Origin of the sequence: Paenibacillus agilis, assembly GCF_007786455.1 — a bacterium.
GTDB classification, from domain to species: Bacteria; Bacillota; Bacilli; order Paenibacillales; family Paenibacillaceae; genus Paenibacillus_B; species Paenibacillus_B agilis.
Genome location: NZ_VNJK01000005.1, coordinates 1 through 57,061, shown reverse-complemented (window position 1 = coordinate 57,061; position 57,061 = coordinate 1). Strand labels below are relative to the sequence as shown.

General features: G+C 43.5%; 60 protein-coding genes and 1 rRNA gene. 44 read left to right on the top strand and 17 right to left on the bottom strand.

The genetic code is table 11. The features are described 5' to 3' along the window. Positions 1-418 precede the first annotated feature (418 nt). From FPZ44_RS22910 to FPZ44_RS22895, 4 genes are all read left to right on the top strand, one after another. Positions 419-1,879, top strand: coding sequence for an RtcB family protein (locus tag FPZ44_RS22910; protein WP_144994352.1), 1,461 nt, complete (start codon positions 419-421; stop codon positions 1,877-1,879). Between the two features lie 4 nt (positions 1,880-1,883). Beyond that, on the top strand, positions 1,884-2,609 hold the full coding sequence (locus FPZ44_RS22905; RefSeq protein WP_144994351.1) for a hypothetical protein: 726 nt from the start codon (positions 1,884-1,886) through the stop codon (positions 2,607-2,609). Positions 2,610-2,640: 31 nt separating this feature from the next. Beyond that, positions 2,641-3,885, top strand: coding sequence for an RtcB family protein (locus FPZ44_RS22900; RefSeq protein ID WP_144994350.1), 1,245 nt, complete (start codon positions 2,641-2,643; stop codon positions 3,883-3,885). Positions 3,886-4,262: 377 nt separating this feature from the next. Continuing rightward, positions 4,263-5,156, top strand: coding sequence for an NUDIX domain-containing protein (locus tag FPZ44_RS22895; protein ID WP_144994349.1), 894 nt, complete (start codon positions 4,263-4,265; stop codon positions 5,154-5,156). A 143-nt stretch (positions 5,157-5,299) separates the two neighbouring features. Here the strand turns inward: FPZ44_RS22895 and FPZ44_RS22890 are convergent, their stop codons facing one another. Beyond that, positions 5,300-5,977, bottom strand: coding sequence for an MBL fold metallo-hydrolase (locus tag FPZ44_RS22890; RefSeq protein ID WP_144994348.1), 678 nt, complete (start codon positions 5,975-5,977; stop codon positions 5,300-5,302). 42 nt (positions 5,978-6,019) lie between these two features. Then, positions 6,020-6,640, bottom strand: coding sequence for a TetR/AcrR family transcriptional regulator (locus tag FPZ44_RS22885; RefSeq protein WP_144994347.1), 621 nt, complete (start codon positions 6,638-6,640; stop codon positions 6,020-6,022). A gap of 415 nt (positions 6,641-7,055) precedes the next feature. On the opposite strand from FPZ44_RS22885, the gene FPZ44_RS22880 reads away from it, so the two are divergent. From FPZ44_RS22880 to FPZ44_RS22860, 5 genes are all read left to right on the top strand, one after another. Continuing rightward, entirely contained in the window at positions 7,056-8,183 is a 1,128-nt protein-coding gene (locus FPZ44_RS22880; RefSeq protein ID WP_144994345.1) for a lantibiotic dehydratase C-terminal domain-containing protein, read from the top strand. Between the two features lie 309 nt (positions 8,184-8,492). Further along, entirely contained in the window at positions 8,493-8,675 is a 183-nt protein-coding gene (comX, locus tag FPZ44_RS22875; protein ID WP_144994343.1) for a competence pheromone ComX, read from the top strand. Beyond that, positions 8,666-11,086, top strand: coding sequence for an ATP-binding protein (locus tag FPZ44_RS22870; RefSeq protein WP_144994341.1), 2,421 nt, complete (start codon positions 8,666-8,668; stop codon positions 11,084-11,086). The genes comX and FPZ44_RS22870 overlap by 10 nt, the downstream gene beginning before the upstream one ends. Continuing rightward, complete coding sequence (locus FPZ44_RS22865; protein ID WP_144994339.1) at positions 11,058-11,714, top strand: response regulator; 657 nt, start codon at positions 11,058-11,060, stop codon at positions 11,712-11,714. The genes FPZ44_RS22870 and FPZ44_RS22865 overlap by 29 nt, the downstream gene beginning before the upstream one ends. A 173-nt stretch (positions 11,715-11,887) precedes the next feature. After that, on the top strand, positions 11,888-12,295 hold the full coding sequence (locus tag FPZ44_RS22860; protein WP_028594891.1) for a hypothetical protein: 408 nt from the start codon (positions 11,888-11,890) through the stop codon (positions 12,293-12,295). Between the two features lie 165 nt (positions 12,296-12,460). Here the strand turns inward: FPZ44_RS22860 and FPZ44_RS22855 are convergent, their stop codons facing one another. After that, the gene (locus tag FPZ44_RS22855; protein ID WP_144994600.1) at positions 12,461-12,790 is read right to left on the bottom strand and encodes a MazG nucleotide pyrophosphohydrolase domain-containing protein; all 330 of its coding nucleotides are present in this window, start codon (positions 12,788-12,790) and stop codon (positions 12,461-12,463) included. Positions 12,791-12,890: 100 nt separating this feature from the next. On the opposite strand from FPZ44_RS22855, the gene FPZ44_RS22850 reads away from it, so the two are divergent. The 5 genes from FPZ44_RS22850 (at position 12,891) to FPZ44_RS22830 (ending at position 17,217) form a co-directional block, all read left to right on the top strand. Then, positions 12,891-13,478: an LOG family protein gene (locus FPZ44_RS22850; protein WP_144994337.1), complete on the top strand. Its 588-nt coding sequence runs from the start codon at positions 12,891-12,893 to the stop codon at positions 13,476-13,478. Between the two features lie 238 nt (positions 13,479-13,716). Beyond that, positions 13,717-14,178: a GtrA domain-containing protein gene (locus tag FPZ44_RS22845; protein WP_144994335.1), complete on the top strand. Its 462-nt coding sequence runs from the start codon at positions 13,717-13,719 to the stop codon at positions 14,176-14,178. A gap of 98 nt (positions 14,179-14,276) precedes the next feature. Then, positions 14,277-14,852 (top strand): RNA 2',3'-cyclic phosphodiesterase, encoded by a 576-nt coding sequence (gene thpR / locus FPZ44_RS22840; protein ID WP_144994333.1) that lies wholly within the window; start codon positions 14,277-14,279, stop codon positions 14,850-14,852. 217 nt (positions 14,853-15,069) lie between these two features. Then, positions 15,070-15,657 carry a hypothetical protein gene (locus FPZ44_RS22835; RefSeq protein WP_144994331.1) on the top strand — a complete coding sequence of 196 codons (588 nt, stop codon included), beginning with the start codon at positions 15,070-15,072 and terminating at the stop codon, positions 15,655-15,657. A 186-nt stretch (positions 15,658-15,843) separates the two neighbouring features. After that, positions 15,844-17,217, top strand: coding sequence for an L-cystine transporter (locus FPZ44_RS22830; RefSeq protein WP_144994329.1), 1,374 nt, complete (start codon positions 15,844-15,846; stop codon positions 17,215-17,217). Between the two features lie 101 nt (positions 17,218-17,318). On the opposite strand, the gene FPZ44_RS22825 is transcribed toward FPZ44_RS22830, so the two are convergent. After that, positions 17,319-17,477 (bottom strand): DUF1328 domain-containing protein, encoded by a 159-nt coding sequence (locus FPZ44_RS22825; RefSeq protein ID WP_144994327.1) that lies wholly within the window; start codon positions 17,475-17,477, stop codon positions 17,319-17,321. Positions 17,478-17,738: 261 nt separating this feature from the next. On the opposite strand from FPZ44_RS22825, the gene FPZ44_RS22820 reads away from it, so the two are divergent. The 8 genes from FPZ44_RS22820 (at position 17,739) to FPZ44_RS22785 (ending at position 25,097) form a co-directional block, all read left to right on the top strand. Continuing rightward, the gene (locus FPZ44_RS22820) at positions 17,739-18,260 is read left to right on the top strand and encodes a DUF948 domain-containing protein (RefSeq protein ID WP_144994325.1); all 522 of its coding nucleotides are present in this window, start codon (positions 17,739-17,741) and stop codon (positions 18,258-18,260) included. A gap of 223 nt (positions 18,261-18,483) precedes the next feature. After that, complete coding sequence (locus FPZ44_RS22815) at positions 18,484-19,650, top strand: SpoIIE family protein phosphatase (protein ID WP_144994323.1); 1,167 nt, start codon at positions 18,484-18,486, stop codon at positions 19,648-19,650. A 58-nt stretch (positions 19,651-19,708) separates the two neighbouring features. Then, complete coding sequence (locus FPZ44_RS22810) at positions 19,709-20,539, top strand: CheR family methyltransferase (RefSeq protein WP_144994592.1); 831 nt, start codon at positions 19,709-19,711, stop codon at positions 20,537-20,539. Positions 20,540-20,565: 26 nt separating this feature from the next. Next, entirely contained in the window at positions 20,566-21,780 is a 1,215-nt protein-coding gene (locus FPZ44_RS22805; RefSeq protein WP_144994321.1) for an ATP-binding protein, read from the top strand. Positions 21,781-21,889: 109 nt separating this feature from the next. Next, positions 21,890-22,207, top strand: coding sequence for an STAS domain-containing protein (locus tag FPZ44_RS22800; protein ID WP_144994319.1), 318 nt, complete (start codon positions 21,890-21,892; stop codon positions 22,205-22,207). 45 nt (positions 22,208-22,252) lie between these two features. Next, a complete protein-coding gene (gene rsbW, locus FPZ44_RS22795) occupies positions 22,253-22,711 on the top strand; it encodes an anti-sigma B factor RsbW (protein ID WP_186786204.1) in 459 nt (152 codons plus the stop codon). Next, a complete protein-coding gene (locus FPZ44_RS22790; protein ID WP_144994315.1) occupies positions 22,708-23,478 on the top strand; it encodes a sigma-70 family RNA polymerase sigma factor in 771 nt (256 codons plus the stop codon). The genes rsbW and FPZ44_RS22790 overlap by 4 nt, the downstream gene beginning before the upstream one ends. A gap of 242 nt (positions 23,479-23,720) precedes the next feature. Further along, positions 23,721-25,097 carry an amino acid permease gene (locus tag FPZ44_RS22785; RefSeq protein ID WP_144994313.1) on the top strand — a complete coding sequence of 459 codons (1,377 nt, stop codon included), beginning with the start codon at positions 23,721-23,723 and terminating at the stop codon, positions 25,095-25,097. A gap of 72 nt (positions 25,098-25,169) precedes the next feature. Here FPZ44_RS22785 and FPZ44_RS22780 read toward each other — a convergent pair whose 3' ends face one another. From FPZ44_RS22780 to FPZ44_RS22770, 3 genes are all read right to left on the bottom strand, one after another. Beyond that, positions 25,170-25,547 (bottom strand): hypothetical protein, encoded by a 378-nt coding sequence (locus FPZ44_RS22780; RefSeq protein WP_144994311.1) that lies wholly within the window; start codon positions 25,545-25,547, stop codon positions 25,170-25,172. Positions 25,548-25,562: 15 nt separating this feature from the next. Beyond that, positions 25,563-26,042, bottom strand: a complete 480-nt coding sequence (locus FPZ44_RS22775) for a YtxH domain-containing protein (RefSeq protein ID WP_144994309.1) — start codon at positions 26,040-26,042, stop codon at positions 25,563-25,565. A 142-nt stretch (positions 26,043-26,184) separates the two neighbouring features. Next, entirely contained in the window at positions 26,185-26,853 is a 669-nt protein-coding gene (locus tag FPZ44_RS22770; protein ID WP_186786203.1) for a phosphatase PAP2 family protein, read from the bottom strand. A gap of 131 nt (positions 26,854-26,984) precedes the next feature. Here FPZ44_RS22770 and FPZ44_RS22765 point away from each other — a divergent pair, with 131 nt between their 5' ends. Then, on the top strand, positions 26,985-27,980 hold the full coding sequence (locus tag FPZ44_RS22765) for an asparaginase (RefSeq protein WP_186786202.1): 996 nt from the start codon (positions 26,985-26,987) through the stop codon (positions 27,978-27,980). Positions 27,981-27,999: 19 nt separating this feature from the next. After that, positions 28,000-28,704 (top strand): copper homeostasis protein CutC, encoded by a 705-nt coding sequence (locus FPZ44_RS22760; protein ID WP_144994303.1) that lies wholly within the window; start codon positions 28,000-28,002, stop codon positions 28,702-28,704. Positions 28,705-28,796: 92 nt separating this feature from the next. On the opposite strand, the gene FPZ44_RS22755 is transcribed toward FPZ44_RS22760, so the two are convergent. Further along, positions 28,797-29,021: a DUF1128 family protein gene (locus FPZ44_RS22755; RefSeq protein ID WP_144994301.1), complete on the bottom strand. Its 225-nt coding sequence runs from the start codon at positions 29,019-29,021 to the stop codon at positions 28,797-28,799. Between the two features lie 190 nt (positions 29,022-29,211). Between FPZ44_RS22755 and yyaC the strand changes: the two genes are divergently transcribed. From yyaC to FPZ44_RS22740, 3 genes are all read left to right on the top strand, one after another. Next, positions 29,212-29,760 (top strand): spore protease YyaC, encoded by a 549-nt coding sequence (gene yyaC, locus FPZ44_RS22750; protein WP_144994299.1) that lies wholly within the window; start codon positions 29,212-29,214, stop codon positions 29,758-29,760. Between the two features lie 490 nt (positions 29,761-30,250). Continuing rightward, the gene (locus tag FPZ44_RS22745; protein ID WP_144994297.1) at positions 30,251-31,048 is read left to right on the top strand and encodes an alpha/beta fold hydrolase; all 798 of its coding nucleotides are present in this window, start codon (positions 30,251-30,253) and stop codon (positions 31,046-31,048) included. Positions 31,049-31,388: 340 nt separating this feature from the next. Then, the gene (locus tag FPZ44_RS22740) at positions 31,389-32,585 is read left to right on the top strand and encodes a class I SAM-dependent methyltransferase (protein ID WP_261378504.1); all 1,197 of its coding nucleotides are present in this window, start codon (positions 31,389-31,391) and stop codon (positions 32,583-32,585) included. A 131-nt stretch (positions 32,586-32,716) separates the two neighbouring features. Here the strand turns inward: FPZ44_RS22740 and FPZ44_RS22735 are convergent, their stop codons facing one another. Beyond that, positions 32,717-33,217 (bottom strand): GNAT family N-acetyltransferase, encoded by a 501-nt coding sequence (locus FPZ44_RS22735; protein WP_144994293.1) that lies wholly within the window; start codon positions 33,215-33,217, stop codon positions 32,717-32,719. A gap of 184 nt (positions 33,218-33,401) precedes the next feature. On the opposite strand from FPZ44_RS22735, the gene FPZ44_RS22730 reads away from it, so the two are divergent. The 3 genes from FPZ44_RS22730 to FPZ44_RS22720 all read left to right on the top strand — a co-directional run bounded on the left by FPZ44_RS22730 (position 33,402) and on the right by FPZ44_RS22720 (position 37,290). Then, a complete protein-coding gene (locus FPZ44_RS22730) occupies positions 33,402-34,079 on the top strand; it encodes a PilZ domain-containing protein (RefSeq protein ID WP_144994291.1) in 678 nt (225 codons plus the stop codon). A 263-nt stretch (positions 34,080-34,342) separates the two neighbouring features. Continuing rightward, positions 34,343-36,673, top strand: coding sequence for an O-antigen ligase family protein (locus FPZ44_RS22725; protein WP_144994289.1), 2,331 nt, complete (start codon positions 34,343-34,345; stop codon positions 36,671-36,673). A gap of 170 nt (positions 36,674-36,843) precedes the next feature. Beyond that, on the top strand, positions 36,844-37,290 hold the full coding sequence (locus tag FPZ44_RS22720; protein ID WP_144994287.1) for a hypothetical protein: 447 nt from the start codon (positions 36,844-36,846) through the stop codon (positions 37,288-37,290). A gap of 146 nt (positions 37,291-37,436) precedes the next feature. On the opposite strand, the gene FPZ44_RS22715 is transcribed toward FPZ44_RS22720, so the two are convergent. Together FPZ44_RS22715 and FPZ44_RS22710 are read right to left on the bottom strand one after the other, a co-directional pair. Continuing rightward, positions 37,437-37,745: a dehydrogenase gene (locus tag FPZ44_RS22715; protein ID WP_418789204.1), complete on the bottom strand. Its 309-nt coding sequence runs from the start codon at positions 37,743-37,745 to the stop codon at positions 37,437-37,439. Positions 37,746-37,918: 173 nt separating this feature from the next. After that, a complete protein-coding gene (locus FPZ44_RS22710) occupies positions 37,919-38,374 on the bottom strand; it encodes a transcriptional regulator (protein WP_144994285.1) in 456 nt (151 codons plus the stop codon). Positions 38,375-38,551: 177 nt separating this feature from the next. On the opposite strand from FPZ44_RS22710, the gene uptA reads away from it, so the two are divergent. The 3 genes from uptA (at position 38,552) to FPZ44_RS22695 (ending at position 40,428) form a co-directional block, all read left to right on the top strand. Continuing rightward, positions 38,552-39,172, top strand: a complete 621-nt coding sequence (gene uptA, locus FPZ44_RS22705) for an undecaprenyl phosphate transporter UptA (protein ID WP_144994283.1) — start codon at positions 38,552-38,554, stop codon at positions 39,170-39,172. Next, positions 39,169-39,735, top strand: coding sequence for a thioredoxin family protein (locus FPZ44_RS22700; protein ID WP_144994281.1), 567 nt, complete (start codon positions 39,169-39,171; stop codon positions 39,733-39,735). The genes uptA and FPZ44_RS22700 overlap by 4 nt, the downstream gene beginning before the upstream one ends. Positions 39,736-39,804: 69 nt before the next feature. Then, on the top strand, positions 39,805-40,428 hold the full coding sequence (locus FPZ44_RS22695; RefSeq protein WP_144994279.1) for an MBL fold metallo-hydrolase: 624 nt from the start codon (positions 39,805-39,807) through the stop codon (positions 40,426-40,428). Between the two features lie 217 nt (positions 40,429-40,645). On the opposite strand, the gene FPZ44_RS22690 is transcribed toward FPZ44_RS22695, so the two are convergent. The 5 genes from FPZ44_RS22690 to FPZ44_RS22670 all read right to left on the bottom strand — a co-directional run bounded on the left by FPZ44_RS22690 (position 40,646) and on the right by FPZ44_RS22670 (position 45,251). After that, positions 40,646-41,386, bottom strand: coding sequence for an ABC transporter permease (locus FPZ44_RS22690; RefSeq protein ID WP_144994277.1), 741 nt, complete (start codon positions 41,384-41,386; stop codon positions 40,646-40,648). Next, positions 41,387-42,100 carry an ABC transporter permease gene (locus FPZ44_RS22685; RefSeq protein ID WP_144994275.1) on the bottom strand — a complete coding sequence of 238 codons (714 nt, stop codon included), beginning with the start codon at positions 42,098-42,100 and terminating at the stop codon, positions 41,387-41,389. It abuts the gene before it with no gap. Beyond that, positions 42,100-43,014 (bottom strand): ABC transporter ATP-binding protein, encoded by a 915-nt coding sequence (locus FPZ44_RS22680; RefSeq protein WP_144994273.1) that lies wholly within the window; start codon positions 43,012-43,014, stop codon positions 42,100-42,102. Before FPZ44_RS22680 ends, FPZ44_RS22685 begins: the two co-directional genes overlap by 1 nt. Positions 43,015-43,083: 69 nt before the next feature. Continuing rightward, complete coding sequence (locus tag FPZ44_RS22675) at positions 43,084-44,577, bottom strand: HAMP domain-containing sensor histidine kinase (protein WP_261378503.1); 1,494 nt, start codon at positions 44,575-44,577, stop codon at positions 43,084-43,086. Next, complete coding sequence (locus FPZ44_RS22670; protein ID WP_144994271.1) at positions 44,577-45,251, bottom strand: response regulator transcription factor; 675 nt, start codon at positions 45,249-45,251, stop codon at positions 44,577-44,579. The genes FPZ44_RS22675 and FPZ44_RS22670 overlap by 1 nt, the downstream gene beginning before the upstream one ends. 231 nt (positions 45,252-45,482) lie before the next feature. Between FPZ44_RS22670 and FPZ44_RS22665 the strand changes: the two genes are divergently transcribed. The 9 genes from FPZ44_RS22665 to FPZ44_RS22625 all read left to right on the top strand — a co-directional run bounded on the left by FPZ44_RS22665 (position 45,483) and on the right by FPZ44_RS22625 (position 54,872). Beyond that, positions 45,483-45,863: an ATPase gene (locus FPZ44_RS22665; RefSeq protein ID WP_144994269.1), complete on the top strand. Its 381-nt coding sequence runs from the start codon at positions 45,483-45,485 to the stop codon at positions 45,861-45,863. 344 nt (positions 45,864-46,207) lie between these two features. Beyond that, complete coding sequence (gene gatC, locus FPZ44_RS22660; RefSeq protein ID WP_144994267.1) at positions 46,208-46,495, top strand: Asp-tRNA(Asn)/Glu-tRNA(Gln) amidotransferase subunit GatC; 288 nt, start codon at positions 46,208-46,210, stop codon at positions 46,493-46,495. 67 nt (positions 46,496-46,562) lie between these two features. Beyond that, the gene (gene gatA / locus FPZ44_RS22655; RefSeq protein ID WP_418789203.1) at positions 46,563-48,029 is read left to right on the top strand and encodes an Asp-tRNA(Asn)/Glu-tRNA(Gln) amidotransferase subunit GatA; all 1,467 of its coding nucleotides are present in this window, start codon (positions 46,563-46,565) and stop codon (positions 48,027-48,029) included. Between the two features lie 17 nt (positions 48,030-48,046). Next, positions 48,047-49,489 (top strand): Asp-tRNA(Asn)/Glu-tRNA(Gln) amidotransferase subunit GatB, encoded by a 1,443-nt coding sequence (gene gatB / locus FPZ44_RS22650; protein WP_144994264.1) that lies wholly within the window; start codon positions 48,047-48,049, stop codon positions 49,487-49,489. 332 nt (positions 49,490-49,821) lie between these two features. Beyond that, positions 49,822-50,448, top strand: a complete 627-nt coding sequence (locus tag FPZ44_RS22645) for an RNA polymerase sigma factor (protein WP_261378502.1) — start codon at positions 49,822-49,824, stop codon at positions 50,446-50,448. A 54-nt stretch (positions 50,449-50,502) separates the two neighbouring features. After that, positions 50,503-51,141, top strand: coding sequence for a TM2 domain-containing protein (locus tag FPZ44_RS22640; RefSeq protein ID WP_261378501.1), 639 nt, complete (start codon positions 50,503-50,505; stop codon positions 51,139-51,141). After that, positions 51,138-52,358, top strand: a complete 1,221-nt coding sequence (locus FPZ44_RS22635) for a DUF4097 family beta strand repeat-containing protein (RefSeq protein ID WP_186786201.1) — start codon at positions 51,138-51,140, stop codon at positions 52,356-52,358. Before FPZ44_RS22640 ends, FPZ44_RS22635 begins: the two co-directional genes overlap by 4 nt. Before the next feature lie 154 nt (positions 52,359-52,512). Beyond that, a complete protein-coding gene (gene perR, locus FPZ44_RS22630; RefSeq protein WP_028594853.1) occupies positions 52,513-52,950 on the top strand; it encodes a peroxide-responsive transcriptional repressor PerR in 438 nt (145 codons plus the stop codon). Positions 52,951-53,126: 176 nt separating this feature from the next. After that, positions 53,127-54,872 carry a glycosyl hydrolase family 18 protein gene (locus FPZ44_RS22625; protein WP_144994258.1) on the top strand — a complete coding sequence of 582 codons (1,746 nt, stop codon included), beginning with the start codon at positions 53,127-53,129 and terminating at the stop codon, positions 54,870-54,872. A gap of 105 nt (positions 54,873-54,977) precedes the next feature. On the opposite strand, the gene FPZ44_RS22620 is transcribed toward FPZ44_RS22625, so the two are convergent. After that, positions 54,978-55,436 (bottom strand): YgzB family protein, encoded by a 459-nt coding sequence (locus tag FPZ44_RS22620; RefSeq protein ID WP_335926134.1) that lies wholly within the window; start codon positions 55,434-55,436, stop codon positions 54,978-54,980. Between the two features lie 120 nt (positions 55,437-55,556). Here FPZ44_RS22620 and FPZ44_RS22615 point away from each other — a divergent pair, with 120 nt between their 5' ends. Beyond that, complete coding sequence (locus tag FPZ44_RS22615) at positions 55,557-56,468, top strand: hypothetical protein (RefSeq protein ID WP_144994256.1); 912 nt, start codon at positions 55,557-55,559, stop codon at positions 56,466-56,468. Between the two features lie 493 nt (positions 56,469-56,961). Continuing rightward, positions 56,962-57,061: ribosomal RNA gene (locus tag FPZ44_RS22610) — 16S ribosomal RNA — on the top strand; the annotation flags it as partial.

Below are 57,061 nucleotides of genomic sequence, written 5' to 3'. Positions count from 1 at the left end.
TATGTTTAATGAACTCAGAAATGATAAAGGTACTGGTAATTGGCTGCGTAATGATAGCCTAGGTAACCGACAATCGCATACATTCATACGTTTCTCGTCGGTCTCGACGGAATAATCGGTGAGCAGAAGTGCTACTTCGCACATGGTGAATTACTCGACATTAGTTGGAGTATATACCTGCAGGTGAGCTGTACTTCGCATAACATGAACGGATTATCATGAGATCATAGACGAGAAGTCTATGGTCTTTTTATATGTTCCTAAGGACGCTCATCCACAAGGGTGAATGAGTGTGTTCATTAGAGATGGATAATTATCCCTCTATTAGGATGGAAATGACCGTAGACAGAAGAGTCTGCGGTCATTTTTTTATGCACAAATTTGATATTGGCAGTAAACGAGAGGAATGAAGTTAGTAATGCATACATGGAATAAAGATATATGGAATACGGATTCAAAAACAGAGACAGCGTTTTATCGCACGGTTGCACTTCCAGCAGGAGAATTGCACGTTTATGCCAGTGAGCCTTTATTTGCGGAGCTTCCTGCAAAAGTATTTGAAATGGCAAATAACAATTTACTGATTCCAAATGCTTCTTACATGAGCTATACACCAGATGTTCATGTTGGTGTTGGAACGTGCATAGGTACGACAGCGGTATGGGAGGCTGAGAATGGTTATGTGTCTCCTTCTATTGTCGGTAACGATATCGGCTGCGGTATGCGAGTCCATTTGACGAATATGCATCGTGATGAACTAAAAGACGTAAAGGTACGGCGTAAGTTGATTAAACGAATGGGGAAATACGTGCCTTTGAACATGCATGAACGCGGCTATTTTTCGGATATTCGTTTGGAGCATGTTCTGAAAAAAGGTGTTCACGGCTTGCCTAACAAGTATGTGCCGGACATTTACACGCCAAAGAAGACGACATCCTTGACGCATCTAGAATGCGGTAGATTTTCGTTTGATGAAAAGGTACTGGATGAAATTCCAGAACCGATATGGCATAGAGCGCATAGACAGCTTGGAACCCTTGGCAGCGGCAATCACTTTGCCGAAGTGCAAGCGATCGAGATAGATAAACATAATCGGGAAATTGCAGAAGCATGGGGACTATTTGACGGGCAAGTCGTCGTTATGATCCATTCTGGATCACGAGCATGGGGCGGAGCGGTCAGTGAGCATGGGATTAAGGCGATGGCCCAATGGATGCGTGCGTCTGGTCAAGGAACGCCAGATCCGAGATTAACGTTTGCGCCGTTGGAGCATCCATTTGCACAATCGTATGTGAACTTGATGTACTCGGCGTTGAACTATGCAGTCGTGAATCGACATTTGATCGCATATGGCATTCGCGAAGCGTTTCGTGATGTATTCGGGACTAAGGTTGAGATGCGGACGCTGTATGATCTCATGCATAACTACGCATGGGAGGAAGTACATGATGGACAGCGGATGTTCGTTCATCGAAAAGGAGCTACACGTGCTCTGCCGCCGCATCATCCAGATAATCCGAAGCCATACTTGGAGACTGGGCATCCAGCGCTTATACCTGGATCGATGGGCAGCCGTTCTTATTTGATGGTGGGGCGCGATGGCGGAAGCGACAATTATTATTCGATCTGTCACGGGGCTGGTCGGGTTCGATCACGCAGTGCAACGAAGCAGCTAGTGACCGTGGATGAGTTTGCTGCCTCCATGAGAGTAGGTAAGGAAGATGAAATTGTAGTCAACCAACCGATGCTGGAAAGCATCGTTGATGAATCACCACAAGCATATAAAAATGTTGAACATATAATCGAGAGCGTTGTCGGCGCAGGGCTTGCTGAAGTAGTAGCAGTATGCAAGCCGTTGGCAGCGTTAAAAGGAGCCTAATATAATGAGTACAAACTTACATGCACAACACCCTGACGAACGGGTTTTAGTATTATTTGAAGCGGGATTAACGGTATTTGAACGCTACGCACAAGCGGTGCAAGCGATTCAAGGTTTATTGAAAGAGCGATTCGGACGTACATGGTCAATCGTATCCAGTCATGGGCAAGAGGATGTTGTGTGGAAGCAGCTAGACGCTGATGTGCGCTCGGGAAGTGAAAGTGTAGAATGCGCGGCACGAGTATTTGATATTTTCGAGGCAAAAGAATGGACAGTCGTAGCTGATGAGAAGGGGGATCGCAAAGCATCCCGAATCCAGCTTATGCCTTCTTCGCGCAACTTGCTGTTCGTGTATCCTAAGGATCGAGTAGCATTTGTTCGTATCCCAGTATGGAGAGATGATCGTATTGATCATGAAAGCATCTGTTTGGTAGAAAACGAGGAATCGCTTGTTAGATTTATGGAGCGAGTGAACGTAGGCGATTGCGATCAGCACGCTTCGACGATGACGAATATGACAGAGATGCACGGTTCACCGGAAATACAAGCAGCATCTGTAATGAAGTCGCTGGAGACTGCGCAATCTGTAACTATAAATCAGTATGAACTACCGCGATCAGAGTTCGGTATCGTTGCCGATCGTACCAACTGGGAATCACATCAACCCCAACAGACGATGGATTTAGCACTGGATACGTTACAATTTAAATTACAGCGTGACTGTTCATAATCAAATTTTTGCAATAGGAGCCTAATTAAAAATGGAAGCTAGCATCAATAAAAATTATCAAACCATTAATGGAGTCCGTGTCTGGGGAGAACCAGATGCGGGTGCTCTGTCACAAGCACAAACTTGCGCAGAGACTGGTAGAGTGATTCAGTCTTTGCTTATGGCTGATCATCATAAAGGATACAGTCAGCCGATAGGCGGTGTAGTCGTATATGATGAACAAATTTCCCCGTCAGGTGTCGGTTACGATATTGGATGTGGTAATAAGGCGGTGCGAACGAACTTAATGGCATCTGACGTTCTGCCGCGTATTTCAGAAGTGATGGACCAGATTGCTCGATCGATTTCGTTCGGTGTAGGGCGTGTAAATAATGAGCGAGTGGATCATGAGTTGTTTGATGATCCGGATTGGGCTGTTTATCGAGAAATCGGACAACAGGAGCATGACAAGCTGTTTGCGTTGGCTCGAGCACAGCTTGGCACAGTGGGCAGCGGCAATCATTTCGTTGACTTATTCGAGGAGACAGAAACAGGACGTCTGTGGATTGGTAATCACTTTGGAAGTCGAGGCTTCGGACATCGGACGGCGAGTGGATTCATTAACTTAGCGGCGGGACGTGAGTTTTTTGCAAAGGCCCCGGGAGAGAAAATGGATCAGCCGCCTGTGCTGTTAGAGTTAGGGCATGAACTTGGAGAGATGTATTATCGCGCGATGCAGTTGGCTGGACGATATGCTTATGCGGGCCGCGACTATGTGATGGACCAGGTATTGTCCATATTAGGGACAGAAGCTGACTTTGAGGTGCATAATCATCATAACTATGCATGGCGTGAAATGCATAACGGAAGGGATACAATCGTTGTCCGCAAAGGAGCGACACCTTCTGCTCCAGGTCAGTTAGGCTTTATTGGCGGCAGTATGGGTGATATTTCAGTTATTGTACGCGGCAAGGATACGGAAGAGAATCGGGATTCGTTTTATAGTACCGTACATGGAGCGGGTCGTGTTATGAGTCGTACCGAAGCGGCAGGTAAAATGAATTGGCGTACACGCAAACGTACTGGCGGCAAAATTACAACTACTCAAATGAATCAGGCTGTGCATGCATTCGGTGTTGAGCTGCGGGGAGCAGGTACAGACGAAAGTCCATTCGTTTACCGTAAATTGCAAACGGTGTTGGATGCGCATCGCAACACGATTGACGTTATGCACGTATTGAGGCCAATCGGGGTTTGTATGGCTGGTGCTAACGAGTTTGATCCTTATAAAGACTAAGGGTGGACTTCCTGAATGAGAAACCTATTCGGGAAGTCTTTTTTTGATTGTTATGAATAGAGGATCAGCTATAATTAGCATGAAGGAAGTAAATTGAAGTAAAATATGGGTAGCGATGAGAATGGGCAGCAGTATATAAATGAAGCAGATAGTAATGTTCTTAGCGTTCTTAACAAAGGACAAGCTTATTTAAACGGTGTATAATAACCATTTCACATGCAAATAGTTGACACTTTATAATAAATGTCGTATTTATATTATTAAATAGACAATTATACATAATAAATAAAGGTAACGTTATTAGTCCGTTATATGGTTTAAGATAACGGAACAAGTAGGGCGATATCATGTTTTATATGGAAGGGATAGATACAATCATGAACGGTAACGAAGCCGACTCTTGCCAATCCAGTGCGTCTGAGCGTAAGGTATCTGATGCAGACACTGCGACATCTCATGTAGAAGAGCAGAAAGCATCCAATTTGGCCTCATCGCTAGAGCAGCCATTAGATGATTATGAGAAAAATTACTCACCTAACCGTTACCGTACTCCAGATGGTGCTCCGGCGGATATTGTGATATTTACAATTACGACTGAGGAACGTCCTACTGTGAAGAAGTCGATGCCGAAGCGACAGCTCGAAGTATTGCTTATTCAACGCAAACGCTGGCCGTTTGCAGGACAATGGGCTTTACCAGGTGGTTTTTGCAGAGAGACGGAGACATTATATGAGTGTGCTCGACGCGAGCTTCAAGAAGAGACAAACGTAACAGATGTTCATATTGAATATTTGAATATATACAGTACTCCAGGTAGAGACCCGCGTGGTTGGATATTGTCGCACGCATTTTGTGCTCTCGTACAGGAGGAAGTATTAGCTGCCCGTCGCGCTTCTTATGATGCGGCAGACTTGAAGCTGATTCCGGTTGAAGAGGCTCTGAATATGGATTTGGCATTTGACCATCGTCTTATTATTCAGGATGCCCTCGATATGATACGAGAGAAGATGATGACGACAACGATTGCGAAGCAGTTTTTATCGGAAGCATTCACGATAAGTGAGCTGTATCAAGTGCTGCAGACGGTCGTACCCACGTTTGAGGAACCGAATTTTGTACGTAAGCTGACATCAACTCGTACTCGCCAAGGGCTTATTGAGGAAGTGCGCGGAGACAATGGGGGGCTGCTCACTTCGAATCGTTATTCGCAGCGACCAGCACAGCTGTATCGATTTACAGATTATACGCCTAAGTTATCTTTATATAATTAGAGTAGTAGTGAGGCAGTCCGCTGTATTGCGGAGATGGTGCCTACCTATTTATAAGATTCTTTATAATTGTAATTGTACTAAAAGACCGCATTATACAAGCATATATCTGCTTGATAATGCGGTCTTTTTTAGCATCAGTTGGTCTATTTATAATCTTTCATATTCTCTGCAAGATAGCCCTCCCATTGAGAGGCAGGATTCAAAACAGGTGCGCCATGGCAAACTTCAAGATGTTTCGGCTGCAATTGAGTAATGATCGAGCCGCTTTCGATCGCTTCTTTCATATTAGCAGTAAAGGCAGACATAGGGCGCTTCAAGCGACCGCGCTTGGAGGTGAACAAATCACCTGCCAGTAAGACACCGTCCTTTTCGTGCATGTATACGGTATGTCCAGGAGAATGACCAGGTGTCAAATAGGGCTGTAATCCAGCGAACGATTGTAGATGGCCATTTTCAGTAGTCGGAAGAGCAGCAGCTAATCCTTCTCGTATATTTTTTTCAATTTTGCGACGGCGAGGATATGTAAGTTGACCTTCCATATAAGGAACTTCTATTTCGTGAGCATATATCGGAACATTATAAGCACTGTGAAGCTTATGCACGGAACCAACATGATCGCTATGGCCATGGGTTAGTAGGATGCGCTGCAAGGAGCCTGCATTCAGTTGATCGATCGCACGATGAATGCTGCGGGCCATAAATGGCATGCCAGCATCCACAAGAGTAATGCCTTCTTCGTCCTTAACTAGCCACACTCGCATCGGAAACAAGAACCACGTTTTTAAAGACCATATATGAGTAGAAATTTGTTCTAACTTCATAAGAAATCCTCCTTTAAGTTGTTTTCTATTAAGTCTCGTTATTTATCGTTGTATATGATGTCGAATCCCTGTTAGAAAGAGATCAATTGTTAATTCAAACGTATCATCCAAACGAACATGTAGTTCAGAATCAGACTCATCTGATTCGAGGTACGTAGTAATAATGCCATGCAAACAATAGTAGAAAGCACGTGTATACGCCAATGTTTGTGTATCTTCTTCTGGAGCGTTAATCATGTCAGCCATGGATGATCGTAGTACAGAGAATAGATCGTTCCGCAGCTTCTGTATGACTAAATTAGGTTCTTTTTCATCAACTCTGGATGAGCGAGCAAAGAAAAATAAATGATACATGCTGCGATAGGTAAGTCCAAAATGGATGAGAGCTAGTGCCATTTGCTTCAATGTTGCATCAGGAGCAAGATTCGTATCTTGCTGAAGTTCATGCAGGCGGTCTTGCAATTGTTGTAATGGCTGTTTAGCTAATTGGAAGAGCAGTGTTTCTTTATCTTGAAAATAGATATAAATGGCCGTGTGTGAACATCCTGCCTGCTTTGCAATCTCTCGCATGGTAACCTTCTCAAATCCAGTACTCGTGAAAAGATCAGCAGCAGCGGATAAAATCGCTTGCTTCGTTAACTCTGAGCGTTGAGCTTTGTTCATGAGATCACTCCTATTAGCTATGTTTTTATGTATAAAAATGGAGATAAACATTTTATAACCATTGGTTACTAACCGTTGGTTATAAAATAGCATGATTTTCCTATTTCGTCAATGCGGATAATCACCGAACCAACAACGCAATTTTATTGTGGTAATTACAACACTAGTTGTCGGTGAATAATGCCGAAAAATCGTATATGATGCAAATAAGACAACCTTGCAGTTACGTCAGGTTCTCCTCATTCAACAGTTGATAAGGTCGTCCCTCTCCCCTAGCGACCTTTACTGTTGAAAAACTGACCCCTCTGCTACTAGAGTGACGATGCTGTAAACGGTGACCCCTGCCGTTTCAGCATCGTTTATTCATTTATAGGGGGTATCTTACTGTAGGTGATCAGGAAAGGAGTTCCCCCGTATGTGGAAGTCAATGCAAGTCTACTATTATGAAGATGATAAGCAAGCTTTGTTGCTTGATGGTATTAGACCTGTCCTCCAGCAAATGAAAGCGAATGGCAGCTTCGTACGAGCCTATGTGCAGCGGCATTGGAGGTTCGGTCCTCATATTGCTATTCATGTAGAATTCGAGCAGGAAGAAGCTGTTGAGGGTTGCTTTTTACAAATTAAAGATCGATTGAAAGCATATTTGTCGAAATATCCTTCACAACGTCAGCTTGATGAAAGCTCTTATTTACAATTATGTGAGCAGTGGGAGAGTGAGTGTCCTGGTGTTGGTCCACTTGTGCCCCTACAGCCTGACAATCAGGTAGCTGTAGTTGAACACAATTGTGTATCTGGGATGTGGAAGCATCCGTTATTATCTGAATTGCTTCGTAGTTTTTACGCTTATACGTATGAACTCGTACATATAGAAATTGAGCGCACACGTTCTAATCGACAAGCCCGTTATGTGCAGCTTGTGCGAATGATGGCATCTGTCAGCATGTTGTTTCCGAGCCGTGGCTTGGATGCAGGCTGTAGCATTTATAAAGAGATTGCTTCGAACTATGTGGAATATATGAAACGTTCTGAACAAAAACAGTTTATTATAAAGCAGTTTGAGGAAGTAGATGGCCAGTGGGGCGTTGTTTTTGACGAAGCTGTGCAAGAAGTTGTACAGTATTCATCTCAAACGGGATTGTATGAAGGCAAGGATGAGCTGTTGCGAAGATGGTCGGCTGCTTTAAAAGAATTGTCGAGCGCTGTCATGAAGCTTACGGAAGAAGGACTGCTTCAGACTGCAGAAGTAGAAGAGCTTTGGCTAGAACATCTTTACCCGTTGTCGGGGGGAATTACTGGGCAATTTGCATCCAAGGCGGAGCGTCTATTGTCTGCGGTAACGAAACTAAGGCAAGATCAAGAGGAAGAGCAATGCTCCGCGATGAATGCCTATTGCTGTTTAATGGGGGTTCTAGATGGGCTGCTGCCTTTATTCCATATTAGTGCGCATGTGAAACATTTGCTTGCTTACTTGATGGCGGGAAGTGCTGAACGAGTTCTATTGGCGAACAACCAGTATCGTATGCAGCGTGCTGAGCTAAATTAGAACTATGATTTTAGATATAAAATGCAATGATTTGATACGGTAGAATTTGTCCAAATGGGTAGCTATAAGTCCACGTATTGCAAATGCGCGGATTAATAGTTGCCCATTTTTTCCTTCATGCGCTACAATAAATGTCTGGCAAGGTAGGTGGGATATGGATATTGCAGAATCCTGCAAATCGCGCAAGTATAATACCGCAATAATATTGCGGTAAATACAACACCGAATTGCGGAGTGAAAACGTTACCTACCTGTTAGATTTAGAAGTGAGGCACTGAAAGAGATGAATATGGGGAGGCAATCGAGACAATGATGCTAAATGATATTATTCAATCCTTATTAAAGGACCGCGATCTGATGGAGAGCTTCTTGCAAGGTAAAGTGCAGTTCGCGGGGATAAGTGAAACTGAAAGTAAGGCGCTCTTTGATGTTATGGGTAGCAATATAGCAGCAGAGAACGTCTACTACGGGGTATCTAACAATTGGAGATAAAAATAGACCGTGCAGAAAATCAGCATACTACGCATAAGGCATACTTTATGTCAGTCGTGCTGTTAATCTGCACGTTCTTTTCTTATATTACGTTCGTTATCTTTACGGTGCCAATAATAGGTATATTTGGAGAGCCCGACAAGTTTGGGAATGTGATAATTACAGAAATCTCTCCATTGGGAAAAGCGTATGTGAATGGATTGCAAGTTGGAGATCGAGTAATCGAAGTAGATGGCAAACCCGCGGCCGAAACGGATATATTTATTAAATATGGGAGGATTGAAAATGCTAATAGTGTATTAGTTGACTCTCCTATAACCGGCCCGAAATTGTATACATTTGTCGCAGATGGTATAAGATCAATGCCAGAGAGTGAATTGATTTTTGGCTTTATAGTACCGTTATTTTTCTTTATAGCTAATTTGATTATATCCCTTATCTTGTATGTGAAGTGTAAACATGACAAGGCTGCAGTTATCCTTGTCATGTATTTTCTAATGATTGGTTTTTCCTACTATGCTTCTTCGCTTGCTATTCGTATTGATCCAATTGGAAGATTTATTATGTCAGGGCTTCTTCCAGTGATTCCATTTGTTTTTCTTTATTTTATGAATGTATATTTGCGACGTTATGATATTGAATTTATATATAAATCCAAATTTACGTTCATCGCTTTATTATTTATTGAACTCGTGGTCATTATTAATTTCATATTAGCAGTGACAGATGTTTTTGCTTCAACAACTTTCGATGCAAGTTCATTTTTAACATATATAACTTTGATTATAGGTTATGGGCTTTGTTTATATTGTTTGATCGATGTTTACCGTAAACCACGGCATGCTAAGCTAAAACCGTTGTTTAAAATTATGTTAGTATCACATGCGATAGCGTTTACACCTTTTGTGGTATTGAACTTAATCCCACTTCTTTTATTTAATACTCAATTAGTTGTGTATCACTTTACTACACTGTTCCTTATCGCTCTGCCGATAGGCTATTTGTATTTATTCACGTCGAAGCGGCTCTTTGACGTTGATTTTGTCGTTACACGATTTAAGTACTATGCAGCATTAGCGTTAATTCCTTCTCTTATTGTAACGACATTGTTAGTAATCAGTTTACAAACGGAGTCTTATTTTTGGGTAGGATTCAAATTTTTCATTATCGTATACAGCAGCATGATGCTACTGCTCTACTTGAAAGAGCAAATAGACTATCGCTATCGCCCAAAAATATTTAAGCAGATGTACTCTCTACAAGAGGGATTGGATCGATATTCTAGCGCACTATCCAAAGTCATGAAGCACGATGATCTGGAGCGTTCTCTATCACAAGAAATTCGCACTTTAATGCCGGTGGAAGATATCCACTTCTTTACGATCGATAAGGGAGCAGGTTCTATAGAGCATCCTGAAGATATGCAGCTATGCGAAGAGGATCACAAGTTGCTGCTTGGGCGTCGTTCCTTGAAGGTGGCTGATATCGTTACTTTGGAAGATGGCTTATGTCTCATAATCGGGCGGCGTAACGATCAGCTATATGCGATCTGGATCGGTAACAAAGTGAACAACACAACGTTCAATGTGGATGAACTAAGATGGTTTAAGACTGTAGCCAATTATACAAGTATCTTAAATGAGAACTTGTATTTGATTCAAAATTTGCTAGATGATCTGGAGACGGAGATGCAAAAGGGGCGAGGAGCTTCTCCATGGGTATTGCGGTTAATCTTCTGTCTATCCGAAAATGAACGAAGACGCTTGGCTTCTGACTTGCATGACTCTGCGCTGCAAGATCAACTCATATGGTTCCGCAAGCTGGAAACATTCTTGACGGACTACAAGTATGAGTTGTCATCGGAATCGATGCAGCAGCTCTATGACATTAAAGAAGGTTTGCTCGATGTTATCTTCCAAATTCGAGAGACGTGTAATGAGTTGAGGCCTCCTTTGTTAAAAGAGCTAGGGCTGCAGCAGGCACTTGATTCCTTGCTCGATCATATGCGTCTCCATGTGAATTTCGATGTGCAATTTAAAGTAGAGCCACTGCAAAGCATGCTTAGTGAAGAGCAAATTACAGCTGTCTACCGAATTGTACAGGAGCTGCTTCGAAATACATCGAAACATGCTCAAGCAGATAAAGTATGGATTGAACTGAAACAGATGAACGACCAAGTCTATTTTACATACAAAGATGATGGTGTAGGTATGGACTTGCATCAGACGGAGTCTTCATTTAGTCATATGGGAATGTCAGGAATTCGTGAGAGAGTCATTAGTTTGGAAGGTGAGATAGAGTTCCATTCTGAGAAAGGGCAAGGTTTTGAAGTCCAGATCATGCTGCCAACTATATTATCTAGCAGTAGAGGGGAAAATGAACATGAGCGAGATTCGTATCTTATTAGTTGATGATCATCCGTCTGTAGGTGAAGGAACAAAGACGATGATTGAACAAGACTCCAATATGAGTGTTCATGTCGTTCTTTCTGCCATGGAAGCAATAGAAGCGCTTAAGCAGGAATCGTTCGATATTATTTTATGTGATTTGAATATGCCAACGATTACGGGTTTGGAGCTTACGAAGCGATTGATGCAGGAAGATCCGGACAGGCGTGTAATCATCTATACGGGCCACGACATCATCTCTCATTTTAACTTGCTCATTCAATACGGTGTGTCTGGCTTTATTTCTAAAACCGTATCTCGTGAACAACTGCTAGCTTCTATTTATTGTGCTATGCGTGGGGAGGCGGTTATTCCTGTTTCTTTGCTTAAGCAGCTTCGACGTGGAGAAGTGAAGGTAACTCGCAGTGATGGGACGGTTGAAGAAGCTTCCATTAATGAACGTGAGCAGGACATTTTGCAAGAGGTAGCAGAAGGACTGAGCAATAAAGAGATTGCCGTGAAGCTCCATATGAGTCAGCGAACGGTAGAATACAATTTAACTCGTATATTTGATAAGTTAAGCGTGCGATCCCGTTCGGAAGCTATCGTGGAGTCGAAGCGACTTGGACTTATTCGATCAGAAACATTTTAGTGGCATAGGCCCTTTGTCTTAATGACAAAGGGTCTTTTTGTTTTTGTTTAATTTCGACAAAATTGAGAAGAAATGTTCGAAATATGTTGTATATTGTATAATTATGTCTTATAATGCCTGTGTAGAGCCATTGTGTAATAAAATGGGTTGAAATATTAAAGGAGGAATTAAAAATGCCGAAAGTGTATGAAATGAGTCTTACTAGACAATTAAGCCTAGTATTTGAACAGTTAGAACCTGAACTACTAGGGTTGTCAGGCGGGACTTTAGTCGTGTGTCTTCGCAATGATGTGATTGGTAAGTTTGGAGTTAAGCATGATCCGCTAGAATGTCGAGACGGTGTAGTTGTACAGTTACGTAAGGGAATGCAGAAGCGCCATGTCGCCTCTTTCCGTATGATGGCTATCGAAGCTTTGAAGCATAAAAAGAATTGGACCCATGGTGAGATGATTTTTGATTTTGCGATGAAGCAGGATAGCCTTGTTATTAGCACTTGGTTCGAATCCAACTACAATTTAACGGCACTACTGGAAAAAGAAAATGAGAGTTATGAGCGGCAGCCAAGAGCTTCGAGGCAGTAAATTAGCTTCATTATTAATCCTTCTATGATGGGCGATATGCATGTACATACTGAAGCTTAATTGCAGGTAAAGCTCTTGGCACGAACAGCAATGCAAGTAAGAGTACTGCGTTAAGAAATTATTCGAGTTAAAATATTGAGATATAACAATGCTCTACGTCTTAATTTATGTATCGAATCTAGCACTAAGCTTAGCTACATGCCCATTCATAATTTCATCTAAGGATATATCATACTTATCGGACAAGATTAACATATTTGCTAAAATATCTCCCAGTTCTTCAACTAACTGCTGTCGAGCATGATCGTAACACATTACCTCTTCATCAGGTCGGTCTCGCCCTATTTCAATTGCCCGAATGGCTCTAGCCAGTTCTCCTACTTCTTCCATCATGAATCCAGCGCGAATAAAAGGATTATATTGAGACCATTGACGTTGCTCATAAAACTGTTGTACCCATTGCTCGAATTGTTGAATATTTTCTATTCTAGGCATGGTCATGTTTGCTCCTCTTTTTGTTCCAACATCTGTATAATATACTTTATCTGATAGAAAGTGAGTAAGCAACGGACAACGAATGATGGGAGCGATAAGGATGAAACGCATCTGTGTTTTTGCTGGGTCGAATACAGGAAATCACCCTAATTATGCAGCGCAGGCTCGGAGATTAGGAAACGAAATGGCGGTTCGCGGTATTGGACTTGTGTATGGAGGTTCGAAAATTGGCTTAATGGGTGAATTGGCTGATGCTGTACTCCAACAGGGTGGAGAAGTTATCGGGGTAATGCCCCAAGGGCTATTTACTGGAGAAATGGCTCATCGTGGATTAACTGACTTCATAGTCGTAAAAGATATGCATGAACGCAAAGCCAAAATGGGAAGTCTTGCAGATGGTTATATTGCATTGCCAGGTGGTTTTGGTACATTTGAGGAATGGTTTGAGGTATTAAGTTGGGCTCAGCTAGGAATACATCAGAAGCCGGTTGCTTTGTTAAATATAGAACACTATTATACTCCCATTATGCAATTGATGGAGCAATCGATCGAAGCGGGCTTTGCTTTACCTGGCCATCATCATTTAGTTGTATGTGAAGATGATGTTGTTCAGCTATTGGAGAAGATGGCTGCTTATCAACGTCCTCAGTTAGGTAATAAATGGTCAGAGTTAGAAGCTAAGGTCTAATTTAATAAGGATAGAAGAAGCGTCCGCACAACAAGCTGGTTCCGATAACATACTCGGGCCAGCTTGTTTCTCTTTTTTTGAAGCTGATCAATACTAAAGATAGTACGTTTCCAAAATATAAGTTAAAGATATTATAAAAATTGAACGCATCCCTTTTACTTTTATATCGAAACATGATGTTATTAAGGAAGTAATGCATCCTAGTCAGGTTGTAACGGAAGGAAGCGTGTAGAGAGAGATGAGACAACGAAGTACCTATATCCTAATTGGAGTAGGCAATTTGCTCATCGGAATTGGGTTTATTATGTTACTTTTACACGGACTAAAGTGGCCCTATATATGGGCGACTTTTGTTGGTAACGCATGCGGAATTGTGTGGAGTTATATGGTTCTCCGGCCATATATGAACCATATACAATCTTTTTCAGTTGTAGCCGTAGGCAAAATAGTTGGAGTGTATCTTTTCAGTCATGCCGTTGCTTTTATTGTCATTCATCCTTGGGTTTATCACGGTATATCCATATGGGCACCTGATTGGGATCCTAAATTACAACTAGATGTGGTTCTTTTTTTGGAAGCTAGCGTTTTTTCGATGTTATCGATTGTGTTGGAGAAGTTTATCCTATTTCCGAAAGATGTAGAGACATATAAGAAACCCCCGCTAGTATCACCTGCACCAGTGCCTGAACAAGAGGTATAATCGCCGACTGTTTTTATTTCTTTATGTATGAATGAAGTAAGCTATAGCCAAACTGACGAGGTTGAATCTTAAAAATTGCGCAAACCCGAGGTGCCAAGATGGAACCCACATGGAGAGTTTTTATAGCGATTGAGCTTCCACTTGCGTGGAAGCATATGCTGCATAATCAGGTTGATGCATATGCTCGCTCCTCAGCGGTAACCTTCCGTAAATGGACAATGTGGCAGGATTATCATATCACGGTTCAATTTTTAGGTGATATTGAGGTAGAAAGAATCCCAGATATTCAAGCAAGAATGAATGAAGCTGGGGCGAACAGCTCACCATTCGAGCTGCGATTAGGAGGATGGGGGACATTTGGAAGACCCAGCTTGCCACGAGTATTATGGAGAGATGTTCATGGTGAGAAGGAATCTTTATTAGGCATTGCTGAGATTGTTGGAAGGCATCTCGCGCTGGAGGGGTACGAGAGGGAATCAAGGCCGTACTCTCCGCATATAACAGTAGCGCGACAATTTCAAGGTAATGAACCTTTTATACTTCCTTTTCAGCAAAATGATGAGGAGTATACTAATTGGTCAGTCGACCGTCTTGTACTTTATCGAACACATATGCATGAGCGTCCTATGTATGAGGCTATACATGTTGCTCAGATGAGAAATTTGAATAGCTGACGATGAACGTTAATGAAATAGGATGTATCTTAATGTGAAGCTTCTCACTGCTTTGAACGTTGGGTGGGTGATGGAGCTTTTTTCTGTATTGTTTATATTTGATTATGGTTATACAATACATATATATTACTTCCTAACTTATTGTAAGTTATTGTGTGGAAGTTGGTTATCCATGAAGCGTTGACTTAAGCTGTAGAGCAGAATGGAGGGAGATGGATTGGCGAAGAAAAAGAAATCATGGTTACTGCGCATCATAATCAGTGTATTCCTATTGGTTATTGTGGCAGGAGTCTGCCTATATTTTTATATTCAGCCAGATAGGCCAATAGGTTGGCAAGCCGTACCGGACAATAGTCTTCCTTCTATTCTGAAGCGTGTTACCCAGGAACGCAGTCGAGAAATAACGATTTCCGAGCAAGAATGGAATCAATATGCTTCTACATATGTTCAGCAATTGCTGAAGCAGAAGCCGGAGTGGACTCAATGGAATGTTCAAGGGATGGATATTCAGCTGTTAGAGGATCAGTTGGATGTCACACTTCACCTCCGTCCGTGGGACATGCTTGATGCAGAGTTTCATATTTATTTGGACGTGAATTGGAACACGCAGACACAGACCCTGCTCTTGACGCCTTCACGCATGACGCTTAAGCATATTCCAATTCCTGAACGTTGGTTGGAGTCACAACAGAAGCCAATCGCGTTTGATCTTCGTGCTTATTTGCCAGCTCTTATTCAAGTTGATGACATCCGAGCAGAAACAGGTCAATGGACCATCCGCTTTGGACTGCGCAAAGATAAGTAAAAATGAAGAAGCCAAAGTTGTTTAAGCGGGGAAAGGAATACAAGCTCGTCCTAATGCTAACATTAGAAGTGGATAATTAGGATTTGGCGTACGGATTGGATATTCCAAATAGGTGTAAGTAAGATAAGGAATATAGTTATACAAACTCAATATACAGAATGTTAGTAAGGCAAGGAGATGTTAGTTATGACAAACTTATGGATCGTGCTGCTATGCTTAGCGGCAGCAGGGCTGCTAATCGGTCTGTTGTACCGAATGCAGCGCAAGCATGTGCCTTTTACTAAGCGTGTGTTTGCAGCATTAGGTATCGGTATTGGTTTTGGTGCTTTACTTCAATTCATATTCGGTGTTGATCATTCCGTTGTAAAATCGGTCAATGATTGGCTTAGTATTGTGGGAACGGGATATGTAAAGTTGTTACAAATGGTCGTTATCCCGCTCATTTTTGTTTCGATTATTTCTGCTATTATTCATGTGCAATCCAAAACAGGTCTTGGTAAGATGAGTGCTACGATCATTGGGATATTGGTCGGGACGACAGCTATTGCAGCTGTTATCGCTATCTCTGTCTCGCTGTTCTTTGGCTTATCCTCTCTCGACATTCAAGCTGGTGATCAGGAAGTAGCGCGAGGCGAATATTTGGATACGAAAGTTGAAGAAGTAAAAGATCTTACGCTTCCGCAGCAGGTGTTGGAGTTCCTTCCAGTTAATCCGTTTTTGGATATGACGGGAGCACGTCGTACCTCTACGATTGCAGTTGTTATTTTCGCGGCATTTATTGGGGTTGCAGCATTAGGGGTAGCCCGAAAGAAGCCAGAGCACGGCAAAATGTTTATGTCCATCATTGATGCATTGCATGCGGTTGTAATGAGAATGGTGACGATTGTATTGAGGCTTACACCATATGGCGTATTTGCTTTAATGACGAAGGTGGTTTCAACAACTGCCCCCGCTGAAATATTGAAATTGGGAGAGTTCGTGGTTGCTTCTTATGTTGCATTAGCACTTATGCTGCTTGTACATGCGTTGTTGTTGGCTGTTTCGGGAATATCGCCGATCGGATATTTCAAACGTTCATTATCTACGCTTGCCTTTTCATTTACATCACGTTCAAGTGCAGGTGCGATTCCGATGAATATCGAAACGCAAGTAGATCGTTTAGGTGTTCCGCAATCGTTTGCGAACTTTAGTGCGACATTTGGAGCTTCAATAGGACAAAATGGATGTGCGGGTATTTACCCAGCCATGCTGGCAATTATGATTGCTCCTAGCGCAGGCATTAATCCGTTGGACTTAGGATTTTTAGCTCAATTGGTCGCGGTCGTCGCTATTAGTTCCTTTGGCGTAGCAGGTGTTGGAGGCGGAGCAACTTTTGCAGCGCTTATCGTCTTATCCTCCATGAATCTTCCTGTCGCACTGGCAGGGTTGCTCATATCGGTTGAGCCGCTCATTGATATGGGTCGTACACTTGTAAACGTTAATGGCTCTATGACGGCCGGGGTGCTGTCCTCTCGCTGGCTTGGCCAATGGGATCGTGAGAAGTTCAACAAAGGACTTTAATGAACAAAAGGGGTATTCGTTAGTCTGTAAAGACTGCGAATACCCCTTTTGTGTTGCTTTCATCTATGATGTGCTCATTCGCTGCTTGCAACATTAGACCGTTATGTCCTTCTTCCAGTTAGAAGAGATGCAATAAATAGGATTAAGAAGATAAAGAAGACTATCTTAGCAATCGAAGTCGCAGCTTCCACGATCCCAAAAAAACCAAATACACCTGCAATTAAGGCGATGATTAGAAACAGAAATGCCCATCTTAACATGATTAACCTCTCCTTTGTCGCTTGTTGACACATTCATAACCGTCCTTGCAGATCTTTGAAACATGCAACATTATCGCATGTTGTAGTTGTTTCAGCCTTAGTTACACAGGGTATATCATCATATAGCACCGCAATAATGGCGCGGCGGATAACGTAAGATTAATAATCATATTTGATGGCTTTATATGATGGAGCTGATAGTGATAGAAAGACAGAAGAGCGTATGTGTTTACAGCGTGTGTAGAAAGAGAGGGACTATCTATGATATGGCAAATAAGTGTTAGTATTGCGGCTATCGCATTCGTTGTACTCGTCTATTTTATGATTCAGACCTTAAAGGCTGCTAATCAGTCACTGGAACGCGCCTCTGCTACCCTTGAAAATGTGCAGCGTACGATTGAGTCGTTAAATGCAGATTTACAAGCTGTGGCACGCAATGCGAATGAAGTTACGGCAAGCATCCAGCATCAGATGAGCAAGCTGGAGCCGATAACAGATTCGATGCAGCATGCGGGCGAAGCTTTAAGTGAAGTGACGTTGGCAGTCAAAGAAGTATCAGCAGGATTTGCACATGGTCTTCGCGGGAAGGCAGCAGGGGGCAAGGGGCGAGTTTCCGAACATCCTAATCCGCAACCGCCTATGAGCTCAACACCTATTGGTCCATTGGAATCCGCTTCTTCATCAGCGCCTCAGCAGCCCAGTTGTCAGCCGAATTGGTATTCGTGGGTAGATGCAGGTGTGCAAGTGTGGAAGGTGTACCGTGCTGTTAACTCGAAATCCTAGCTGGCAAGTATCCGTACACAGTCATAGACTATCGATCATAGATACGTTCAGAGGAGGCCGATTATCGCAATAAGATAGTCGGTCTTTTATGCTGAAATTGGTGGGGTAATATATCATTACACATATGATTAGTACCTATGTAATTCAGTGATAAAGTGGCTCGATATAGTTGTGCAGTGTATCATAATAAAATAGAGGGTAACAGAGAAAGGAGGATTTTTCTATGAACATACTTGTTGTAGATGATAATCCAACAAACGTCATGCTTATCCGAGAAATATTGCGTAAAGACGGATACCAACGCATCTCTACAGCTTCTTGCGCACAAGAGATGTACCAGCACCTAGGACTCGATTATTCGGGTAAATCTGAAGATGCTCATCCGAAAGAGCCGGATGTTGATCTCATTTTATTAGATATGATGATGCCTGAAATCGATGGTTTGCAGGCTTGCAGACATATACAGCAGTTAAATCATTTGCGTGATATACCCATTATTATGGTGACTGCGGTAGCGGATTCGAACATACTAGCAGATGCATTGGATGCAGGTGCTGTTGATTATGTAACGAAGCCCGTTAACCGCATCGAGTTGTTGGCGCGAATCAGGCTCGCTCTTCGATTGAAGCAGGAGAAGGACTGGCATAAAGAACGAGACTATCACATCCGGCAGGAGCTTCGACTTGCTGCAAAGGTCCAAGAATCTGTATTAACGGAGCCTTATGAAGATCAGGCCATCACGATCAAGGCAATTTACAGGCCTTCAGAAGAACTGGCGGGAGACTTGTATGCATGGTTTCCGCTTAGTAACGGCAAATATGGTGTACTCATTTTAGATATGATGGGACATGGTGTGTCTTCAGCATTGTTGTGTATGTATATTGCATCAGCATTGCGTACAACGGTCAAAAGTGAGGCAGCACCAGATATTGTACTGCAGCAGTTAAATGCTAAGTTCGATCAGCTTTATATGAATGACAGCTTGACGCTATATTACATGACGGCTATATACGTAATTGTAGATACGAAGAATGATGTCATTCGCTATGCGAATGCAGGACATCCTCCTGGCATTGTAGTTATGGAAAATGGTGAAGTGATTCAGATGGAGACGACGGGTCATCCAGTCGGAATGTTCCCTGAACTCCACATTGATGTAAAGGAAATCTCATGTACCCATCGTTTCCGAGTTGGTCTTTATACGGATGGGCTGGTAGAGTCATCCGTTCAATCTTTAGATATGGCGATAGCGGATTTGACTGAATTGGTTAAGACAGAGACGGATATCGATGATTCATTGTCATGGCAGCAATTGTTTGAAAATGAAAGCTTGCATGAAGATGATAAGTGTCTTGTATGGGTGGATGTACATCATAGACAGGGCGTGTAGGAGAGGAGGATAACGAGACCGAGTGAATGAACTTAGGCAAGAAGTAGATAATAACAGCATGGATCAAGAATCGGTTCGTGAGAGAATTGAGATCGAACTGCTGTTGGAAGGTGTGTATCGAATGTATGGATATGACTTTAGAGACTATGCGTATCCATCACTAAAACGTCGAATATGGCATCAAATTTTCCGTGAGCAGCTTCAATCGATTTCGGCATTACAAGGCAAGGTGCTGTCTGATCGACTGTGTGTAGACAGATTTGTACGCAATTTGTCTATACCCGTGACAGAAATGTTTCGCGATCCCTCCATGTTCAAGGCGTTTCGGGAGAAGGTGGTTCCTAAGCTGAGGTCGCTTCCTTCTATACGTATTTGGCATGCGGGCTGTTCGACTGGAGAAGAAGTGTACTCAATGGCTATTCTCCTTCAAGAAGAAGGCTTATACGAGCGGACGCGTTTATATGCGACTGATATGAATAGCTTATCCTTGCAGACAGCCAAAGAAGGGATCTGTTCTTTGGACAAGATGAAGCAATATACGAAAAATTACTTGGAGGCAGGGGGCAAGCGATCATTCTCGGAATATTACTCTGCGACAGATGAAGGAACGGTCATTCTAAATCCTTTTCTACGTGAAAATATGATTTTCGCAGATCATAATCTTGCAACGGATATGTCGTTCAATGAGTTCAACGTAGTGTTTTGTCGCAATGTCATGATTTATTTTAATGATCAGCTGCGTAATCGTGTACATCGGCTGTTCTATGAGAGTTTGAGCCACAATGGTATATTGGTACTTGGTTCAAAAGAATCTTTGCATTTTACACAATGTGAATCTTCTTATGAAGAGCTGGATTGCAATGAGAAGATCTATCGGAAAATAAGATAATTCATTGAGGGGGGCATGGAGGCAGCATGCCTACGTTGGAACCTATTAATATTTTGCTGGTAGACGATTATCCTGAGAACTTATTAGCGCTCGAAGCAGTGTTGTCAGATGAGAATTACCGTTTAGTTACGGCGTCGTCGGGTGAAGAAGCACTTCGTCATTTGATGAAGGAACAATTTGCTGTCATTGTGCTGGATGTACAGATGCCTGGGATGGATGGAATTGAAACAGCTAAGTGGATTAAGTCGCGTGAGAAGACACAGCATATCCCGATCATCTTTATTTCAGCCAATTATACGGATACGGAGCATTTATTTGCCGGCTATTCAGCCGGAGGGATCGATTATATGGTTAAGCCATTCATCCCTCATATTCTTAAGTCGAAGATTGCTAGTTTCGTAGGGATGTTTAAAGCTCAGAAAAGATTACAAGCGAAGAAAATGCTGCTGCAGCAGAAGACAGAAGAACTAGAGCGAATGAATAAGGAACTAGAAATAGCAAAAGAAGAGGCTGAACGTGCTGCATCCGTTCGTACGCAATTTCTTACGATGATGAGTCATGAAATACGCACTCCGATGAATGGAGTGATAGGTATGGTAGATTTGCTGCTTGATAGTGATTTGACGGAAGAACAGCGGAATTATGCTAAATATATTTATAACAGTGCAGATTCGCTAGTAAAAACGATAAATCGCATTTTGGACTTTACGAAGCTGGAATCAGGCGGGCTTGAGCTGGATTTATATCCATTTTCCATTCAAGAAATGGCGCATGAGGTATTGGCTTTGTTCGCTGCTGAAGTCATCCATAAAAATGTAATCTTATCCGTTGATGTAGATGAGCAAATTCCGACTTACCTTAATGGAGACAGAGAACGCCTGCGCCAAGTGCTAGTTAATGTAATTGGCAACGCAGTTAAATTTACAGCAGAAGGTTCAATTGAGCTAGCAATCAAGTTAGTGTCCCTTGACCAAGAGCATGGCGATTGTTGTATACAATTTGAGATAAGGGATACGGGAATAGGGATACCAGAAGGGAAAAAAGCAGGCATTTTCCAGCCATTTTTCCAATTGGATTCGTCCTTGAGCAGAAAATATGGTGGAAGCGGATTAGGCTTAGCTATATGTCATACGATTGTACAAGCGATGGATGGTGCAATAAGCATTCTTCCTAGTGAAAAAGGGACGTCTGTGCAATTTCACGTCCGTATGCAAATTAATAATCAGGAAATGGATAAATAGTGTTTCAAACGTTATGAAGCATGTTTATATAAGAAGAAGAGATAAAGCACAATGAAGGTATTTGAGCAGAACATAACTATTCATGTCGTTTATTTAGGGGAGAGAATATATGAGCCACAAGTTTACAGCAGTGACACTAAAAGAAGCAGACGGTATTCGTGTTAAACTTCAAGGTGAATTGGATTTGGCAGCCGCAGGAGAATTTCGTACGATGATGGAGCCGTTGGCGGTAGACCCTAGCACTAAACTGACGTTGGATTTAAGCGAGTTGTCGTACATTGATAGCACAGGGATTGGAATACTTATCTCCATTCTAAAAGTGCGTCATGCCGAACAGGCGCCTTTCTTTGTAGAGAATGTACCATCGCATGTACAGAAATTGTTTGATGTCACAGGTATTTCAAAATTTTTAATTCCGCAGCATTAGCAGCGTTAATAGAAATCGAATATGAGAGTGAAAGGATAGAAAATCATGGCAGAAGTGAAAACGAAGCAGCAAGTGAAGTTATGCTTGCCTGCACAAGCTGATTATGTTGATGTCGTGCGACTAACTTTGTATGGAATAGCGAGCAGGATCGGATTTTCCTATGAAGAAATTGAGGACATGAAAGTGGCCGTTTCAGAAGCATGCAACAATGCGGTGTTATATGCATACAGCCAAGAGGGCGGTATGGTGGATATCATTTTCGAAATTGGCGATCATGACTTAGAATTGACGATTCGTGATCAAGGTTCGAGTTTTATGGCAGAAAATAAACTTGATGATGCAACAGGGTGGCATGACAAGTCGTTGGATGACGTTCAGGCAGGTGGATTAGGCTTTTATTTGATGCAGGCATTAATGGACGATGTGAGCATTGTTAGTCATGAAGGTCGTGGTACGGAAGTGAAGATGATGAAACGTGTTCAGGCAATTGGGGAGGTCAAATGACAATTCCACATCCCAAAGTTAACGAGGATGCGAACGAACTAATCCGCCTGTATCAACAAAACCACGACAACGACATTGCTACCGTTCTCATCCAAAAATACGAGCCGATGGTTAAGATGGCCGCAGGTAAAATATCACGTAACCGACCAGATTTGTATGAAGATTTGATGCAAGTAGGGAATATGGCTATGATACGCTTGCTGCAGCAGTTCGATCCTCTTTTGGGAGTACCGTTCGAGGCATATGCGATGAAGAGTATGATCGGTCATATGAAAAATTATTTGCGAGACAAGTCCTGGTACATCCAGGTACCGAGGAGAATTAAAGAAAAAGGTGCAATCGTTCAGCAGACGATTGATGAATTAACGATTCGATTAGAGCGTTCCCCGAGTATTGATGAAATTGCTGGTTGCTTGGAGCTGTCTGTAGAAGAGACCGTTGAAGTTCTGGCAGGCAGGGAGTGTTACCATTATGTATCATTGGATACGCCTCTGTCTCAGGATGAGAGCGCAGCTACATTAGGGGAATTAATCAGTTCTGACGCAAATGATTATGAGTCCGTTGAACATAAGATGGATTTGCTTGAGGCGATGAAACAGTTGAAGCAAGAAGAAGTGAAAGTACTTATGCTTATATTTGAACAAGGATTATCACAACGTACGGTAGCGGAGGAGCTTGGTGTATCGCAAATGAGTGTATCCCGCATCCAGCGAAGAGCTACTGAGAAGCTGAAGAAAATTTTGACGAATCATGATCTTGCCCGATGATAATGAAGCAAGCTGCGTTGAATACGTCAATCTATTTTGGTAATTATTTTCAAGTTATCGAGTCCGTTGAATCCATAAAATCTACATAAGCATGCTGTTCTTGCATAGGTGCATAGGACAAGCATGCTTTTTTGTGTTAGGGTAACCCCCAACATTTGTAGGCTTCTTCGAGAAAGATGGGCATGATAAAATATGACCTTAAAACTACTTGGTGGACATCTAGAGGGGTGCAGCAAATAACAATGACAGATTGGTTTCGTAAAAAAGATGTAAACACGCTGCTTGCTCAAAGCAACGAAAGAAAAGGTTCGAAAACATTAGGAGCACTTGACCTAACTTTGCTAGGTATGGGTGCAATTATCGGGACAGGCGTTATGGTACTTACAGGCTTGGTCGCAGCAAGAGACGCAGGCCCTGCAGTAATTCTTTCCTTCATTTTGGCCGGAATCGTATGCGCATTTGCAGCATTGTGCTATGCGGAAATTGCTTCGGCTGTTCCAGTGGGAGGAAGTGCTTATACTTACGCCTATATTACAGTAGGTGAATTAGTGGCTCATTTAATGGGCTGGACGTTATTAGCTGTTTACGTCTTGATGATTTCAGCCGTGGCAAGTGGCTGGACAGGCTATTTGAACAATATATTAGAGTCGTTTGGAATAGGTATACCTGTTGAGTGGATGACCATTCCTGCTGATGGAGGGGTTGTGAATCTTCCTGCCGTCCTGATGGTGTTGTTTATGACATGGCTGCTTTTGCGCGGTACCAAAGAAAGTAAGACCGTCAATAACATCATGGTGTTTGTTAAGCTAGGTGTAATCTTGCTCTTTATTATCGTTGGAGCGTTCTACGTAGAGCCTGCGAACTGGACTCCATTTATGCCATATGGCACAAGCGGAGTGCTGGCAGGTGCAGCAGCTGTATTCTTTGCATTCCTCGGCTTTGACGCGATTTCCACTTCTGCTGAAGATGCCAAGAACCCGCAGCGAGATATGCCGAAAGGTATTATTGGATCATTGGCTATCAGTACAGTCATTTATGTATTGGTATGTGTGGTTATGACCGGAATGGCCTCCTATAAAGAGCTAAATGTGCCTGAAGCGATGGCTCATGTTCTTCACCTTGTAGGGAGAAATGAAGTAGCGGGCATTATTGCGATTGGTGCAGTAATCGGCATGATGGCTGTCGTACTAGCGTACATATATGCTGCGACACGAGTAATGATGACTATGAGTCGTGATGGCTTGCTGCCGCGTTCCTTCACCAAGCAAAACAAGAATGACGCACCGTCAGTAGCATTATGGTTTATAGGTGGGGTCAGTGCCTTCGTCGCAGGATTTATGGATTTGAAGCAGCTTGCGGATTTAGCTAATATCGGAGCATTGCTGACTTTCGTTATGGTCGGTCTCTCTGTTATTTTGCTCCGTCGCTCCCATCCGAATTTGAAGCGCGGCTTTGTTGTTCCATTTATGCCGATCATTCCGCTATTATCGATTGCAAGCTGTGTATTATTGATGGTGAACTTGCCATTCAGAACATGGATTATATTCGGTATTTGGCTTGTAATTGGTGTAGTGTGGTACTTCGTGTATGCCAAAGTTCGGGGTCCCATTCATAAGTAGAACATGGAAGTATAAATAAAGAAGCTCTAGGCAGCAATATGCTGTTTAGAGCTTCTTTTTATATGGTGGATATTATGGTTTAGGGAAAGGCATGCGTTCACTGTCCAATGGTTTGTAAGAGTGTGTCTCTTCCCTTGGAACAGAGCGGTCGTCATTTAACGCAGCCAATATCTCGTTCAACTGTTCGTGAGCTTGCGTTTGGATGTACTCAGGTACTTGTCCATATCCAGAAAAGGACGCCTTCTCAGGTTCAATTAACAGTTTGCCGTCAGGCAAATAGATGGCAGGGACCGTAAAAACATGCGAGGCACGCAGCTCGTCCATGTCTTGATCGATCCAGCCTAGGACGAACGTTTCTTTCTCCTGGCAGCTAATGCCTGTGAAGCCATGTTGAATGAATACATGGCGCACACGTTGCGCTGGAGCAGTTATCATCGAAGTTGTGTTCATAGCTGCACAGCCTCCTTATTTAACGATCGATCCTGGAAGTTGAGCTTCAGGCGGTGGAACGATCCTAGCATTCTGCAGTGGCTGAGATGAAGCTGCAATGTTATCTGCTGCATCCGCAATAACTTCTTTCGTGTGCATTATCGTTTCATGATTAGCATCCTGAACTTGTTCAGCGATTGCTTGTGTTGCGCTTTTTACATTCGTAACAACGGTTTCAGCTCGTTCTCCCACCGATTTGACGATTGTAGCTGCCTTGTTGCCTAAGTCGCAAGCAGCGTCCTTTGTCATCTCGCCAACGGATTGGGCTTTGTATGATATATCTTGTCGCAGCTCACGACCAGACTTAGGTGCAAATAACAGGGCTGCAGCAGCACCTACAAGTCCGCCAATAAGAAGTCCTTTTGCAAAGTTATTCCCATTGTTTTGGTTGGTTGTGTTATATCCTGTATCATGGTTATAAGCGGGTGATTGATTCGTAAATTGATTTGTATTCATATTTCATCTCTCCTTAACGTTAAAATCGAATTTGTTGTTAAGGAGGATTTACACGGTAGCGGTGATTTTGAAACAATCCCATTTTTTAATCAGACGAAATAATTTGTTTGACCAGCTAACAATGCTTTTAGCGTCAGACTTGTTATTTGATTCGACGATACACGTAAATACATACGAAAAACCACAGCATACCGGCGAAGATGCCTGCTACAACATCTGTAATATAGTGGACTCCCAAATAAACACGGCTTAAGGCGATACAAATAATAAGGATACCTGCAATGAAGCCAATTCCCGTCGTTGTCACGTTAGAGCTAATGCCTCTATCTCTTAGCCATTGTACGAGTAAATAGGCAAGAACTCCGTAGAAGGCAGCTGCGACCATAGCATGTCCACTAGGAAAACTATAACCGTCTGCAATTACCCAATGCTCCCATTCAGGCCTTGTTCGGGCAAATATTTGCTTCATCGTCTCGTTTAGCAAATATCCACCGCCTAAGGCTAGCATGAGAGTGAAGGCAGCTTTGCGATTTTTCCAGACTAGGATGAAAAGAACTGCCATGACAACTGCTAGTGAAATAATAAAATAATCCGTTGCCATATGTGTAATGACTGTCACGATATTCGTTAATGTCGGTGTTGCCCATTGTCTTAACGTGTCCGTAACGGCAATATCGATAGGCAGGAGGACGTGTTTTAATACTCTTCTTGTTATCCATGCCAGCAAAAATAGCAGCAGTGGGATGGTAATAAGGCCCCACCACACACTTAACGTCAGTTTGGTTGCCTGCTGCGTTGATTTATTACTCATTACGTTTACATCCTTTCCGACTTCCATAACCGTAGTATGTATAATCTGCGAGAGCAAATTCGTTGTAATTTCGGTATAATGAGAAGTGATTATAACATAAATACGATTATAAAGATAAAGGGTGCCACATCATGTACAAACGATTAGTTGAAGAAACACGAGGTGGCTGGGTAGAGTGTGAGCATTGGGGTGCTATTTGTGCAGTTGATGCCTCCGGCTCGATTCTACATGCCATCGGTGATATGGATAGACCTACGTTTCTTAGATCAGCAGGCAAGCCGCTGCAGGCGATTCCTGTTGTGAAAAGCGGAGTTCTTGAGCATTATGGTTATGGAGACCGTGAGTTGGCTTTGATGATGTCTTCGCATCGTGGTGAAGATATGCATATGCAGACGATTGATGGCATGATGACAGCTAGTGGATTGGTTCAAGATACATTAGTTTGTCACCCTTCCTATCCGCTGCATGAATCCTCTCGTCATGACTGGATTCGCGAAGGTGGGAAACCCGAGCGGCGATTCCATAATTGTTCGGGCAAGCATTTTGGTGTGCTAGCTTGGTGCAAGCAGGAAGGCTATGAATTGGAGACGTACACACATCCTACTCATCCAGCCCAGATTCAGATTACCGAAGCGGTTCTCGAAATGGCTGGAGTATCGCCTGACGTTATAGGTGTGGGTACAGATGGCTGCGGCTTCCCCGTTTATGCCCTGCCTTTGCCAGCGATCGCTGCTGCTTATTTGAAACTAGGAAACCCTGCGTTGATTTCGGATGAAGAAACGAGACAAGCCGTTACGCGTATCAATCAAGCGATGACAAGCTACCCGCTGTTAGTTGGCGGTACAGGCCGTTTAGATTCCATATTAATGGAAGATGACAACATCGCTGCTAAAGGTGGATTTAAAGGTATATTTGGCTTCGCTTTGAAAGAAGAGCAGCTAGGTTTCGCTGTGAAAATTGCAGATGGTTCTGATGAAGAATGCGCCTATGTCATTGCCGAACTACTAAGGCAAATAGGCTACAAACACGCTGCAACGATCCAGCGTTTGGAAGAAGCGTTCCCAACTATCATTAAAAATGACCAAGGGTTGATTGTTGGAGAGCGGCATACCGTATTTAAGCTATAAGGTTTATGAGGTGGATAAAATGAATCGAGTACATTTAGAAGTAATCGCAACAACGCTGAGTGATGTGAAAGCAGCTCAAGCTGGCGGAGCAGATCGCATTGAGCTCATTACGGCTGGAGCTGAAGGGGGACTGACCCCTAGCTACGCGCTGATTGAACAAGCGGTTCAAGCTGCTCATATTCCAGTGCGCGTGATGATAAGGCCGCATGCTCGTTCATTCGTGTATGATAAGGATGATTGCATGACGATTGTGCGCGACATTCAAATGGCAAAGCAGGCCGGTGCGGAGGCGATTGTGTTCGGGGCACTTACTGCCGAAGGAAAAGTAGATGAGCATTTGCTTGCAGAGGTTCTTAAGCAGGCAGAAGGCATGTCGATCACCTTCCATCGTGCTATTGACGAAGTGAGCGATCTATTGGAAGTTCTGCAAGTATTGAAGCGCCATAGTTCGATTACTGATGTACTGACTTCGGGCGGCCAGTCGACTGCCCAAGAGGGTGCTGCGCAATTGCAGCAGCTTGTAAATGATGCGGGTCCTAACGGCTTGCGTATTGTAGCGGGAAGCGGTATTGGCTCAGACAATGTACAAACACTCATTCGTGAAACTGGAGTTCCATGGGTTCATGCTGGTTCTTCGGTTCGACATGGCGGCTTGATGGGGAACGGTGTGGATGCTGAGCGAGTGAAGCAGCTGCGATCGTTGCTGGATGAAGTGAACATGTGATAATAACATCTAAGGAGCTGTCCGAAAAGTAGATGATTCCGCTTGTTGGACAGCTCTTTTACTTAGTATGAAAGAAATCGTGCTGGACTGTATTAAGAACGACGCAGCTTGCCAAGCTCTTGGACAAGCGCTTCAATTTCACTAATACTGAAGTTTGGCTTGCTAATGACGATTTCATAAATGTCCTTAATATCCTCATATTGATCTACAGAGAAGGCTGAAGCTTGCATCGCAGCAGCTGTTGCCATTTTCAAACGGTCCTTAATTGCCTCAATCATCATTTCTATTTCTGCTTGTGTTCCTGCTTCTACACTCATTAGGATCCTCCTCATCGGTTTAACAACCGTCGTTGAACGTATTGTAACATGGTGAAAGACTTCGTGCACGACTTGGCAATGAAGCTTGTCATACAGTACAATAAGGCGTCACCAAGAGTATGCGTTTTATTCACAATGTTCTATTGTTCTATATAACAAATCGATGGATATAAATGAAGGGGGAGAGCTCATGGTTGATCATATGCAACAAGAACGCCTGCCTACAAATAAGCCTCAGAAATGCACATATGCTGGCTTAGTATCCTTCTTGCAGGGAATCGTTAGCCGGTATGAGGCTGATCGCCTCGTATTTGTCTGTATTGGTACGGATCGCTCTACAGGTGATGCGATAGGTCCTTTAGTAGGTACAAAACTTCAGGAGCTAGGATATACGCAAGTCATCGGTACGTTGGCTGATCCATGTGATGCGTCTAGCTTGGAACGTTATCTTGCTTCGATAGATGATGAAAAGATTGTGGTGGCGATAGATGCCTGCTTAGGTCATCCCTCTTCGGTAGGGCATTTCCTCGTAAACAATCAATCTCTACAGCCAGCGGAATCCGTAGGTACATCGCTGCCAGCAGTTGGTCATTACAGTATTGCGGCAGTTGTGAATCAGTATGGACCGAAGCCATATATTACGCTGCAAACGACTTCATTATTCCAAGTTATGCGCATGGTTGATCAAATTGTAGATGCGATTGCTGCGACTGTATTGACTGTAACGGAGCGTTCATAATTAGTGTTGTTATCCAATCATAAAATAGATACCACCACCATAAATTGAAATTGTGGGCCTAAAAAGAAAAGCCGGATGTGGGGCATCCGACTTCGTCTAGCACAAGCATGAGTTGGGAACTGCAATGCGTGGGTACACAATGGTCCGTTCTGTGCGGAGCGGACTACTTTTTGTTTCGATCAGATAAAACGATCATCAGTTGAACCATTCCAATCATGAACGTACAAGTGCCGAGAAACAGTTCGAACCCTTCCATTATCAACACCCCCTTACTTGTAAGGTATGCCGAGTCCAATAGGCGGAGGAGTAGGTTAGCGTTAGCTATGTTTCATCGGATATGCAATTAGTGTATATACTCAATAACTATGGAACATTTATGCATACTAGAATCAACAACTGTGTATCCATGAAATTTTTTTATGAATACACACAAAAATTGGATGTTTTTTCGTTTCGTGGCATACAATATAGAATGGAAAGAGGGAACAGGATGACGAAGATTGAAATCCAAAAGGAATTCCATTTACATATAGGGGATAGCGGTAAGGGAGAGGCTGTTATTTTGCTGCATGGTTTTTGTGGCAGTAACCAATACTGGTCAGACGTCGTTCCTCAGTTACAGCAGCAATATCGAGTTATTACGCCGGACTTGCGTGGTCATGGCAAGTCTGCCGCTCCGAAAGGGGCATACACCATTGAGCAGATGGCAGATGATATTATTGCGTTAGCGGACAGGCTGGAGTTGGACAAGTTCGTGCTGATTGGCCACTCTTTAGGTGGGTATGTCACTTTGTCCGTTGCACAGCGCTTTGCGCATCGTCTTCATGGCTTTGGTTTGATCCATTCTACAGGTTATGCGGATTCGGAACAGGCTAAAGAAAATCGTCTAAAAGCCGTCGAGCGTATTCAGTCACAAGGGATTGTGCAGTTCGTCGATGAGCTAGTCCCAAAACTGTTTAATCCAGATAAGCTTGAGGAGCATAAAGCATCTGTCCATAGAGCATTAGAAATTGGCTACCATACACCTCCACAAGGAGCGATAGGAGCAGCTTTGGCGATGCGAGAGCGAGAAGATCGTACAGCAGTTATGACTGCGACGAAGCTGCCGCTTCTGCTCGTAGCGGGTGATAAAGACCAAGTCGTGCCGGCAGAACGGTTATTTACAACAGAAGGTCCTCATGTTAGTCAAATCTTGTTATCCGAAGTCGGGCATATGGGTATGATGGAGAAGCCGGAGGAAATGGCGCAAGTAATCGGCCGGTTCATGGAAAGCTGCCCTCAACATTGATTAGCGAATAGGACGATTGGAACTTATTTAACGGAGTAATCCACTTATAGCTTTATCAGGCGATCCTTAATTGTAAGGGTCGCCTTTTTGACTGCTGGAATCACTTTGGATATTCCATACATAAAACCTCATAAGAAGCTTGCACGAAAAGTGGTTATGCGGATGGCTTTCGTGTATGCTTAACATATTCATCCTTCCTATCAAGTTTTAACGTTGAAGTGAATGGATGTCTCTGTAACGTTGATAAATGAAATATTCCAATGGAGCGGCGGCAAGTCGCCGTGAATGAATGACCATTTCAATAAAGTTTACTCGTAAAGGAAAGTTGGGAGTTATTAAGGTGGAACGTTTACGCGAATTAATAAATGAATGTATACAATCTGGCAGCTTGCATTCTGCTGTATTTAGTCAAGTTAGGCAGCAGCCTGAACCTGGATGTACGAAGGTTGCAGCTAAGCCGGTTAAGTTGAGAGAAGGCGTAGTCCTGCAATTGACTTATCATTATGCCAACAAGGTAGCTCATGAAAATATTTTGATGTCGGAGGCTGTGGAGAAACTGATGCAGCTGCTTACCGATCATTTTCAGCAAGCCTTGATTCGCACTACAGATGGGGAGCATCATATACTCATTAGCAAGAAGTACAAAGTTAATATTAAATCTAAGACAGATAAAAAGTCCAAGCAGGTCGACTTATCTCATAATCGCAAAAAGCAGTACATTATCGAAGATGGAGTTCCAGCCGCATTTTTAGTTGAGCTTGGCATTATGAGTGCTTCGGGTAATGTTCTAGGTGCCAAGTACGATAAGTTCAGACAAATTAACCGCTTTATTGAGATGGTGGAAGATGTGCTGGACCATCTGCCTGCCGATAGGCCGATTCGTATTATTGACTTTGGATGTGGCAAATCATATCTAACCTTTGCGTTGTATCATTATTTGCATGTATTGCGAGGACGTGAAGTTCATATTACGGGTCTTGATCTAAAGGAAGATGTTATCGCACACTGTGAACAGCTTGCCCGTACGCTTCAGTATGATGGACTGCATTTTGCTCTTGGAGATATTGCTCAGTATCAGTGGGCCGGCAATGTAGATATGGTTGTTACTTTGCATGCTTGCGATACGGCGACAGATATGGCTTTAGAGAAGGCAGTGCGTTGGGGAGCAAACGTTATTTTGTCAGTGCCATGCTGTCAGCATGAGCTTTATCAACAAGTAGATGCTCCTCAATTAGAGCCATTGCTGCGTCATGGCATACTTAAAGAGCGTTTTTCTGCATTAGCTACAGATGCTGCACGTGCTAAATTGCTGGATGTGGTAGGGTATAGCACGCAGCTGCTTGAATTTATCGATCTAGAACATACGCCGAAAAATTTGCTAATTCGTGCAGTTGCGGCAAAGCGCAAGCAGGATGAAGTAGCCGACATTTGGGCTGAATATCAATCGTATCGTCAGTTTCTGCACATCCGTCCCTATTTAGAGCGCGCGCTGCAGTCGGAATGGGACCGCCTTGGATTAAGTGAAGGCAGCAGCTAAAGAAGATATCCAATTCGTTTGATGTGAATGTTAGATTTGGTTGCCCCTAACGTAGGTATGGAATGACGGTTGCTGTTGTTAAGCAATCATTACGTTAAGGGCAACTTCTTATTAGCGATCCCTTTATCATACTAGAAGAGATCAGGTTGTTTCGATTGTGATGGTTCGTAAACCATGCAGTAGAACGAGGCTACTCCAGTAGGAGTAGGGCGTTCATATTCATCGGTAATTTGAAATCCTGCTCGCAAGTAAACATGAATGGCACGTTTATTCCATGTTAACACTTCTAAATCAATTTCATTTTCGGGAGCGCGGAGCAATGCTTCCATTACAATTGCTTTCACAAAATCTACTCCATACCCGTTTCCACACCATTGGGGCCGCATGCCGAGCCCAATACGGGTAACGTTCACAAGTGGGAAAAATTGAGCGAACCCTGCGAGCTCTTTACCGAAGCGAACAGATGTATATTGAGACGTCCGCAGGTCAGGATCGCCGAATTCGATGCCCTGTAGTTTCATTTCTGACCATGGTAAAAAGCGATAGATATCAAATGGCGGTTCATATTGCCATGAACAGATGTCGTCAGCATTTTTCTCAGTCATTGGTTCTACCGTAAAATGATGTTCCATACAGCGTACCTCCTTTGCAGCCCTCATTATAATGAATATACGAAACAGTAGTATCAAGAAAAAGTAAGCACGATATCTTCTAAATCTTTACTCTAGATAGTTTGTTGACGATAACATACTTATAACAAATTATCTATTTGTATAAATAGGATGAAACGACTAGAAAGGGAGCTGAACAACGTTCATGTTTGAAGCATCAGCACAAGAGTCATCGCCATCTATTCAGCAACCGTTGAGGGTTCTCCTACATAGCCGTACGGTTATAGAGGGGGAAAGCACCGTTGCTACAGGTGTGCTATCTTATATCGAAGGGGATCTAATGGAAGTTGAGCTTCCTGAATATGAACAGTTCGAACTGGGAGAGCAGGTTAAAATCACGATGTACTCGCCGGTGGGCATGTTTACGTTTATTACAAAAATAATAGCAAGACATTTAGGTTCGCTTTTATTTGTTAATCCGCCACAGCATCAGAAAAAATTTGCGGACAAGCGGGAGCATCCTCGGGTTGAAGCCAGGAACAGCGGAATCGCCAGCATTTTTAAAATCACCGATGAGAATGGGCCAGACCAATTGTCACAAATGACAATCAATCTACTGGATATTAGTATGAACGGATTGGGTTTTCTTGTCGCGCCTCATTGTGAGTGGAAGATCGGTCATAAGCTGAATGTCGAGCTGGATTTAGGTTTTAAGCTCCAGGGGGAAGTTTATATTATTCGCCAAGAACAAAAAGAATCAACGTTGATGTGCGGCGGAACGTTGGAACTCATGGATAATTTGTCGTCAAGAGCGCTGCGAGCTTTTATCCTACGCAGGCAAGTTGAAGTTTACGTACAATCTAAAAAACCAACATTAAGCTAATAGGGTATTCAGTATTAAAGTTGTTGATAAAGATATGATTAGTGCAATACATAATGGGAGACGATTGTAATAGACGGGCTTTAGGTAGTTAAAACATATGCATAGTTCGAAGGACAATATGGATGTTATTGTGTGGAAGAAACTATATCACTATAAATGATGCTGAAGGCCTTTCCGGATAGGGGGGTCTTCTTTGTTGGATTGTACACAGGGTAATTTTAAATAGGAATAGTACTGTACATGGTGAGGAAGGAGGTGGTTGTATGTGGAGTGCTTATCAAAAGGTACGACAAATGAAAGCGGCATTTTGGAACTTCCGGGATAATTCTATTCTGCATTATGTACTTATGTTGTGTACTTATTGGCTGCTGCTTGGTGGGATGCTGAACTATGGATGGTTTTATGATCGGGATTATATGCGAGCGGCATTTGTTATTATGCCTATTGCTTTATGGCTCGTATGTAGGGCCCTAATGAATAGAGGACATCTCGAAAAGAAGAATAGAGTTGCCATCCGAGCTGCTATCCGCATACCGTGGCCGCTGTTATTTCCTTTCGTAGCTGCGTTATTTTATGCCATTGGACTGCTAGGCAATCCTGTAAGTGTGCAAGGAACATGGATGCAGATCATACGCTGGATCGGAGCGGGTGCTTGGGTTATCGTACTCGTATATCTTAGCTCATATACAAGTAGTACTGAGTCGAGAGTAGCAAATTATAACGGGATGTTTTGGCGTGAGAAGCCACAATGGCTTCATAGGCTAGTGACAGCTTCCGGCCTAGTTTTATCTGGAGGATCATTGTTTCAATTGTATGGATGGATCAAGCTTGATGGGGCTGTCTATTTTAGTTCGAATGCAGAAATATCTGCACTTGGTTTTCGGCTAGGAGGGTGGTTGCAATACCCGAATACACTTGGTGTGATCGCCGGGGCATTTGCAGCCTATCATCTATTGGACACTTATCGGCGCTTACAGTGGGTACAACCATTATCGCAGATACAATCACCGCAGGAGCCGCAACAGCAGGGCGCAAAGCATGTTTATAGAAGGTTGCTGCACAGCAAATTGTTCAAGGCTGTGATAGCAAGCGGGCTTATTTTACTTCATCTTACGGTGTTGGGCTTAACAGAGTCTAGAGGAGCTTGGTTGGTTACTGTTTTTGTTCTTCTCGCTGTTTGGCTGATGTCACCAAGGAAAGAGAAGCTAGGCTTGCTTCTATTCATGTTATGGCTGGCAAGTTGGGCACTGCTGGCTGTGCTTGCAACTGCATCGCTATGGCTGTCTGATGCTTTACGCTTTGCTGCATGGATACCTTTAGTCGGCTGCCTGCTATGCAATTCTCTACTGCTGCTGATTGTCTCTTATGTTCAACAACGTGTGAAGAAGGAACGGATGTTGCTCGTTATTGGGTCAAGCATTGTTATCCTAGTGGTAACATGGTTAGCTTGGGCAGTTGCGCCAGAGCAGGCGTCTAATCGTTTAACTGGCGGGCATTACGAAACAGCCTCTGCACGGGTACTCATTTATCAAGATGCATGGCGGTTGTGGCAGGAGCAGCCGTGGACTGGGAGCGGCGGAGATGCATGGCGACAGCAGTTTGCTAGCATTCAGCATGAGCCATATGTAGGCAAGGAAGCACATAGCGTATTTGTTGATAGTCTATTAGATATCGGACTGGCAGGCACTTTCGTTGTGGGAGGCATGATCGCTTTCGCCGTGATTGGTGCTTGGAGACGACATCAAGGAGCGGCCGCAGCTGTACTCATCGTTATTTTGCACAGCTTAATCGACTTTGATATGGCATACGGCTTAGTCATATGGATCAGCTTAGCCTGGCTTGTCATTGCTTGGCTATCTCCAAGAGCTAATCAAGTGATGACTGATAAGAGATATGCTGCTGAGGCTCAGTCGCGTGAAGGTTCTATAGATACAGGCCGCAATAGCGGCAATATACCTCCTTCAGAGGGGCAGCTTGTTCTTCTATTCAAGTATAGGATTTCCTTGAATCAGCGCTCGATAGCGGTGCTCCTTGCCATCGTGTTGGGCACCGGAATCGTCATGAATTTGCTTCAGGTGGCTGGTCATATGATATACAACGTTGGGCGCCATGTTGATAATCCATCCTATCTGCGTCTCGCTGTAAGCGTATCGCCAGCCAGTACGGGAATGCGGCTAGCGGTAGCGGAGCAGCTGCCGCCTGATGAGTCGCTTGCCCTGCTGCGCGAGGGCTTGCGCTATGAACGACGCGGCAAAGCGCTCTATCGTGCGCTAGCACTCGCGTCCGAACGCAGCGGACGCGAAGAAGATGCCGCCGCCTGGTGGAAGGCGGCTGTACAAGCAGACCGCTTCGATAAGGCATTGCAGACCGAAGCGGTCGAACGTCTCGCCGCCATGAGCCATAAGGCGGCGGAGCAAGGGCACGTCGCCGAGGCGCGTAAGCTTGCCTTGGCGACGCAAGATTGCTTCAGCCAATTTAGGGCTGAAGTGCGCCGCATTGAGGCGCTTGTTGACCCGGCGAACGATAAGCAATTCGCCATGACGCCAGAGGCGCTTCGTGCATCAGCTTCCGTTGATAGATTGACGTGGCCTTGATCAACAGGATGAACGTGCCGGTAATATTACCGTACCGGCATGCGTTAACCATACCATAGGGTACATTTCCCCAATTTATGCTGGCCTCTTGCTTATTAGGTGTAACGTCCATACAGGGCGAGACTCACAAGCATACGGTATACAAATCGCCATAAGGGGGAATCCATGGTATGAGCAAGCAGCCTACCAGGCATGTCGCTAAGCCAGTCGTCAAACAATCTGTAAAGCAAACGGTTAGATCGACGGCGAAGCAACCGCCATTAAAAGAATTGAAACCTACTAACAAAACGGTAAATCCGACTACTAAAAAGACAACCAAATCAACGAACAAAACAAGTACGGTATTTCAAGGGCCATATTTAAACCGCTTTACGGTGGTTTGGGTCCAGCGCAACGGTATTCCTTTCAACACAAGGGGCTTTACTGCACGCGCATTCGCTAACGGCGTGCTGATTGCTACTGCGCCATTTGATAATTTTGGTGTAGTCCAGTTTAGAAATATAGGAACACCAACCAATGTGCCTTTAGTGGTACGTACATTTAATGCTAACGGTGTTCAGTTCCGCAGAAGTAGAGTGATACCACCTGGAAATGAAGCATTTGTATTTATTGGGTAGCGTTTAACGTAGGTAAAAGAATAACTTCTCTGTTTCCCCCTGTAGTCAACATCCATATGAGATGCACGAAAAGGCTCATGCTATACGGCATGAGCCTTTTTACGGAGCAAGGAGTACATTGTTATCTGTCTTACTTGCTGCTCGTTTTAACCTCCGAAGGTGTGTCGAAAGTTTTGTTTCAGCTTTTCAATATCTACATTCCACAGCTCAGCGAGCTCTGGAGCAACCTGTTCATCCCACCAGTCACAGAGCTTTTTACGATTTTGACCATGTTCATGAACAAACAACAGATTAGCAACAACCTTCTTTACATACAGCTGCTCACCTTGTTCAATAAGCGGCGCTGGAATATACACATTCATCCGTTTCACCGTTCGGTACAATTCTGTAGCACAGGCACGGCGTATTTTTCGCATCGAAGGAAGAGGAGTAGTATGACGTTCTTTCGGCTTCACAGCAGGCAAGCTCCTTTCATACGTCAAGATGCTAACAACATATGCGGAAAAAGGCGTCCTGCTACCGTTGGAATTTTGCCTAATGAAAGCTGCAACAACGCTATGCTTATGTAATAATGCAAATCAGCATTTGCATTTGCTTATTTACATCATGGAGGACATCACATTTCTTTTTAATCCACAACGATATAGCCTATCATAGGTCCTTCATGTGCGGCATCTGCATGATTGGCACAAATGATTCGATAGATGCCTTCCTTAGCAACGAAAGTGACGACCGTTTCTTTATTTTTGTAAATCGTACCTTTGATGTCCATTCCCTCAATAAAAAAGTCATGCTGTTTGCCATTTACGCCGCGAATTCGCAATTCAACGAGCTCTCCGTCGTTCGCAGGTACTGTACCTGGATCGAAGCGATACACCTCTAGCTCTTTACCGTCTTCGCTTTTCCCTTTTACCTCACTCGTAATCATGTGGATGACACGTTTTTCTGTAGGTTGGGACTGAGCTGTGTTTTCTTGCATACGATTCGTTTCATAGCGCCAAAATGCGGTCACACACATAATAGCAGCAACAGAAATCAATCCAATCCGCCAATGTTTCTTTGTTACGATCCACCAAGTTGCCATACGACTCCTCCTTATTGCTTGTCTATTGCATTGTATGCGGACAGGCAGACTGCGATGACAAGCAGTAGCAGACATGTCCTTGGGTATGCTAGAATAAAATGGGTTTATACCTCTCTGAGTTGGTTTGAGAAGCTCGCTTTTTAAACGCTCGATTATATAGGGGAGAAACCGAGGCGAATGTTAACCGTGTTACATGATCTTGTATCGACCGTACTTGAATGGATTCAAAGTTTAGGCGGATTTGGGATTATGATTGGTCTGATGATGGAAATGATCCCAAGTGAACTTGTACTGGCTTATGGCGGGTATTTGATTCAACAGGGGCATATTTCATACTTCTCCGCCCTGTTTTTTGGAGTTGTGGGCGGCGTTGCAGCTCAGTTTATCATCTATGCAATAGCACGGTATGGAGGGCGACCTTTTTTGGCTCGTTACGGAAAATACTTGCTTATCCGTCAGCACCATATCGACATGTCTGAAGAGTGGTTCAATAAGTACGGTACAGGAGTTATTTTCACGGCAAGGTTTGTTCCGATCGTTCGTCACGCGATTTCAATTCCCGCAGGAATTAGCCGTATGCCGGTATGGAAGTTTGTCATGTTGACGACACTGGCAGCGATACCCTGGACGATTGGGTTCTTGTATCTAGGATACGTATTAGGTGATCGTTGGCAGCATATCGATGAGGCGGCGGCACCATATATTCAGTCTTTTATTTTAGTAGCTCTAGCAGTGCTTATTATTTATTTTGTTATCAAATACACAATATCTAAGAAGAAAGAGGGTAAACCGATATGAGCAAATCCGTAGCAGCAGTTCTAGATCAAGGAATTACGCCACAAGCTTTTATTGATGGGATGGAGAAAAATAAAGATACATTTCTTGGCTGGTACGAAGGTTTCGAATGGAGCAATGAAGAAGACAAATCCTTCTTCGAGTCACTTCAATTCCGTGATGATCTTCGTTGTCTAATCTTGATGGCAGATTGGTGTGGGGATGTTATCCGCAACGTACCAGTTGTTTTCCGTGCGACAGAAGCAGCAGGTATTCCTACAGAAGTACTTATCGTAGAGAAGTTCCCTGAAGTGATGGATCAATATTTAACGATGGGTGGCCGTGCGGTACCAATTGTTATTATTGCAGACACTGGTGGACATGTACTTGGTCAATGGGGTCCTCGCCCTAGCGATGTACAAGCACATATGATTGCCTTCAAGCAGGCGAATCCAGATCGCGAAGCAGCAGACTATCAAGATAACTTGAAAATTGCTCGTCAAAAGATAATAGAACAGTATGGTGAAGGTACAGAATATCAAACGCGAGTTCTTAAAGAATTGCGCGAGCTGCTCTCATCCTTTTAAAATAGAACAATGGCTCTAGTTTGATTAGATGAGAGTCTTGAAACCTTATAAAGGCGGTGTTTAACAACTATGCTGCGCATCATTGGAATTCCACTTGGACCTTTCGAGACGAATGCATACATTCTTCATCAGCAAGATACGAACGAGGCGGTCGTAATCGATCCAGGCATGAATCCTGAACCGTTGTTCCAAGCACTTGGAGACATGCAGGTTAAAGCAGTATTGCTTACCCATGCTCACTTGGATCACATCGGTGGTTTGGGCCTTATTCGCGAGCGCTACGGTTGTCCTGTTTATATTCATGAACAGGAACAGGAATGGCTAACGAATCCCGAGCTTAACGGTTCACTTCGTTGGCCGCAAATAACCGGGCCGATGAGCTTTGCTCCTGCTGAACATTTGCTTCAGGACGGGGACGAGCTTGAATTGATCGGATTGAAGCTTAGCGTACTTCATACGCCAGGTCATTCTCCTGGCAGTGTCAGCTTTGTATTTGATAAACAATGCATTGCAGGTGATGCATTGTTCCGCATGTCGATTGGCCGCACTGATCTTACAGGTGGCGATCATGCTGTTCTGATCAATTCGATTCGTACGAAGCTGTTCACGCTAGGTGATGATGTCAACGTCTACCCTGGTCACGGTCCGGCAACAACGATCGGTTTTGAGAAAGAACACAATCCATTTCTGTAGCTTGAGTACGCGACAGACTACAGTTAGCTGAAATAGGAAACGAACATAGTCGACATTGATTTTTTATCATCATCAAAAAAGCACGCATGCCGTAAGGGATCTCCCTTTATGGCTTACGTGCTTTTTGACGTTTAGCTTATCCCTAATTTCGTAACATGTATATGTTTCTAGTCGTAAGCACAATCTGGAATATAATTTCGTCGTATTCGACATTGGACTACGCAACATCTTTCCGCTGGAAATAGAGCAGTCCAGTGACGAAAAATACAAGGAAGCTTCCGCCAATAACGAGCAATAACGTCTCTAGTGAAATATTTAAACCTAACGTATTCATGGAACTATCACTCATCGGCAGCATGGCAAGAGCAGGCTGTGCCCAAGGATAATAAGGGCCGTAATCTGCTGACTGTACAATAAGCATGTTCGGCAGCGTGAAAATAACAGTAATCGTTAAGGCTGCTGCAAAGCTTGCCCACATCGTGGAGACGAACAATTGCAAGGCAGCAAGCGGCAATGTAGCAATCCATCCGCTAATAACGAAGGTGATAATCTCCGTGGCAGGCATCGGACTTTCAAATCCTTTGAACATCCCTGCTGCAACTACCGCTAAGAAGAACAAAAGCTGCATCGTAAAAGTCATGAAGCAAATAATTAGAAATTTTCCTACGTATAGATGGGTTCGAGAGATAGGTAGAGCTAGCGTTTGCTTCCAACCGCCGTTGGCATGCTCATAGCGGCACATCAGTGCGCCAATGATTCCTGTCATAAGCGGGAGGAATAGTATAGCGTGAGATAGCGCCATCATACTGTACATCTCAAGCCATGGCACGTCACTGCGGGTATTATACATAACGCCGACTGAGAGCGAGAGCAGTGGACTGATTAGCAGCAAGCTGCTTAGTTTTGAATGGCGTAATTTAACTGCTTCTGAACGTAGTATTTTGAAGATGCCCTTCATTTAACTCACGTCCTTCCGTGTAAAGTGAATAATACTGAATAGGAGAACGAGCAGCCCTGTGCTTACTCCTAATGCGATTGATAGTTCTGTTGAAATTGAATCTTTCATCAGCAGCGGCCATTTCAATGGCATCCAGTCAGGCATGCCTGCAGCAGACAAGCTCATAATGCTCAGTACGATTCCGATCGAGAGAGGAATCGTCTGGTTGGCTGTACTAATGGATAGCCATAGCTGAAGTGCTAAGATTGGACCTGCTGTCAGCCAAGGATAGAAACTGCGAGCAAGGAGGCTATCCCATGGAATATTCCCACCGAAGCCGAGCAAGTAACCGAGCAGGAGCATACCCGTCATTAATAGGATACAAGCTAGCAGCATTAGTGTCTGGCAAACAAGCCATTTGGACATATATACAGTCCGGCGTCGAATAGGCAGTGCTAGCGTTTGCTTCCATGATCCATGCTGATGTTCCATACCTGCAAGCATAGAAGCGACGAGCGTAATTCCTAATAACAGCGCAGGAACGGATAAGAAATGGACATCCTTTAACAACGTTTCCCACAGCATTCCTGCATATCGATCCGTCAAATAATCATAGCGAAGTCCCCAGTTGACTGCTTGCAATCCGATAACGCCTGCTGGTCCGAAGATTACCAGTGCAACAATCCATGTATGCCGCAGCTTAAGCCAGTCCGAGGCAAATGCCCGTGTGAGCATTAGAAGCCCCCCTCTCTCGTCATCGCAAGGAAGATATCCTCTAGCGACTCGCGCTTCTCTGTAATGCGATAAATATCATGTCCGTCATGGACAAGTAGATGGACAGCGGAAGCAATTTTCGTATCTGGCACATAGGAACAGTGCAGCAAGCCTTCAGACTCCAGATTAGTGCGAATCCCTGCTGCATTTAGAGTTGCAGCTGCGCGTTCTGGCTCGGATACAGAGAGCATGATATGCTGCTTAGCTTGCTGTACTAATGTCTCAATGGAATCTTGGAACAGCATGCGTCCGTGTTGGATGATACCAACATTCGTAGCCATTTGCTCCACTTCACTCAACAAGTGGCTTGAAACGAGCACTGTAATGCCATATTGCTGTGGCAAGCTTTTAATAAGCTCACGGATTTCCAATATTCCTGAAGGGTCCAAGCCGTTCGTTGGTTCATCCAGTACGAGCAGCTCAGGAGAACCAAGTAGAGCGGCAGCGATACCAAGGCGCTGCTTCATTCCTAGCGAGTAGCCTTTTACAGGGCGCTTTGCATCGGCAGTAAGCTGCACAATGGAAAGTACTTCATCAATTCGTGACTTTGGCACGTCGATAATACGGCGTATCGTTTCCAAGTTCTCAATCGCGTTCAAGTGACCGTAGTAAGACGGATATTCAACGAGTGAACCTATTTTACGAAGAATGGACAGCTTGTCTTTCTTTAGATTTTTGCCGAAAATATGTACTTCTCCGTCTGTTGGTTGAATTAGGCCGAGCAGCATACGAATCGTCGTTGTTTTACCTGCACCATTAGACCCTAAGAAACCGTAGATTTGACCTTTTTGAATTTGTAAGTTTACTTGATCAACGGCAATTTTGCCTTTGTATGTTTTCGTTAATTGCTTCGTCTGAACGATAAAGTCGCTCATGTTCATCACCTCACAACCTACTTTATAGGCTGAAGGTTAAACAAGAGCGACTTCAAGGTTAAATCGAGTTTAAATATTTGGATTTTTTAAATTTCCCCGTTTCGGAGTCAAGACCAATGTCGTACCGTTGCTGCTGCTAAACACCTCTTGTTCCAGTTGCATCTCTTTCAGCATCATTTCAATAATGCTAAGACCAATACCAGCACCTTTATTGGAAGAAGTGACTTTCATGCCAGGACCTTTATCTTGAATGACCAGTTCGCTGCTGCCGTTAGGGAGTTGATTCATTTCGATTCGAATATAGCGCCCAGATGACGCGTGTCTTACGACATTCTGGTACACATTATCGAGAATACGCTTCATCCACATCTGATCGACATCCCAAGTAATTGGCGCAGAAGGCAGATTAACTTCAACTTCAAACTGATGCTTCTCCCACATCGGGTACCAAGCCGCCGCGCTTTCCCTTACAAGACGAACGACATCCACAGCTTGGGGGTGGAAGGTATAGCGCTTTGCTGAAAGCAGTGTATAGGACAGCAAGTTATCGACGAGATGTGCAAGGTCCTCACATTTTTGCACGATTACACGCAAACTTGTCTTGCTTCGTTCCTGTAGTACGTCATTTTCCTGCTGTATCGTGTGGACATGCGTTCGAATGGTTGTCAGTGGCGTCCGAATATCATGAGACAAATTGGCGATTAATTGCTTGCGCAGTTCCTCTTCTTCTTGCTCACGTTTGCGGCTTGCCCGCAGCTCAGATGTCATCCGATTGAACGAATGCTGCAGCTGGCCGATTTCATCTTCTTTTGCGACCGATATCGTGACAGGAATTCCTTGCTCGTCTGTCATTGCCATGGCTCGTTCCAGTTCTCTCAATCGCCGTTGAATTCGATAGAAGAAGCGCCATGAGAAGAGAATGAATAGGAGAGTCAGGCTCATCATAATTGCAAATGCATATTCGCTGGTGTATAGAGGCTGCAGCCCATCGTATGTCATCAATTTCCGTGGGATTTGAATGACGACAAATCCTTCTTTAGCCGCTTCACCACCTATAAAGGAAACGACAGTAAAGGGGTCTCCGTCATGGCTATTTTTCATAAAGGCAATACTGTCTTGCGCGGTCCACTGTTTTGGCAGTGATTTTTGCTCAGGCAGCATGCTACGCGTCATTCCTTTTTCATCTATCCAAAATACGGATGCTTTTGGCAGTTTAACCTTCCAACTGGCAAGAAGTTTTTCAATGGCCTGCTCATTGCTACCTTTAAGCAGCTTTGTCTCGGCGTGCCACGCTGTCATGAGTGTATGGCCATTCGCATACGGATTTTCCTTTTCTTTCATTTGATCGTTCCAATACATCGGTATTGCAAGAATAATGGTAGCCAAGGGCATAAGGAAAAAGAACAACATCATGGCGCATACGACGAGTGAAAGATATTTAACGAGCAAGGAATGACGCCAACGTACGCGAGAGTCGGTTAAACGCCACCATCTGCTTTTTGTATGTTTCTGCATCTTGCTCATATCCATCTGCTTTTTGTTCTTATTAAATGATAGCTTCATTATCGTCTTACCCTGTAGCCGATGCCGCGTATCGTTTCAATAACAAGCGGCTTGCTCGGATCCAGCTCAATTTTTTCACGTAAATATCGAATATGTACTTGCAAGGTTTTGTCGCCTTCTATGTACGGATCTCCCCATACTCCCTCGTAGATCTGCTCTTTAGTCAAAATTTGATTGGCGTTTTGGATCATATATCGGAAAATATGAAACTGCTTGCCTGTAAGTGTCAGATCTTCGTTCGTACGGCTATCAACAATACGATTTTGTTTCGGATACATATGTATATGGTGCAGAGTGATGCATTCCTCTTCTTCCTTTTCATACCGGCGCAGCAATATTTCGATTCTTGCAGCCAATTCATCTGGATGGAAAGGTTTCGTAAGATAATCGTCTGCAAAATTTAGACCTTGCAGCTTATCATCGATAGAACTTCGTGCAGACAACATCAACACAGGAATATGAGGTGCGTTCTTTTTTAAACGTTGACCAACGGTAAATCCATCTAGGCCAGGCAGCATCACATCTAGTATGACCAGACTATAAGAGCCGGCCTCATGCAGTGCATTCTCGCCCGATTTTCTCCAATCGACCTCATAGCCCTTGTCCTTGAGGAATTGATTGGTCCATTCTCCGATTTCTAAGTCGTCTTCTACATACAAGATAGTTGGTTTCATCGAATAACTCTCCTCGTTTTGGTAAGGTATGGAATCTATTATAGCAAATTGAAAAACGAAGTAGACAGAAAGTTATGGGTTGAAAATATTTACATAGAAATAGACAATTACAGTGTTCTACACGATAACACTCTGGAAAATAACTGGTTACGATACGTCATACCTAACGTTTACAGCAGCTCATTTTTCTAGTAACATAGTGAAAAAAGCAAACGGCTGGGAGGCATACCAATGCTGCCATTAGGAGAGAAAGTAGTCGTTGTCGCAGACCGTTTCGAGCAACATTTGCCGATTGGGGAATACGGCTATATTATTGCATATGACCGCAATGCGGATAATGCTTTTGATTATGTGGTCCGGGTTCCGCGTGCGAACCGCAATTTTTTAGTACCAGGTTCAGATATTGAGCTTGAAGATGTGCTGCTTAAAGAAGAAGTGGAACGCATTGAACGGGAAGCGCTGATCGACTACGCATTAGCTACACGTAACGAATCATTGTTCCGTCAGCTGATGCAAGGCGAAGAACAGGATGAGGCGTCTGAGGAAGAGGAACCACAATCTCTTTCCCCGGAAGACTTTATCCGACAAGTAAACTTGCGAGCTTGGATTTAGAGCTCATACACAAAGACACTCACAGATATCAACCCGAACCCGGGATGAATCTGGAGTGTCTTTTTTTGATGCAAGTGTCATTTATGCTTCTATTTCAATGTCGATGTTTCCATTTCATAATTATAGATGCAGTTGATTAATCGATATGTTAGTAATTAGTGTTGATACGACGCAAGAAATAATTGGTATTTTGGCTCTATGAAGGATAATACGCTTCACCTTATTGTGGGTTTCACTTCTTTACATAGACAATACAAGTTGTTTCCACTACAATTGAGATTTTTCAGTTCTTCGCTATAATAAAGGGATGACTATTTGCCGAACGAAGGAGGACATGAATCCCCATGAGCATTAATTTACATGATGTTGAGCATGTAGCTAAGCTTGCACGCTTGCTGCTAACGGATGAAGAGAAAGATCGTTACACAGATCAGTTGAATGCGATTTTGAAATATGCAGATAAACTGAATGAATTGAACACGGATGATGTACAACCTACAACGCACGTATTGCCGATCCGCAATGTAATGCGTGAAGATGAAGTTCGTCCATCTCTGGATAGAGAACGTGTTATGAAAAATGCGCCAGAAGAAGAAGACGGTCAATTCCGCGTACCTGCTGTACTGGAATAACGTTTTAATACGATAAATTGCGTAATAACAGGCTATAGCTTTGTATCCTGTACAAAAATGAAGGAGGATGTTCGAATTGACGCCATTGGATTATACATTAGCTGAGCTGAAACAGCAGTTGAGCGCTCGCACGCTGTCTGCAACGGAACTAACCGAAGCAGTCTTCGCGCGCATCGCGGCGACAGATGGAACTGTTCAAGCATTTCTAACGCTAAATGAAGAACAAGCGCGTGCAGAAGCTCGCCGCTATGATGATAAATACGTACAAGGGGAAGGTATTGGTGCATTAGCTGGTATCCCTGCGGGTATTAAAGACAACATCATTACAGAAGGATTGCGCACAACTTGTGCAAGCCGTTTCTTGGACAACTTTGTGCCTGTGCATGATGCTTTTGTATCTCGCAAGCTAAAGGAAGCTGGCGTAATTACAGCTGGTAAGTTGAACATGGACGAATTCGCGATGGGCGGCTCCAATGAGAACTCCGCTTATCAAGTGACTCGCAACCCTTGGGATGTTGAACGTGTACCTGGTGGTTCCAGTGGTGGTTCAGCAGCAGCAGTTGCAGCTGGACAAGTTCCATTCTCCCTTGGTTCAGATACGGGTGGCTCGATCCGCCAACCAGCTTCTTACTGTGGTATTGTCGGATTGAAGCCTACGTACGGACTTGTATCTCGCTTCGGCCTTGTTGCATTTGCATCTTCCCTTGATCAAATCGGACCATTGACGCGTACGGTTGAAGATTCTGCACTTGTACTGCAAGCGATTGCTGGTCATGATGCGATGGATTCAACTTCTGCTAACGTCGATATTCCTGACTACACAGCTGCATTGCAAGGCGATGTTCGCGGCTTGCGTATCGGTGTTCCAAAAGAATATATGGGTGAAGGTGTAGACCCTAAAGTTAAACAAGCTGTGCTTGATGCCTTGAAGACGTTTGAGTCGCTTGGCGCTACATGGGAAGAAGTATCGCTTCCGCATACAGAATATGCAGTAGCTGCTTATTACTTGTTGGCTTCTTCTGAAGCTTCTTCGAACTTGTCTCGTTTTGATGGCGTTCGTTACGGCGTTCGTGCAGAGAACCCTGACAACCTAATTGACTTGTACTTCAAGTCCCGCAGCGAAGGCTTCGGATCTGAAGTTAAGCGTCGTATTATGCTTGGAACGTACGCACTTAGCTCCGGCTACTATGATGCGTATTATTTGAAAGCACAAAAAGTTCGTACACTTATTAAGCAAGACTTTGATCAAGCATTCCAAAAGTATGATCTATTAATCGGGCCAACTGCTCCGACTACTGCATTTAAAATTGGGGAGCAAATCAACAACCCGTTGCAAATGTATATGAACGATATTTTGACGATTCCGGTAAGCTTGGCTGGCGTGCCAGCGATTAGCGTTCCATGCGGAATGGCAGACGGTCTTCCTGTTGGATTGCAAATTATCGGTAAGCCATTCGATGAGTCGGCTGTACTTCGCGCCGCACATTTGTTTGAACAGGCAACCGAACATCATAAGCTGCGTCCGCAGTTGTAAGAGGAGGAGAATCTGACATGCCGAGTACAACCTTTGAAACGGTAATCGGATTAGAAGTGCACGTAGAGCTGCACACGAATTCGAAGATTTTTTGCGGATGCTCCACATCCTTTGGTGCACCGCCTAACACACACACTTGCCCGATTTGTTTAGGACATCCAGGCGTACTGCCTGTACTGAATAAACAAGCGGTTGAGTATGCAATGAAAGCTGCAATGGCACTGAACTGTGAGATTGCAGACATTAGCAAGTTTGACCGAAAAAATTACTTCTACCCGGACTCTCCGAAGGCGTATCAAATTTCACAATATGATCAGCCGATTGGACGTAACGGATGGATTGATATTGAAGTAGATGGCAAAACAAAGCGAATTACGATCGACCGTCTTCATCTTGAAGAAGATGCAGGGAAGTTGACGCATATGGAAGGCGGCTTTGGCTCCCTTGTGGACTTCAATCGTGTCGGCACGCCGCTTGTTGAGATTGTATCCAACCCGGATATCCGTTCTGCGCAGGAAGCGGAAGCTTACATGCAGAAGTTGAGAGCGATTATGCAATATTGTGACGTTTCGGATGTGAAAATGGAGGAAGGTTCGCTTCGTTGTGACGTGAACATCAGCTTGCGCCCAGTTGGTCAAGAAGAATACGGCACGAAAACAGAGTTGAAGAACATGAACTCCTTCCGCGGCGTTGTGCGCGGTACAGAATATGAAGTAGAACGTCAAACGGATATTCTCGAAGATGGCGGCACAATCGTACAAGAGACAAGAAGATGGGACGAGTCTCAAGGTCGTACGTTGTCTATGCGCAGCAAGGAAGAAGCGCATGACTATCGTTATTTCCCAGATCCGGATCTTGTCACGCTTTATATTGATGAAGAGTGGAAAGAGCGCGTTCGTGCGACGATTCCTGAGCTGCCTGATGCTCGTAAAGCTCGCTATGCATCTGAGTTTGGTTTGTCCAACTATGATGCAGACGTGCTTACATCCTCGAAGAAGCTTGCTGATTTGTTGGAAGAGAGCTTGAATTACACGAAGGATGCCAAAGCAGTGGCGAACTGGATTATGGGTGACCTTCTCGGCTACTTAAACCAGAACAGCAAAGAGATTGATGATGTATTGTTGAATGGCCAAAATCTTGGCGAAATGATCGGTCTTATTGAAAAGGGAACGATCAGCAACAAGATTGCTAAGACTGTCTTCAAAGAAATGTTGGAGAGCGGTAAAGCTCCTCAAGCAATCGTTGAAGAAAAAGGTCTTGTTCAGATTAGCGACGAAGGCGCAATCAGAGGAATTGTTGAGAAGATTGTAGCTGCGAATCCGCAATCTGTAGAGGATTATCGCGCGGGTAAAGAAAGAGCGATTGGTTTCCTTGTAGGCCAAGTTATGCGTGAGACAAAAGGTAAAGCGAACCCGACACTTGTTAACGAACTTCTTGTTGATGTGCTGAAACAAGCGTAAATCGTCTTTGTTGATAAATGTTTATAAAAGATGGAGCAGGTGCCCCGATGGATCGACTGATGATCGTTGGGGATCTAGCTCCATTTTTTATAGGCAAACGCCCCTTTCTTAAGCGTATTTCATATAAAATGGTCCGCAAATCTCCTGCTGTGCTGATTAAATGCCGTCCATTTGGAGGGAGCCTACCTAGACCAAAGTCTGTGAACCACAACTAGACTCCGGCAGGTTTTAAGCCCTTTTCTATTCCGCGTACAATAATAGTAACTTAAGTGAACGATGAGAACATGACATTGCGATGTATGTACGGAAGAATAGAAAGGGTGTTAACTGCCGTGAACCTATTGAACAATCGATTATATAGTCAAGAAAGTACGAAGCAAAACCAGTCCGATGAGCAGCTTGTTCAGCAAATTATTGCTGGAGAGCAAGAGGCGATGAATACTTTAGTGGAAAGACATCGTCGATTTGTGTTAACTTGTATTTGTCAGACTGTTAAGGACAGATATCTGGCTGAAGATATCGCACAGGATGTGTGGATCAAAGTATACCGCTCGCTGCACACGTTTCGTGGGGAAGCGAAATTTACAACTTGGTTGTATCGACTTACACGTAATCAATTGATTGACACTTTGCGCAAGTGGAAGTTTCATCTCCAATCCGATTCCCTTCCTTATGAGGATTATCGGATGAACTTAGATAATGAGCTAATTGCTTCAGAAGAGTTGCCGGAAGAGCATGTGTTGAAGCAGGAGCGATGTGAACAAGTACGAGAGACGCTTCGCAATATGCCGTTAAAATACCGTTCTATTATGGTTATGTATCACTTGCGTGACCGTTCTTATACGGAGATAGCGGAACAGTTATCCATGCCGGTTCGTACGGTTGAGACGAGATTATATCGTGCAAAAGCATTATTTAAAAATGGCTGGGGCCAAGCAGCAGAAGTGCCAGTCGTTTAAATAAAAAATAGAAATCGGTTAATCGTAAGAGGGAATAGAAAGGAGGCGAGAAGGGTGACTAGACAGAAGAGCTTTATGGAGGAAAAAGAAGAAGAACGCTTCTTGCGTGAGCGTATGTATGAGATGGATATGGCATATCGCGCACGGCAAGGGAAAGAGGAGTGGGACGGAATTCCAGATACCCCATATCGGCATGTTCAGGAGCCGCCATTTGCTGCACAGAAGCCGCCGAAGAAAAGTAAGTTTGTCGCGATACTGCTGGCATGTCTTTTCCCTGGAGCGGGTCACTTTTACTTAGGGCTGATGCAGCGTGGGTTATTGATGATTATGCTGTTGGTACTTGATATTGTGGCTGTGGTTTATTTCTCTACATCCAATATGGGTACTAATGTACCTTTAATCGTACTACTGTCATTACTGATGCCTGTTATCTATTTCTTTAATCTATTTGATGCCATGCAGCATACTGATAAAGTTAACTTACACGCACTATATGGTACTCCTGTGCCGATATCACAGGGGCCTTGGATCGGTGTTTTGCTTGTAGCGATAGGTGTAATCATGGTGCTGTTTGCTTTGGATCCAACATGGCTAAGTTGGTTGTTCCAATACGTAGGTTCCTTTCTCGGAGCAATTGCCCTCATCGGCTTTGGTTTGTATATCCTCCTAAAGGAAACGAGAAGCAGACGATGACAAAGGAATTTGTCTCCACCTCATTCATACGAGCGGGACGATTTACTGCTGCAATGTCGCTTGTATGCATTGGGGGTCTGCTTTTATGGGATGCTCTGAGTACGGGTTATTCCCATATTAAGTTGTTAAAAGTATGGTGGCCGCTTATAGCGATTAGCTGGGCCTTTGAGGTTTTAGTAACGGGATTGCTTAAGCGCAGGCAGAAGAAAAAATGGAAAGTGGACTTTGTTGGCATTAGTGCAGCATTAATTGTAGCTGTCAGTGTTTTCTTGATCGCTCAGCCTAATCTATTTCACAACTGGGTCCGTAGTATTCAATTCGACTTCTCCATGATGAAGCAGATGGTGCTTGAAGGTGGGGTGCCTATAACGAAGCCAACCATTGAGCAACAGCTTTCAGAGGACATCGATCAGCTTACAATCGTGCATGAGACCGGTGATATTTATATTGAGACTGCTGAAACAGAGACGATTGAAGTGGAATCTATTGTGACGATATATGAGGCAACGCAACAAGAAGCGGAAGTGGCTGCCGCTGCTGTCGATTTGAAATTAGAACAAGCAGCACCAAATAAACTTGTTCTAGATGGTAAAAGCTATACAGGCAGCAATAAACCACGACAGCCTTTTCAGTTCGACATTAAGATCACGATTCCAGAAGAGAAATTTATAGAATTAGATATTCAAGTGAACAAAGGAAATGTGTATGCGCAGCGGCCAGTTGCGCCTATTTATGTTCATGCGAATGAAGGTGATATAAGGATCGTGGATGCATTGGATCGTGTAGAGGCAAGAACGTCAAAAGGCGATATTGAATGTAATGATATAAAAGGAATGGCTGTTCTGCATACGATGAAAGGAAATGTGTATGGCCAACGATTAGAATCCGGTGTAGAGCTGCAAGTGCAACAAGGGAACATTGAGCTAGATGAAATAAACAGCACGCTTCATGCGGTAGCTCATAACGGAAATGTCAATATCAGTTCCTCTAAGCTAAGCGGTTATTGGAGTGTTGAGAATTTGAAGGGTGACGTCAATCTCGTTTTACCGCAGGATGTGAATATGGCTGTGGACCTGCATTCGCTTAAAGGAAGTATCATGACTAACTACTCATCACTTGGTTCTGATGAGTCAGCTGTTATTGACAGTGTTGGTGAAGGTGGAGTTGGCTTGAGAGTGAGGGCATCGGGCTCCATTTCATTGCAGCACAAGGGATAGTTTTCCTGAATTGTTTCATATGACATAATTGACGATTGACAAATGAAAAATATTAGTCGTACAATGGATGTAAATCAATTATTTGATGAGAATTGTTATAATGTAGAATGAATGAACCTAGTGCAAGAGGATTAGGGAAAGGATGGTGGTCAGGATGAAGACGCGGGTTGAACATGCTTTAGAACATCTTAAAGAGTCTGGTGTGCGTATTACGCCGCAGCGTCATGCAATCTTGGCATTTTTGATGGACGCCATGACCCATCCAACTGCAGATGAAATATACCGAGCGCTTGAGCCTAAGTTTCCGAGCATGAGCGTAGCAACGGTGTACAACAATCTCAAGATGTTCATTGAGGCGGGACTTGTTCGTGAATTAACTTATGGTGATAGCTCCAGTCGCTTTGATGCGGATATATCGGATCATTACCATGCGATTTGTGAGAAATGCGGCAAGATTGCTGACTTCTCGATGCCTGCTCTTGATGAAGTGGAGCAAACAGCGGCATCACGGACCGGATTCCACATTCGTGGACATCGGATGGAAGTGTATGGGGTTTGTCAGGACTGTTTTAAGGTAGAACAGCCCTGTTAAGTGAAGCATGTAGAGTAAGATGACGCGCAGCGATATTCATATCGGTGCGCGTTTTGTTTTTATATGTTAGGATCAGCTTGATATAACCATCACAACGAATATCGAATATTGAATTATTGTACTGCATGACGTAATGGTAGGATGTGAATGCGTCTATATAGTAAAGAGGAGGAAATATGCGAAGAGATAACCGTAACAATCAATATTCAAAATATGCAGCCAGATCGAGTCGGCGCTCTAAGCGTGGGGGATGCCTCTTTGTGCTTATAGGCTTAACGATATTGCTATTTAGTTTATGGCAGGGCTGGAAGGCCTGGTCCCCTAATGAAGAATATCCAAAGTTAAAGCCTTCAATCACACAACCAATTACATGGAATGGTGAGTACACCAAGTATGGTGCCAGAGGCAAAGGGGAGCAATTACTGCTTCCGCTCACAGCTATACAAGAGCGGATAATGCCTCAAGCGATATATGAGGAGAAATCTGAACTTGTCATTTTAACTAATGATCATCATGTGGCAACAGTATCTATAGATGATGGGACAGGGACATGGAATGGTAAATCCTATAACTGGGGAGTTGCAGCGGAGCGTGTTAAAGATGAAGTTTATGTGCCATATACCATACTTAAACAATTAGGTGTTGTGGATGTCCGTGAGTACAGTGACAATGACGTTGTTCATGTTATGTTGCCAGGACAGAAGCTTCAGCTCGCGAATATTGTTGCTGGCAATCATTCTAATGATTCTAATGTATCCGTTAAATTAAGAGAAGGCGCAGACGATAATGCGCCAATCGCTGCAGATCTGAAAGACTCAACACAGGTATATGTGTGGAAGAGTGAAGGGAATTGGAGTCGAATTCAGGACGACCAAGGACGCATCGGCTATATAAAGCAAGATGAGTTAGTCATGGGCGAACAATCCACGATTCCAAATATCCCAGCAGTTAAGTTGCCTGAATTCGTAGAGAAGCAGACGCCAGTAGCGTTAGCTTGGGAAGCAGTTTACAGTCGTAACCCTGATCCAGCTAAGCTGCCGCAAATGCCAGGGATCAATGTGATTAGTCCGACCTGGTTTAGTATTGCTGATGGCAGCGGGAAGATTGATAACAAAGCGGACAAGCGCCTTGTGGAATGGGCACATTCACAGCAAAAGTATGTATGGGGTTTATTTAGCAATAGTTTTGACCCAGAACGTACAACAGAAGCATTAGCTACTTATAAGAATAGAAGTTATATGACGGAGCAACTGCTTGCATTCGTGAAGCAGTATGATCTTGATGGAATTAATATTGATTTTGAAAATGTAAATGTAAAAGATCGCGATCAGCTTACTCAGTTTGTGCGTGAGCTCACCCCCTTGTTGCGTAAGGAGGGGATTGTTGTTTCTATTGACGTTACGGCTAAGTCTGGTAGTGGCAACTGGTCAAGGTTCCTTGATCGTGCTGAATTAGGTCGTTCCGTGGACTACATGATTGTAATGGCATATGACGAGCATTGGGCTGCAAGTCCGAAAGCGGGATCAGTGGCATCATTGCCTTGGTCTCGTGAGGCTGTAACTCGAATTATGGAGGAAGACGGTGTACCAGCTAAGAAGATGGTGTTAGGAATGCCGCTTTATACACGGATTTGGACGGAGACACACGAGAATGGGGAAGTAAAAGTGTCATCCAAAGCGTTGGGAATGAAGTCTACAGAAGAATGGATGAAAGAGCATAGGGCTAAACCTGTATATTCAGAATCAACAGGACAGAATTATGCAGAAGTAAGTGAAGGTAATGTGAAATACCGAGTTTGGCTTGAAGATGAGACATCTATTAAAGCTCGTTTGAAAATGGCGAAGGAGCTTAACCTTGCTGGATTTGGAGTTTGGGTACGTTCATTGGGGAATGAGAAAGCTTGGGAGTTATTGCAATACTAATTATTTTTACTAAAAAAGAGCCGTTCTCCGGTAAGGGGAGCGGCTCTAGTTGTATCTGGTCATGTTTCAAATAATAATTCAACTACAATATTATAAAAGTTATTGTTACTGACGTACTTCATTATGACGATCTTCAGATTCAAAAGTGTCACTTATGGTACTAGATAATTCGGATGGTTGCTTTTGTTCACTTTCATATTCAGGAACATCCGTTGCTTGTGCAATATCCAAAGTAAGAATGGTTCGGCATCCCATGCAGCGATCTGTCTTGCCTAGCATCTTGGTTTGGCGGCCACACTCTGGACATTGGAGCATAACAGCGCTTGTCGAGAGCATCCCTGCCCAAAAGTAAATGGCTACGCTAGCTAGCAATGCAATCATGCCAATAATCATAAATACGGCTGCGAAAGGCTTGCCTGCCTGTCCCCATTTTACTATGCCTGCTGTCCCCAAAATCATGATTCCCATCCCGACCAGTGTCAGAACGAGGCCCCACAATCGAAATTCATTGATCTTGCTTGTACGAAATACTCGCATCGTTGTGCGTGTTGTGAGATTCGTCATCGCTATGCTCTCCTATCGTTGAATCAGAATGATAGTACTTTAGAGAAGGAAAGAGACAATCTATGTAGAAGTATAAACTATCATTAGCTGTTAAAGAAAGCCAAAAAGTGTGGGATAATTGTGAAAAAAGATACTTTGCCATTGTATTTCTCGATCCAGCATCTTTCCCAAGATGAAGATGTTAGCGGAATACTAGCAGTATACCGAAACCAACTTGAGGATGATTGGCAGTCTACACTAAGTTGGGATGTGCTTCTTATGGTAATAGGCTCACATCCTGAATACCCAGCATGGACACCTGTTTATTTAGAGGGAGAAAGTCAATGTAACATTGTAGTTCTTCATATAACACTGCATGATTTGTTGAGTGACGATGTTTTGGAATATGAAGAAATGAGACGTTGGTTGTTCTATGCTTCGGTGGAATATGATCGTGACGGCCAAATGGTACAGTATCTTCGAGATTTCCCCAAGCTATGGGATAGGTGTCAAGAACATCGTATATTAATGAAATTTAGCGCGTTTGTGCGAGCATATGTTGAATTGAAGCGTTGTGTGGGGAGTAGAGCATATCTTGATGCATTTTCAGCAGCGGAGCAAGCGTTGTTGGAACTAGCCAGGCTGTCTATAGTCGAACATGGACAAGTACCGAGTTCATCATTGTGGCAGCATGTTAGGTTGCTTGATTTAGGTATCCATAAACTATACGAAGAATTAGTAATGAGTACAGAAACATTAGATAAGCGAGTGGAGTTAGTGTTGTTAGCGTGTGAATTTATCATTTCGACACGTATGTACGTTTATTTAAGTCCGCTTGTTCGTATTTTGCACGAATCCCATAAAGGTATGAATTTGTTGGAGCTATGTGGTCATCCTGATTTAGTATGTATTGCGAATGAAATTCCTTTATTGTTGGATAAGCTTGTGAGCCGGGGTTCTGTAGAGCTGTCATTGGTGGAATTGGACAACACGTTCTCATCAATAGGTGCAATGACTTATTATCGGTGGATAGACGGGCGAAGCCGTGCATAAAGACAGGGCGGTAGGTGTGTTGATGCGTGACTTAAATGTAATAGTACGAAGCTATGGAAAATGCAGAACTAAATTACCACAAACTGGACCATTAAAAGAGTTGACTTTCATTTGTGTTCTGTGATAAATTAAAACACGTCTTCTTCGGAAGTACACAACAGCAAGACGGACAAGCAGATGAAAGACACATGTTTGAATCGCTTCATTTTAATTAAGAAGTGATTGTTCGAAAAGAAGGTACGTTACAAACGAACTACATCGAAAAACAAACTAAAAAAACTTTCAAAAAAATGCTTGACGGAAAATGAACAACATGATATATTATAAGAGTCGCCGCTGAGAAACACGGCGAACGAGAGCGAAAGAAAACGAATCGAAAGATGAGTGATCTGAGCTAAATTGTTCTTTGAAAACTGAACAACGAGTGAAACGTTTGATATAAGAAATTCAGCAATGAATTTCGTCAGCATTACAAATGAGCAAGTCAAACACTTTTATGGAGAGTTTGATCCTGGCTCAGGACGAACGCTGGCGGCGTGCCTAATACATGCAAGTCGAGCGGACTTGATGGAGTGCTTGCACTCCTGAAGGTT

Excerpts from the sequence above, each read along its gene's own strand:
- FPZ44_RS22910 (WP_144994352.1), top strand. The coding sequence starts at position 419 with ATGCATACATGGAATAAAGATATATGGAATACGGATTCAAAAACAGAG.
- FPZ44_RS22905 (WP_144994351.1), top strand. The coding sequence starts at position 1,884 with ATGAGTACAAACTTACATGCACAACACCCTGACGAACGGGTTTTAGTA.
- FPZ44_RS22900 (WP_144994350.1), top strand. The coding sequence starts at position 2,641 with ATGGAAGCTAGCATCAATAAAAATTATCAAACCATTAATGGAGTCCGT.
- FPZ44_RS22895 (WP_144994349.1), top strand. The coding sequence starts at position 4,263 with ATGAACGGTAACGAAGCCGACTCTTGCCAATCCAGTGCGTCTGAGCGT.
- FPZ44_RS22890 (WP_144994348.1), bottom strand. The coding sequence starts at position 5,977 with ATGAAGTTAGAACAAATTTCTACTCATATATGGTCTTTAAAAACGTGG.
- FPZ44_RS22885 (WP_144994347.1), bottom strand. The coding sequence starts at position 6,640 with ATGAACAAAGCTCAACGCTCAGAGTTAACGAAGCAAGCGATTTTATCC.
- FPZ44_RS22880 (WP_144994345.1), top strand. The coding sequence starts at position 7,056 with ATGTGGAAGTCAATGCAAGTCTACTATTATGAAGATGATAAGCAAGCT.
- comX (WP_144994343.1), top strand. The coding sequence starts at position 8,493 with ATGATGCTAAATGATATTATTCAATCCTTATTAAAGGACCGCGATCTG.
- FPZ44_RS22865 (WP_144994339.1), top strand. The coding sequence starts at position 11,058 with ATGAGCGAGATTCGTATCTTATTAGTTGATGATCATCCGTCTGTAGGT.
- FPZ44_RS22860 (WP_028594891.1), top strand. The coding sequence starts at position 11,888 with ATGCCGAAAGTGTATGAAATGAGTCTTACTAGACAATTAAGCCTAGTA.
- FPZ44_RS22855 (WP_144994600.1), bottom strand. The coding sequence starts at position 12,790 with ATGCCTAGAATAGAAAATATTCAACAATTCGAGCAATGGGTACAACAG.
- FPZ44_RS22850 (WP_144994337.1), top strand. The coding sequence starts at position 12,891 with ATGAAACGCATCTGTGTTTTTGCTGGGTCGAATACAGGAAATCACCCT.
- FPZ44_RS22845 (WP_144994335.1), top strand. The coding sequence starts at position 13,717 with ATGAGACAACGAAGTACCTATATCCTAATTGGAGTAGGCAATTTGCTC.
- thpR (WP_144994333.1), top strand. The coding sequence starts at position 14,277 with ATGGAACCCACATGGAGAGTTTTTATAGCGATTGAGCTTCCACTTGCG.
- FPZ44_RS22830 (WP_144994329.1), top strand. The coding sequence starts at position 15,844 with ATGACAAACTTATGGATCGTGCTGCTATGCTTAGCGGCAGCAGGGCTG.
- FPZ44_RS22825 (WP_144994327.1), bottom strand. The coding sequence starts at position 17,477 with ATGTTAAGATGGGCATTTCTGTTTCTAATCATCGCCTTAATTGCAGGT.
- FPZ44_RS22820 (WP_144994325.1), top strand. The coding sequence starts at position 17,739 with ATGATATGGCAAATAAGTGTTAGTATTGCGGCTATCGCATTCGTTGTA.
- FPZ44_RS22815 (WP_144994323.1), top strand. The coding sequence starts at position 18,484 with ATGAACATACTTGTTGTAGATGATAATCCAACAAACGTCATGCTTATC.
- FPZ44_RS22810 (WP_144994592.1), top strand. The coding sequence starts at position 19,709 with ATGGATCAAGAATCGGTTCGTGAGAGAATTGAGATCGAACTGCTGTTG.
- FPZ44_RS22805 (WP_144994321.1), top strand. The coding sequence starts at position 20,566 with ATGCCTACGTTGGAACCTATTAATATTTTGCTGGTAGACGATTATCCT.
- FPZ44_RS22800 (WP_144994319.1), top strand. The coding sequence starts at position 21,890 with ATGAGCCACAAGTTTACAGCAGTGACACTAAAAGAAGCAGACGGTATT.
- rsbW (WP_186786204.1), top strand. The coding sequence starts at position 22,253 with ATGGCAGAAGTGAAAACGAAGCAGCAAGTGAAGTTATGCTTGCCTGCA.
- FPZ44_RS22790 (WP_144994315.1), top strand. The coding sequence starts at position 22,708 with ATGACAATTCCACATCCCAAAGTTAACGAGGATGCGAACGAACTAATC.
- FPZ44_RS22785 (WP_144994313.1), top strand. The coding sequence starts at position 23,721 with ATGACAGATTGGTTTCGTAAAAAAGATGTAAACACGCTGCTTGCTCAA.
- FPZ44_RS22780 (WP_144994311.1), bottom strand. The coding sequence starts at position 25,547 with ATGAACACAACTTCGATGATAACTGCTCCAGCGCAACGTGTGCGCCAT.
- FPZ44_RS22775 (WP_144994309.1), bottom strand. The coding sequence starts at position 26,042 with ATGAATACAAATCAATTTACGAATCAATCACCCGCTTATAACCATGAT.
- FPZ44_RS22770 (WP_186786203.1), bottom strand. The coding sequence starts at position 26,853 with ATGAGTAATAAATCAACGCAGCAGGCAACCAAACTGACGTTAAGTGTG.
- FPZ44_RS22765 (WP_186786202.1), top strand. The coding sequence starts at position 26,985 with ATGTACAAACGATTAGTTGAAGAAACACGAGGTGGCTGGGTAGAGTGT.
- FPZ44_RS22760 (WP_144994303.1), top strand. The coding sequence starts at position 28,000 with ATGAATCGAGTACATTTAGAAGTAATCGCAACAACGCTGAGTGATGTG.
- FPZ44_RS22755 (WP_144994301.1), bottom strand. The coding sequence starts at position 29,021 with ATGAGTGTAGAAGCAGGAACACAAGCAGAAATAGAAATGATGATTGAG.
- yyaC (WP_144994299.1), top strand. The coding sequence starts at position 29,212 with ATGGTTGATCATATGCAACAAGAACGCCTGCCTACAAATAAGCCTCAG.
- FPZ44_RS22745 (WP_144994297.1), top strand. The coding sequence starts at position 30,251 with ATGACGAAGATTGAAATCCAAAAGGAATTCCATTTACATATAGGGGAT.
- FPZ44_RS22735 (WP_144994293.1), bottom strand. The coding sequence starts at position 33,217 with ATGGAACATCATTTTACGGTAGAACCAATGACTGAGAAAAATGCTGAC.
- FPZ44_RS22730 (WP_144994291.1), top strand. The coding sequence starts at position 33,402 with ATGTTTGAAGCATCAGCACAAGAGTCATCGCCATCTATTCAGCAACCG.
- FPZ44_RS22725 (WP_144994289.1), top strand. The coding sequence starts at position 34,343 with ATGTGGAGTGCTTATCAAAAGGTACGACAAATGAAAGCGGCATTTTGG.
- FPZ44_RS22720 (WP_144994287.1), top strand. The coding sequence starts at position 36,844 with ATGAGCAAGCAGCCTACCAGGCATGTCGCTAAGCCAGTCGTCAAACAA.
- FPZ44_RS22710 (WP_144994285.1), bottom strand. The coding sequence starts at position 38,374 with ATGGCAACTTGGTGGATCGTAACAAAGAAACATTGGCGGATTGGATTG.
- uptA (WP_144994283.1), top strand. The coding sequence starts at position 38,552 with ATGTTAACCGTGTTACATGATCTTGTATCGACCGTACTTGAATGGATT.
- FPZ44_RS22700 (WP_144994281.1), top strand. The coding sequence starts at position 39,169 with ATGAGCAAATCCGTAGCAGCAGTTCTAGATCAAGGAATTACGCCACAA.
- FPZ44_RS22695 (WP_144994279.1), top strand. The coding sequence starts at position 39,805 with ATGCTGCGCATCATTGGAATTCCACTTGGACCTTTCGAGACGAATGCA.
- FPZ44_RS22690 (WP_144994277.1), bottom strand. The coding sequence starts at position 41,386 with ATGAAGGGCATCTTCAAAATACTACGTTCAGAAGCAGTTAAATTACGC.
- FPZ44_RS22685 (WP_144994275.1), bottom strand. The coding sequence starts at position 42,100 with ATGCTCACACGGGCATTTGCCTCGGACTGGCTTAAGCTGCGGCATACA.
- FPZ44_RS22680 (WP_144994273.1), bottom strand. The coding sequence starts at position 43,014 with ATGAGCGACTTTATCGTTCAGACGAAGCAATTAACGAAAACATACAAA.
- FPZ44_RS22675 (WP_261378503.1), bottom strand. The coding sequence starts at position 44,577 with ATGAAGCTATCATTTAATAAGAACAAAAAGCAGATGGATATGAGCAAG.
- FPZ44_RS22670 (WP_144994271.1), bottom strand. The coding sequence starts at position 45,251 with ATGAAACCAACTATCTTGTATGTAGAAGACGACTTAGAAATCGGAGAA.
- FPZ44_RS22665 (WP_144994269.1), top strand. The coding sequence starts at position 45,483 with ATGCTGCCATTAGGAGAGAAAGTAGTCGTTGTCGCAGACCGTTTCGAG.
- gatC (WP_144994267.1), top strand. The coding sequence starts at position 46,208 with ATGAGCATTAATTTACATGATGTTGAGCATGTAGCTAAGCTTGCACGC.
- gatA (WP_418789203.1), top strand. The coding sequence starts at position 46,563 with ATGTTCGAATTGACGCCATTGGATTATACATTAGCTGAGCTGAAACAG.
- gatB (WP_144994264.1), top strand. The coding sequence starts at position 48,047 with ATGCCGAGTACAACCTTTGAAACGGTAATCGGATTAGAAGTGCACGTA.
- FPZ44_RS22635 (WP_186786201.1), top strand. The coding sequence starts at position 51,138 with ATGACAAAGGAATTTGTCTCCACCTCATTCATACGAGCGGGACGATTT.
- perR (WP_028594853.1), top strand. The coding sequence starts at position 52,513 with ATGAAGACGCGGGTTGAACATGCTTTAGAACATCTTAAAGAGTCTGGT.
- FPZ44_RS22625 (WP_144994258.1), top strand. The coding sequence starts at position 53,127 with ATGCGAAGAGATAACCGTAACAATCAATATTCAAAATATGCAGCCAGA.
- FPZ44_RS22620 (WP_335926134.1), bottom strand. The coding sequence starts at position 55,436 with ATGACGAATCTCACAACACGCACAACGATGCGAGTATTTCGTACAAGC.